57 protein-coding genes, 6 tRNA genes, 2 rRNA genes and 1 pseudogene (1 of these 66 cut by a window edge) are annotated in these 56804 nt (G+C 57.0%); 59 read left to right on the forward strand and 7 right to left on the reverse strand.

The annotated features are described in order from the left end of the window. The first annotated feature begins 53 nt into the window (after positions 1-53). The 53 genes and pseudogenes from ABIA48_RS17595 to bfr all read left to right on the forward strand — a co-directional run bounded on the left by ABIA48_RS17595 (position 54) and on the right by bfr (position 39209). Positions 54-130: transfer RNA gene (locus ABIA48_RS17595), tRNA-Ile, on the forward strand. Positions 131-160: 30 nt separating this feature from the next. Further along, a tRNA-Ala gene (locus ABIA48_RS17600) sits at positions 161-236 on the forward strand. Between the two features lie 245 nt (positions 237-481). Next, positions 482-3373 (forward strand): 23S ribosomal RNA (locus ABIA48_RS17605). Between the two features lie 169 nt (positions 3374-3542). Continuing rightward, positions 3543-3658: ribosomal RNA gene (gene rrf / locus ABIA48_RS17610) — 5S ribosomal RNA — on the forward strand. 137 nt (positions 3659-3795) lie between these two features. Next, on the forward strand, positions 3796-4755 hold the full coding sequence (gene birA / locus ABIA48_RS17615) for a bifunctional biotin--[acetyl-CoA-carboxylase] ligase/biotin operon repressor BirA (protein WP_429490268.1): 960 nt from the start codon (positions 3796-3798) through the stop codon (positions 4753-4755). Next, a complete protein-coding gene (locus ABIA48_RS17620; protein ID WP_429490269.1) occupies positions 4745-5494 on the forward strand; it encodes a pantothenate kinase in 750 nt (249 codons plus the stop codon). Before birA ends, ABIA48_RS17620 begins: the two co-directional genes overlap by 11 nt. A 7-nt stretch (positions 5495-5501) precedes the next feature. Then, complete coding sequence (locus tag ABIA48_RS17625; protein WP_429490271.1) at positions 5502-5939, forward strand: hypothetical protein; 438 nt, start codon at positions 5502-5504, stop codon at positions 5937-5939. Positions 5940-6082: 143 nt separating this feature from the next. Beyond that, positions 6083-6167: transfer RNA gene (locus ABIA48_RS17630), tRNA-Tyr, on the forward strand. Between the two features lie 24 nt (positions 6168-6191). Continuing rightward, positions 6192-6265, forward strand: a tRNA-Gly gene (locus tag ABIA48_RS17635). Between the two features lie 26 nt (positions 6266-6291). After that, positions 6292-6367: transfer RNA gene (locus tag ABIA48_RS17640), tRNA-Thr, on the forward strand. 173 nt (positions 6368-6540) lie between these two features. Continuing rightward, positions 6541-6616: transfer RNA gene (locus ABIA48_RS17645), tRNA-Trp, on the forward strand. A 45-nt stretch (positions 6617-6661) separates the two neighbouring features. Continuing rightward, on the forward strand, positions 6662-7030 hold the full coding sequence (gene secE, locus ABIA48_RS17650; RefSeq protein WP_429490273.1) for a preprotein translocase subunit SecE: 369 nt from the start codon (positions 6662-6664) through the stop codon (positions 7028-7030). Between the two features lie 9 nt (positions 7031-7039). Next, positions 7040-7573 carry a transcription termination/antitermination protein NusG gene (gene nusG, locus ABIA48_RS17655; RefSeq protein WP_007984405.1) on the forward strand — a complete coding sequence of 178 codons (534 nt, stop codon included), beginning with the start codon at positions 7040-7042 and terminating at the stop codon, positions 7571-7573. Between the two features lie 117 nt (positions 7574-7690). Beyond that, complete coding sequence (gene rplK, locus ABIA48_RS17660; RefSeq protein WP_007933726.1) at positions 7691-8122, forward strand: 50S ribosomal protein L11; 432 nt, start codon at positions 7691-7693, stop codon at positions 8120-8122. Beyond that, positions 8122-8817 carry a 50S ribosomal protein L1 gene (rplA, locus tag ABIA48_RS17665; RefSeq protein WP_003186095.1) on the forward strand — a complete coding sequence of 232 codons (696 nt, stop codon included), beginning with the start codon at positions 8122-8124 and terminating at the stop codon, positions 8815-8817. Before rplK ends, rplA begins: the two co-directional genes overlap by 1 nt. A gap of 198 nt (positions 8818-9015) precedes the next feature. After that, positions 9016-9516, forward strand: a complete 501-nt coding sequence (rplJ, locus tag ABIA48_RS17670; protein ID WP_007970413.1) for a 50S ribosomal protein L10 — start codon at positions 9016-9018, stop codon at positions 9514-9516. 75 nt (positions 9517-9591) lie between these two features. Beyond that, on the forward strand, positions 9592-9957 hold the full coding sequence (gene rplL / locus ABIA48_RS17675; protein ID WP_277532278.1) for a 50S ribosomal protein L7/L12: 366 nt from the start codon (positions 9592-9594) through the stop codon (positions 9955-9957). A gap of 220 nt (positions 9958-10177) precedes the next feature. After that, complete coding sequence (rpoB, locus tag ABIA48_RS17680; RefSeq protein WP_053162836.1) at positions 10178-14251, forward strand: DNA-directed RNA polymerase subunit beta; 4074 nt, start codon at positions 10178-10180, stop codon at positions 14249-14251. Positions 14252-14315: 64 nt separating this feature from the next. After that, positions 14316-18515 carry a DNA-directed RNA polymerase subunit beta' gene (gene rpoC / locus ABIA48_RS17685; RefSeq protein ID WP_007984408.1) on the forward strand — a complete coding sequence of 1400 codons (4200 nt, stop codon included), beginning with the start codon at positions 14316-14318 and terminating at the stop codon, positions 18513-18515. A gap of 216 nt (positions 18516-18731) precedes the next feature. Next, positions 18732-19103, forward strand: coding sequence for a 30S ribosomal protein S12 (rpsL, locus tag ABIA48_RS17690; protein ID WP_003186084.1), 372 nt, complete (start codon positions 18732-18734; stop codon positions 19101-19103). 108 nt (positions 19104-19211) lie between these two features. Further along, a complete protein-coding gene (gene rpsG / locus ABIA48_RS17695) occupies positions 19212-19685 on the forward strand; it encodes a 30S ribosomal protein S7 (protein WP_007970418.1) in 474 nt (157 codons plus the stop codon). Between the two features lie 30 nt (positions 19686-19715). Then, positions 19716-21821 (forward strand): elongation factor G, encoded by a 2106-nt coding sequence (gene fusA / locus ABIA48_RS17700; protein ID WP_007984410.1) that lies wholly within the window; start codon positions 19716-19718, stop codon positions 21819-21821. Positions 21822-21851: 30 nt separating this feature from the next. Beyond that, a complete protein-coding gene (gene tuf / locus ABIA48_RS17705; protein ID WP_007984412.1) occupies positions 21852-23045 on the forward strand; it encodes an elongation factor Tu in 1194 nt (397 codons plus the stop codon). Between the two features lie 158 nt (positions 23046-23203). Next, positions 23204-23515 carry a 30S ribosomal protein S10 gene (gene rpsJ, locus ABIA48_RS17710; protein ID WP_003186070.1) on the forward strand — a complete coding sequence of 104 codons (312 nt, stop codon included), beginning with the start codon at positions 23204-23206 and terminating at the stop codon, positions 23513-23515. 80 nt (positions 23516-23595) lie between these two features. Next, a complete protein-coding gene (gene rplC / locus ABIA48_RS17715) occupies positions 23596-24231 on the forward strand; it encodes a 50S ribosomal protein L3 (protein WP_003186059.1) in 636 nt (211 codons plus the stop codon). 12 nt (positions 24232-24243) lie between these two features. After that, a pseudogene (gene rplD, locus ABIA48_RS17720) lies at positions 24244-24847 on the forward strand (50S ribosomal protein L4). Beyond that, positions 24844-25143 (forward strand): 50S ribosomal protein L23, encoded by a 300-nt coding sequence (gene rplW / locus ABIA48_RS17725; RefSeq protein ID WP_002555488.1) that lies wholly within the window; start codon positions 24844-24846, stop codon positions 25141-25143. The pseudogene rplD and the gene rplW overlap by 4 nt, the downstream one beginning before the upstream one ends. Before the next feature lie 14 nt (positions 25144-25157). Then, a complete protein-coding gene (gene rplB / locus ABIA48_RS17730; RefSeq protein WP_003228734.1) occupies positions 25158-25982 on the forward strand; it encodes a 50S ribosomal protein L2 in 825 nt (274 codons plus the stop codon). 16 nt (positions 25983-25998) lie between these two features. Beyond that, complete coding sequence (gene rpsS, locus ABIA48_RS17735) at positions 25999-26274, forward strand: 30S ribosomal protein S19 (protein ID WP_002555486.1); 276 nt, start codon at positions 25999-26001, stop codon at positions 26272-26274. An 11-nt stretch (positions 26275-26285) separates the two neighbouring features. Then, entirely contained in the window at positions 26286-26618 is a 333-nt protein-coding gene (gene rplV / locus ABIA48_RS17740) for a 50S ribosomal protein L22 (protein ID WP_003103908.1), read from the forward strand. 13 nt (positions 26619-26631) lie between these two features. Continuing rightward, positions 26632-27318, forward strand: a complete 687-nt coding sequence (rpsC, locus tag ABIA48_RS17745; RefSeq protein ID WP_008065719.1) for a 30S ribosomal protein S3 — start codon at positions 26632-26634, stop codon at positions 27316-27318. A gap of 12 nt (positions 27319-27330) precedes the next feature. Further along, on the forward strand, positions 27331-27744 hold the full coding sequence (rplP, locus tag ABIA48_RS17750; protein ID WP_003228729.1) for a 50S ribosomal protein L16: 414 nt from the start codon (positions 27331-27333) through the stop codon (positions 27742-27744). Further along, on the forward strand, positions 27744-27935 hold the full coding sequence (gene rpmC / locus ABIA48_RS17755) for a 50S ribosomal protein L29 (protein WP_002555481.1): 192 nt from the start codon (positions 27744-27746) through the stop codon (positions 27933-27935). The genes rplP and rpmC overlap by 1 nt, the downstream gene beginning before the upstream one ends. Positions 27936-27937: 2 nt before the next feature. Beyond that, a complete protein-coding gene (rpsQ, locus tag ABIA48_RS17760; protein WP_003176419.1) occupies positions 27938-28204 on the forward strand; it encodes a 30S ribosomal protein S17 in 267 nt (88 codons plus the stop codon). Positions 28205-28227: 23 nt separating this feature from the next. After that, a complete protein-coding gene (gene rplN, locus ABIA48_RS17765) occupies positions 28228-28596 on the forward strand; it encodes a 50S ribosomal protein L14 (RefSeq protein WP_002555479.1) in 369 nt (122 codons plus the stop codon). An 11-nt stretch (positions 28597-28607) separates the two neighbouring features. Further along, positions 28608-28922, forward strand: a complete 315-nt coding sequence (rplX, locus tag ABIA48_RS17770) for a 50S ribosomal protein L24 (RefSeq protein ID WP_003186046.1) — start codon at positions 28608-28610, stop codon at positions 28920-28922. Between the two features lie 20 nt (positions 28923-28942). Further along, positions 28943-29482: a 50S ribosomal protein L5 gene (gene rplE, locus ABIA48_RS17775; protein ID WP_003210069.1), complete on the forward strand. Its 540-nt coding sequence runs from the start codon at positions 28943-28945 to the stop codon at positions 29480-29482. Positions 29483-29495: 13 nt separating this feature from the next. Then, entirely contained in the window at positions 29496-29801 is a 306-nt protein-coding gene (rpsN, locus tag ABIA48_RS17780; protein WP_003176414.1) for a 30S ribosomal protein S14, read from the forward strand. A 209-nt stretch (positions 29802-30010) separates the two neighbouring features. Continuing rightward, positions 30011-30403 (forward strand): 30S ribosomal protein S8, encoded by a 393-nt coding sequence (rpsH, locus tag ABIA48_RS17785; RefSeq protein WP_003186040.1) that lies wholly within the window; start codon positions 30011-30013, stop codon positions 30401-30403. A gap of 12 nt (positions 30404-30415) precedes the next feature. After that, positions 30416-30949, forward strand: a complete 534-nt coding sequence (rplF, locus tag ABIA48_RS17790) for a 50S ribosomal protein L6 (protein WP_151214215.1) — start codon at positions 30416-30418, stop codon at positions 30947-30949. Between the two features lie 10 nt (positions 30950-30959). Next, positions 30960-31310: a 50S ribosomal protein L18 gene (rplR, locus tag ABIA48_RS17795; RefSeq protein ID WP_003186037.1), complete on the forward strand. Its 351-nt coding sequence runs from the start codon at positions 30960-30962 to the stop codon at positions 31308-31310. Positions 31311-31313: 3 nt separating this feature from the next. Beyond that, positions 31314-31814 carry a 30S ribosomal protein S5 gene (gene rpsE / locus ABIA48_RS17800; protein WP_003186035.1) on the forward strand — a complete coding sequence of 167 codons (501 nt, stop codon included), beginning with the start codon at positions 31314-31316 and terminating at the stop codon, positions 31812-31814. Between the two features lie 2 nt (positions 31815-31816). Next, positions 31817-31993, forward strand: a complete 177-nt coding sequence (rpmD, locus tag ABIA48_RS17805; RefSeq protein ID WP_003176408.1) for a 50S ribosomal protein L30 — start codon at positions 31817-31819, stop codon at positions 31991-31993. A gap of 3 nt (positions 31994-31996) precedes the next feature. After that, complete coding sequence (gene rplO, locus ABIA48_RS17810) at positions 31997-32434, forward strand: 50S ribosomal protein L15 (RefSeq protein WP_003228720.1); 438 nt, start codon at positions 31997-31999, stop codon at positions 32432-32434. Then, the gene (gene secY, locus ABIA48_RS17815; protein ID WP_003228718.1) at positions 32435-33763 is read left to right on the forward strand and encodes a preprotein translocase subunit SecY; all 1329 of its coding nucleotides are present in this window, start codon (positions 32435-32437) and stop codon (positions 33761-33763) included. A 24-nt stretch (positions 33764-33787) separates the two neighbouring features. After that, on the forward strand, positions 33788-33904 hold the full coding sequence (gene rpmJ, locus ABIA48_RS17820) for a 50S ribosomal protein L36 (protein WP_002555468.1): 117 nt from the start codon (positions 33788-33790) through the stop codon (positions 33902-33904). 130 nt (positions 33905-34034) lie between these two features. After that, a complete protein-coding gene (gene rpsM / locus ABIA48_RS17825; RefSeq protein ID WP_009045849.1) occupies positions 34035-34391 on the forward strand; it encodes a 30S ribosomal protein S13 in 357 nt (118 codons plus the stop codon). Positions 34392-34421: 30 nt separating this feature from the next. Further along, positions 34422-34811: a 30S ribosomal protein S11 gene (rpsK, locus tag ABIA48_RS17830; RefSeq protein WP_002555466.1), complete on the forward strand. Its 390-nt coding sequence runs from the start codon at positions 34422-34424 to the stop codon at positions 34809-34811. Between the two features lie 18 nt (positions 34812-34829). Continuing rightward, on the forward strand, positions 34830-35450 hold the full coding sequence (gene rpsD / locus ABIA48_RS17835) for a 30S ribosomal protein S4 (protein WP_003176404.1): 621 nt from the start codon (positions 34830-34832) through the stop codon (positions 35448-35450). A gap of 22 nt (positions 35451-35472) precedes the next feature. Next, complete coding sequence (locus ABIA48_RS17840; RefSeq protein WP_007970428.1) at positions 35473-36474, forward strand: DNA-directed RNA polymerase subunit alpha; 1002 nt, start codon at positions 35473-35475, stop codon at positions 36472-36474. A gap of 42 nt (positions 36475-36516) precedes the next feature. Further along, entirely contained in the window at positions 36517-36903 is a 387-nt protein-coding gene (rplQ, locus tag ABIA48_RS17845; RefSeq protein WP_007970429.1) for a 50S ribosomal protein L17, read from the forward strand. Positions 36904-37140: 237 nt separating this feature from the next. Continuing rightward, positions 37141-38595, forward strand: a complete 1455-nt coding sequence (locus tag ABIA48_RS17850) for a catalase (RefSeq protein ID WP_429490283.1) — start codon at positions 37141-37143, stop codon at positions 38593-38595. 149 nt (positions 38596-38744) lie between these two features. Next, a complete protein-coding gene (gene bfr / locus ABIA48_RS17855; protein ID WP_007984427.1) occupies positions 38745-39209 on the forward strand; it encodes a bacterioferritin in 465 nt (154 codons plus the stop codon). Positions 39210-39273: 64 nt separating this feature from the next. On the opposite strand, the gene uvrA is transcribed toward bfr, so the two are convergent. Further along, a complete protein-coding gene (gene uvrA, locus ABIA48_RS17860; RefSeq protein ID WP_429490285.1) occupies positions 39274-42108 on the reverse strand; it encodes an excinuclease ABC subunit UvrA in 2835 nt (944 codons plus the stop codon). 191 nt (positions 42109-42299) lie between these two features. Between uvrA and ABIA48_RS17865 the strand changes: the two genes are divergently transcribed. Next, a complete protein-coding gene (locus tag ABIA48_RS17865; protein ID WP_429490287.1) occupies positions 42300-43697 on the forward strand; it encodes an MFS transporter in 1398 nt (465 codons plus the stop codon). A 9-nt stretch (positions 43698-43706) separates the two neighbouring features. Further along, positions 43707-44225 (forward strand): single-stranded DNA-binding protein, encoded by a 519-nt coding sequence (locus ABIA48_RS17870; RefSeq protein ID WP_007984430.1) that lies wholly within the window; start codon positions 43707-43709, stop codon positions 44223-44225. Positions 44226-44329: 104 nt separating this feature from the next. On the opposite strand, the gene ABIA48_RS17875 is transcribed toward ABIA48_RS17870, so the two are convergent. Then, positions 44330-44878, reverse strand: a complete 549-nt coding sequence (locus tag ABIA48_RS17875; protein ID WP_007984431.1) for a cysteine hydrolase family protein — start codon at positions 44876-44878, stop codon at positions 44330-44332. Positions 44879-44980: 102 nt separating this feature from the next. Here ABIA48_RS17875 and ABIA48_RS17880 point away from each other — a divergent pair, with 102 nt between their 5' ends. From ABIA48_RS17880 to ABIA48_RS17890, 3 genes are all read left to right on the forward strand, one after another. Next, entirely contained in the window at positions 44981-45973 is a 993-nt protein-coding gene (locus ABIA48_RS17880) for a GlxA family transcriptional regulator (RefSeq protein ID WP_429490289.1), read from the forward strand. A 300-nt stretch (positions 45974-46273) separates the two neighbouring features. Continuing rightward, positions 46274-47383 (forward strand): DUF3182 family protein, encoded by a 1110-nt coding sequence (locus tag ABIA48_RS17885; protein ID WP_429490291.1) that lies wholly within the window; start codon positions 46274-46276, stop codon positions 47381-47383. Then, entirely contained in the window at positions 47373-48140 is a 768-nt protein-coding gene (locus ABIA48_RS17890; protein WP_429490292.1) for an alpha/beta hydrolase family protein, read from the forward strand. The genes ABIA48_RS17885 and ABIA48_RS17890 overlap by 11 nt, the downstream gene beginning before the upstream one ends. A gap of 140 nt (positions 48141-48280) precedes the next feature. On the opposite strand, the gene ABIA48_RS17895 is transcribed toward ABIA48_RS17890, so the two are convergent. The 4 genes from ABIA48_RS17895 to ABIA48_RS17910 form a co-directional block, all read right to left on the reverse strand. Further along, a complete protein-coding gene (locus tag ABIA48_RS17895) occupies positions 48281-49267 on the reverse strand; it encodes a lysylphosphatidylglycerol synthase domain-containing protein (protein WP_429490294.1) in 987 nt (328 codons plus the stop codon). Beyond that, positions 49254-50546: a cardiolipin synthase ClsB gene (gene clsB / locus ABIA48_RS17900; RefSeq protein ID WP_429490296.1), complete on the reverse strand. Its 1293-nt coding sequence runs from the start codon at positions 50544-50546 to the stop codon at positions 49254-49256. The genes ABIA48_RS17895 and clsB overlap by 14 nt, the downstream gene beginning before the upstream one ends. After that, positions 50543-51355, reverse strand: a complete 813-nt coding sequence (locus ABIA48_RS17905; RefSeq protein WP_429490298.1) for an endonuclease/exonuclease/phosphatase family protein — start codon at positions 51353-51355, stop codon at positions 50543-50545. The genes clsB and ABIA48_RS17905 overlap by 4 nt, the downstream gene beginning before the upstream one ends. Before the next feature lie 201 nt (positions 51356-51556). Continuing rightward, positions 51557-52768 carry an MFS transporter gene (locus tag ABIA48_RS17910; protein WP_429490299.1) on the reverse strand — a complete coding sequence of 404 codons (1212 nt, stop codon included), beginning with the start codon at positions 52766-52768 and terminating at the stop codon, positions 51557-51559. Positions 52769-52988: 220 nt separating this feature from the next. On the opposite strand from ABIA48_RS17910, the gene ABIA48_RS17915 reads away from it, so the two are divergent. Further along, positions 52989-55118 carry a mechanosensitive ion channel family protein gene (locus ABIA48_RS17915; protein WP_429490301.1) on the forward strand — a complete coding sequence of 710 codons (2130 nt, stop codon included), beginning with the start codon at positions 52989-52991 and terminating at the stop codon, positions 55116-55118. Positions 55119-55237: 119 nt separating this feature from the next. Here ABIA48_RS17915 and ABIA48_RS17920 read toward each other — a convergent pair whose 3' ends face one another. Further along, positions 55238-56804 carry the end of an Lhr family helicase gene (locus ABIA48_RS17920; protein ID WP_429490303.1) on the reverse strand. It continues 2750 nt past the right edge of the window, so 1567 of the gene's 4317 nt are visible here — the last part of the coding sequence; its start codon lies off the right edge, out of view — the gene reads right to left on this strand; the stop codon is at positions 55238-55240.

Raw genomic sequence — 56804 nt, forward strand, 5'->3', positions numbered from 1 at the left:
CCACACGAATTGCTTGATTCATTGAAGAAGACGATAAGAAGCAGCCCGAAATTGGGTCTGTAGCTCAGTTGGTTAGAGCGCACCCCTGATAAGGGTGAGGTCGGCAGTTCGAATCTGCCCAGACCCACCAATTTTGTGTGGGAAACGCCTGTAGAAATACGGGGCCATAGCTCAGCTGGGAGAGCGCCTGCCTTGCACGCAGGAGGTCAACGGTTCGATCCCGTTTGGCTCCACCACTACTGCTTCTGTTGTAAAAGCTTAGAAATGAGCATTCCATCGAGACGATGATGAATGTTGATTTCTAGTCTTTGACTAGTTCGTTCTTTAAAAATTTGGGTATGTGATAGAAAGATAGACTGAACGTTACTTTCACTGGTAACGGATCAGGCTAAGGTAAAATTTGTGAGTGGCTCTTAGGAGCACAATCGAATTTTCGGCGAATGTCGTCTTCACAGTATAACCAGATTGCTTGGGGTTATATGGTCAAGTGAAGAAGCGCATACGGTGGATGCCTTGGCAGTCAGAGGCGATGAAAGACGTGGTAGCCTGCGAAAAGCTTCGGGGAGTCGGCAAACAGACTTTGATCCGGAGATGTCTGAATGGGGGAACCCAGCCATCATAAGATGGTTATCTTGTACTGAATACATAGGTGCAAGAGGCGAACCAGGGGAACTGAAACATCTAAGTACCCTGAGGAAAAGAAATCAACCGAGATTCCCTTAGTAGTGGCGAGCGAACGGGGACTAGCCCTTAAGTTGATTTGAGATTAGCGGAACGCTCTGGAAAGTGCGGCCATAGTGGGTGATAGCCCTGTACGCGAAAATCTCTTATCAATGAAATCGAGTAGGACGGAGCACGAGAAACTTTGTCTGAATATGGGGGGACCATCCTCCAAGGCTAAATACTACTGACTGACCGATAGTGAACTAGTACCGTGAGGGAAAGGCGAAAAGAACCCCGGAGAGGGGAGTGAAATAGATCCTGAAACCGTATGCGTACAAGCAGTGGGAGCCCACTTTGTTGGGTGACTGCGTACCTTTTGTATAATGGGTCAGCGACTTATTTTCAGTGGCGAGCTTAACCGAATAGGGGAGGCGTAGCGAAAGCGAGTCTTAATAGGGCGTCTAGTCGCTGGGAATAGACCCGAAACCGGGCGATCTATCCATGGGCAGGTTGAAGGTTAGGTAACACTGACTGGAGGACCGAACCGACTACCGTTGAAAAGTTAGCGGATGACCTGTGGATCGGAGTGAAAGGCTAATCAAGCTCGGAGATAGCTGGTTCTCCTCGAAAGCTATTTAGGTAGCGCCTCATGTATCACTGTAGGGGGTAGAGCACTGTTTCGGCTAGGGGGTCATCCCGACTTACCAAACCGATGCAAACTCCGAATACCTACAAGTGCCGAGCATGGGAGACACACGGCGGGTGCTAACGTCCGTCGTGAAAAGGGAAACAACCCAGACCGTCAGCTAAGGTCCCAAAGTTATGGTTAAGTGGGAAACGATGTGGGAAGGCTTAGACAGCTAGGAGGTTGGCTTAGAAGCAGCCACCCTTTAAAGAAAGCGTAATAGCTCACTAGTCGAGTCGGCCTGCGCGGAAGATGTAACGGGGCTCAAACCATACACCGAAGCTACGGGTATCACTTAGGTGATGCGGTAGAGGAGCGTTCTGTAAGCCTGTGAAGGTGAGTTGAGAAGCTTGCTGGAGGTATCAGAAGTGCGAATGCTGACATGAGTAACGACAATGGGTGTGAAAAACACCCACGCCGAAAGACCAAGGTTTCCTGCGCAACGTTAATCGACGCAGGGTTAGTCGGTCCCTAAGGCGAGGCTGAAAAGCGTAGTCGATGGAAAACAGGTTAATATTCCTGTACTTCTGGTTATTGCGATGGAGGGACGGAGAAGGCTAGGCCAGCTTGGCGTTGGTTGTCCAAGTTTAAGGTGGTAGGCTGAGATCTTAGGTAAATCCGGGATCTTAAGGCCGAGAGCTGATGACGAGTTACCCTCTGGGTGACGAAGTGGTTGATGCCATGCTTCCAAGAAAAGCTTCTAAGCTTCAGGTAACCAGGAACCGTACCCCAAACCGACACAGGTGGTTGGGTAGAGAATACCAAGGCGCTTGAGAGAACTCGGGTGAAGGAACTAGGCAAAATGGCACCGTAACTTCGGGAGAAGGTGCGCCGGTGAGGGTGAAGCATTTACTGCGTAAGCCCACGCCGGTCGAAGATACCAGGCCGCTGCGACTGTTTATTAAAAACACAGCACTCTGCAAACACGAAAGTGGACGTATAGGGTGTGACGCCTGCCCGGTGCCGGAAGGTTAATTGATGGGGTTAGCTAACGCGAAGCTCTTGATCGAAGCCCCGGTAAACGGCGGCCGTAACTATAACGGTCCTAAGGTAGCGAAATTCCTTGTCGGGTAAGTTCCGACCTGCACGAATGGCGTAACGATGGCGGCGCTGTCTCCACCCGAGACTCAGTGAAATTGAAATCGCTGTGAAGATGCAGTGTATCCGCGGCTAGACGGAAAGACCCCGTGAACCTTTACTATAGCTTTGCACTGGACTTTGAATTTGCTTGTGTAGGATAGGTGGGAGGCTTTGAAGCGTGGACGCCAGTTCGCGTGGAGCCATCCTTGAAATACCACCCTGGCAACTTTGAGGTTCTAACTCAGGTCCGTTATCCGGATCGAGGACAGTGTATGGTGGGTAGTTTGACTGGGGCGGTCTCCTCCTAAAGAGTAACGGAGGAGTACGAAGGTGCGCTCAGACCGGTCGGAAATCGGTCGTAGAGTATAAAGGCAAAAGCGCGCTTGACTGCGAGACAGACACGTCGAGCAGGTACGAAAGTAGGTCTTAGTGATCCGGTGGTTCTGTATGGAAGGGCCATCGCTCAACGGATAAAAGGTACTCCGGGGATAACAGGCTGATACCGCCCAAGAGTTCATATCGACGGCGGTGTTTGGCACCTCGATGTCGGCTCATCACATCCTGGGGCTGAAGCCGGTCCCAAGGGTATGGCTGTTCGCCATTTAAAGTGGTACGCGAGCTGGGTTTAGAACGTCGTGAGACAGTTCGGTCCCTATCTGCCGTGGACGTTTGAGATTTGAGAGGGGCTGCTCCTAGTACGAGAGGACCGGAGTGGACGAACCTCTGGTGTTCCGGTTGTCACGCCAGTGGCATTGCCGGGTAGCTATGTTCGGGAAAGATAACCGCTGAAAGCATCTAAGCGGGAAACTTGCCTCAAGATGAGATCTCACTGGAACCTTGAGTTCCCTGAAGGGCCGTCGAAGACTACGACGTTGATAGGTTGGGTGTGTAAGCGCTGTGAGGCGTTGAGCTAACCAATACTAATTGCCCGTGAGGCTTGACCATATAACACCCAAGCAATTTGATGCTCCTCGTTGAAAAGACGGAAGAGACCAGATTGCGGTGTGTGAAGACGCAATGAACCGAAAGTTCGAGAGACGCACAAAACACCAGACTATCACCTACCCAATTTGCTGAAGCGAGGCCAAGCGGTCACGACTCAGTACCCGAATTTCTTGACGACCATAGAGCATTGGAACCACCTGATCCCATCCCGAACTCAGCAGTGAAACGATGCATCGCCGATGGTAGTGTGGGGTTTCCCCATGTGAGAGTAGGTCATCGTCAAGATTAAATTCCGAAACCCCTATCTGCGTATGCAGGTAGGGGTTTTGTTTTTGCCCGCAGAAAAGTCACGGCTACTGGATTTCTATGCAATAGCTCGGCGCGTGGATATCATGCGGACCTCATTGTGAGGCGAGACCTGCATGCTGACGTTGTTAAAGCTTCTTAAAGATGGCCGATTCCATTCGGGTCAAGCATTGGGTGCCGCCCTGGGCATCAGTCGTAGTGCTGTGTGGAAGCAGCTTCAGCATTTAGAAGCTGAGCTGGGTTTGTCTATTCATAAGGTTCGTGGGCGTGGTTATCAACTGTCCGCACCATTAGCGTTGCTTGATCCTTCCGAGATAAGCGCAAAAGCGCTTTCTTGCGACTGGCCCGTTCAGGTTTACGACTCAATCGACTCCACGAACGCCGAAGCGCTGCGTGCTATAGAGCGGGGGCAAGCAGCGCCATTTCTTGTGCTTTCGGAGCGACAGACGGCCGGGCGCGGGCGACGTGGTCGCAAGTGGGTCAGTCCATTCGCAGAAAACGTCTATTACAGCCTGGTGCTGCGCATTGATGGTGGGATGCGTCAGTTGGAAGGCTTGAGTCTCGTCGTTGGGCTCGCTGTTTTGCAGACGTTGCGTGAGTTTGGTATTGCAGCCGCTGGATTGAAGTGGCCCAACGATGTTCTGGTGGGTCAGAAAAAGATCGCTGGAATATTGCTCGAGCTGGTCGGTGACCCTGCTGATGTGTGCCACGTGGTTCTGGGGGTGGGAATCAATGTGAATATGCAGTCCGCGGACGAGGTGGACCAGCAATGGACATCCATGCGGCTCGAATCAGGCAAATTGTTTGATCGCAACCAATTGGTCGCCATGTTGGGGGAGATGCTGCAGCGATACCTGGCTCGTCATCAGTCGGGTGGTTTTTTGGCCATCCAGTCGGAGTGGGAGCAAAATCACCTGTGGCAGGGGCGAAGCGTGTCGTTGATTGCCGGTGTCAATCAAATTGATGGTGAGGTGCTTGGTATAGATGGCCGGGGTGCTCTGCGCCTGAAGGTGGATGGTGTGGAGAAAGTCTTCAGTGGTGGCGAATTGAGCCTGAGGTTGCGTGATGATTCTTGAGCTCGATTGTGGGAATAGTTTCATCAAGTGGCGCGTGCTTGCGGCGAATGCCGGGCAGGTGCTTGGTGAGGGGGTTGTCGATTCCAATCTCGCATTGCTTGAGGGGTTGGGGGAGCTCAAAGGGCTTGCCCTCACGTTTTGCCGGCTGGTGAGCGTCAGGACTGCGGAAGAGACCGGTGCGCTGAAGTCATTGCTGAAGGATACCTTTGATGTGCCGATAGTGTGCGCAGCTCCTTCTCGCGAAATGTCAGGCGTGCGCAACGGTTATGAAGAGTTTGAGCGGCTGGGTCTGGATCGGTGGCTTGCAATGCTTGGAGGCTTTCATCTGGCTTCGGGTGCGTGCCTGGTGCTCGACTTCGGTACGGCCGTGACTGCGGACTTTATCGCTTCTGATGGAGAGCATCTGGGTGGTTTCATCTGTCCGGGCATGCCGTTGATGCGCAACCAGTTGCGTACCCATACGCGCAAAATTCGTTACGGAGATCTGGCGGCTGAGCAGGCTCTGGAAAGTCTTGTTCCGGGTCGTACGACTGTCGAGGCTGTCGAGCGTGGTTGTTTGCTGATGTTGCGCGGCTTCGTAATGACTCAGCTCGAGTTGGCGCGCAGCTACTGGGGTGGGGACTTTGTCGTATTTCTCACCGGGGGGGATGCGAGCCTGGTTTCTGAGGTCGTGCCTCGAGCCAGGGTGGTTCCGGACTTGGTGTTTGTCGGATTGGCCATGGCCTGTCCCTTGTCCTGAGGTTTTTATGCGTTGGTTGTTTCTGCTGCTGCTTGTCCTCAATGGCTTTTACTACATCTGGCATCAACAAGAGGCTCCGCTGCGCGCAAAGGATGTCACGCCTTTGAGTCTGTATCGGGGGGCTCAGCAGGATATACGCCTGTTGAGCGAAGCGGGTGACGCATCCAAGGACAAGGCTAAAGCTGTCTCGCCAGACAATGGCTGCCTTTATCTGGGGGGTTATACGCGCCAGGACGCCGCGCAGGCGGTTGAGCGGCGGTTGAGCGGGATGGAGGTCAAATACCAATCCCTGCCCAAGGGCTCGGAAAGCGCAGGGTATTGGGTACGTATTGCACCAGAAAGCCGGCGTTGGCTGGACGATCTGCAGCTGCAAAACCTTTCTAAAGAATTCAATGAGTTAAAACATAAAATAATGCCATGTGAGGGGGTTGCACCCACCGAATAGTTTGCATAGAATGGCGCCCGCTCCACAGCGAACACCGGAAACGGTTAACGAAGTGAAGCGAGGTCAACGCAGCTAAGCTCAGGTTTTTAATGAGAAAAATGCTTGACAGAAGGCTGGCATGATGTAGAATGCCGGCTCGCTTAGGAGGGGTTCCCGAGCGGCCAAAGGGATCAGACTGTAAATCTGACGTCTACGACTTCGAAGGTTCGAATCCTTCCCCCTCCACCATTTTTAGCGAGAGCTGTAAGCCTCGCGGGTATAGTTTAGTGGTAGAACCTCAGCCTTCCAAGCTGATGATGCGGGTTCGATTCCCGCTACCCGCTCCAAGTTTACAGGTTTTGCACAGTGTTACGCTCTTGTAGCTCAGTTGGTAGAGCACACCCTTGGTAAGGGTGAGGTCAGCGGTTCAAATCCGCTCAAGAGCTCCATATAACAAGGCAGATATGAAAATATCTGCCTTTGTTTTAGGTGGTTGTGGTTGCGCCTCGTTGTGTTTTCGGGGTTGCCGGTATCACAGATGCTGGTGTTGCAGTCGGGATTGCCTGGTAGGTGTTGTAAAGTCTTTTTCGGGTCGGCATAATGGTCGGCCTGATTTTGTTTTAGGTCAGTAGCTCAATTGGCAGAGCGACGGTCTCCAAAACCGTAGGTTGGGGGTTCGATTCCCTCCTGACCTGCCAGATTCACCTGGTGTGTCTGGCTTTCTTTTCACAGGATCTTCATAGATGACTCCTAAAGCTGAAGCTCAAGGCTCTCGTTTCGACCTCCTCAAGTGGCTTGTAGTAGTCGCTCTGGTGGTTGTTGGCGTTGTTGGCAATCAGTACTTTTCTGCTTCGCCGATCCTGTACCGCGTACTCGCATTGCTTGCTATTGCTGCTGTAGCTGCCTTTGTAGGCCTGCAGACCACCAAGGGCAAGTCTTTCTTTGTACTGGTTAAGGAAGCTCGCACCGAAATTCGTAAAGTCGTTTGGCCAACTCGCCAAGAAACCACGCAGACCACATTGATCGTTGTGGCTGTTGTCCTGGTTATGGCGTTGCTGTTGTGGGGGCTTGATTCCCTGCTCGGCTGGCTTGTTTCCTTGATTGTCGGCTAAGGGTGTCCCGTGGCTAAGCGTTGGTATGTTGTGCATGCTTACTCCGGTTACGAGAAGCATGTAATGCGCTCGCTGATCGAGCGCGTAAAGCTGGCTGGTATGGAAGATGGCTTCGGCGAAATTCTGGTTCCCACTGAAGAAGTGGTTGAAATGCGCAATGGCCAGAAGCGCAAAAGCGAACGCAAATTCTTCCCTGGCTACGTGCTGGTGCAGATGGATATGAACGAGGGTACTTGGCACTTGGTCAAGGATACTCCTCGGGTGATGGGTTTCATCGGCGGTACCGCCGACAAGCCTGCACCGATCACCGATAAGGAGGCAGAAGCGATTCTGCGCCGTGTTGCTGACGGTAGCGACAAGCCGAAGCCGAAGACGTTGTTCGAGCCGGGCGAGTCGGTGCGTGTCAATGACGGCCCGTTTGCGGACTTTACTGGTGTTGTTGAAGAAGTTAACTACGAAAAGAGCCGGATTCAGGTCGCAGTGCTCATTTTCGGTCGCTCTACTCCGGTGGAGCTCGAGTTCAGCCAGGTCGAAAAGGTCTAGTTGAACAAAAATCCCAACCCCGCAGCCGTAGGCTGTGGGGTTTTGTCGTCACTGGGATAAACGCGCAAGTAACCGGGGAGCCTCTCGAGGCGTTCGAACCCGTAATTGGAGTGCCTCATGGCCAAGAAGATTACCGCTTACATCAAGCTGCAAGTGAAGGCCGCTCAGGCTAACCCAAGCCCACCTGTTGGTCCTGCTCTGGGTCAGCACGGCGTGAACATCATGGAATTCTGCAAGGCTTTCAACGCCCGTACTCAGGGTCTTGAGCCAGGTCTGCCGACTCCAGTGATCATTACTGTCTACAGCGACCGTAGCTTCACTTTCGAAACCAAATCCACCCCTGCTTCGGTTCTGCTGAAGAAGGCGGCCGGTCTGACCAGCGGTTCCGCTCGTCCGAACACCGTTAAGGTTGGCACCGTAACTCGTGCTCAGCTGGAAGAAATCGCGAAAACCAAAAACGCGGATCTGACTGCAGCTGATATGGAAGCAGCCGTGCGTACTATCGCCGGTTCTGCTCGTAGCATGGGCCTTAACGTGGAGGGTGTGTAATGGCTAAGCTGACCAAGCGTCAAAAGGCTATCGCCGGCAAAATCGAAGCGGGCAAGGCCTACAACTTTGTAGACGCCGCTGCTCTGCTGGCCGAGCTGTCGACTGTCAAGTTCAGCGAGTCGTTCGACGTAGCTGTAAACCTGGGTGTTGACCCGCGTAAATCCGACCAGGTCGTTCGTAGCGCTACTGTGCTGCCACACGGCACTGGCAAGACCGTTCGCGTTGCTGTGTTCACCCAGGGTCCAGCTGCTGAAGCCGCTCTGGCTGCCGGCGCTGACCGTGTAGGCATGGACGACCTGGCTGCCGAAATGAAAGGCGGCGACCTGAACTATGACGTCGTGATCGCATCCCCGGATGCCATGCGCGTTGTGGGTCAGTTGGGTCAGATCCTCGGTCCACGTGGTCTGATGCCTAACCCTAAAGTCGGCACCGTAACTCCAGACGTAGCTACCGCGGTTAAAAACGCCAAGGCTGGTCAGGTTCGTTATCGCACCGACAAAAACGGCATCATCCACACTTCCGTTGGCAAGATCGGCTTCGACGCCGTCAAGCTGAAGGAAAACGTTGAAGCCCTGATCGCTGATCTGAAGCGTATCAAGCCAGCTTCCTCGAAAGGCATTTACGTCAAGCGCGTTACCCTGAGCACCACTATGGGCCCAGGTCTGGTCATCGACCAAAGCTCGCTCGACGCGTAAGACAAAGATTGGCGCAAGCGATTGCGCCAATTGAAAAATTGGGGTCCCTGCCTGGCGGGGGCTATCCAAGACCGTAGGCGACGCAAGTCTTAAACCACAAGCCTACGCAGATGGTGCTCCCGGTTCCTTACCGAATCAGACACCAAAACGACATCCGGTTTCGACCAGATGAAACGGTAACAAGCAGGAGTTAAACCCGTGGCAATTAAACTCGAAGACAAGAAGGCCATCGTCGCTGAAGTCAACGAGGCTGCCAAAGTCGCTCTGTCCGCTGTCGTGGCTGATGCCCGTGGCGTAACAGTAGGCGCGATGACCGGACTCCGTAAAGAGGCTCGTGAAGCTGGCGTTTACGTACGTGTTGTACGTAACACCCTGCTCAAGCGCGCTGTTGCTGACACTGAATTCAGTGTTCTCAACGACGTGTTCACCGGCCCTACCCTGATTGCGTTCTCCAAAGAACATCCAGGCGCTGCTGCCCGGATCTTCAAGGAATTCGCAAAGGGTCAGGACAAGTTCGAGATCAAGGCAGCTGCGTTCGAGGGCAAGTTCCTCGCAGCTAACCAAATCGACGTACTGGCAACTCTGCCGACCCGTGACGAAGCAATTTCTCAGCTGATGAGCGTGATTCAAGGCGCTACCAGCAAATTGGCTCGTACTCTGGCGGCAATTCGCGACCAGAAAGAAGCTGCTGCAGCCTAAGGCTCGTCAACTTCTCGCGTTTTTTGTTTTTTTCGATGGTCGCGTAGGCCGTCCCCAATATCAGGAATTAGATTCATGTCTATCTCTCAGAACGATATCCTTGAAGCCGTTGGCAACATGTCCGTAATGGAAGTTGTTGAACTGATCAAAGCTTTCGAAGAAAAATTCGGCGTTACCGCTGCTGCTGCATCGGCTGGTCCAGCTGTTGCTGCTGCCGTTGCTGAAGAGCAAACCGAATTCAACGTCATGCTGACCGAAGCTGGCGAGAAGAAAGTTAACGTGATCAAGGCTGTACGTGAACTGACCGGTCTGGGCCTGAAAGAAGCCAAGGCTGTAGTTGACGGCGCTCCTGCCATGGTTCTGGAAGCTGTTGCGAAAGAAGCAGCTGACAAAGCCAAAGCAGCTCTGGAAGAAGCAGGCGCTAAAGTCGAGCTGAAGTAAGCATCGACTTTGCTCCTCCAGCCCGAGCGTTAAGCGACAGGCTGATGGCTGGTGGCTCTTGCCACCGGCCTTTTTCCGTTATTGGCAGCCGGCTCGGTCGGTGCCGATAACGTGCTGTAACCACCCGATGCGGTGGCGCAAACCATGGGGTTTGCACGATTTTCTGGCTGCTCCCGTCGGGAGGGGCCAAACAAGCAGGTGACCAAGCTGGGGAACGCTGATGGCTTACTCATATACTGAGAAAAAACGTATCCGCAAGGACTTTAGCAAGTTGCCGGACGTCATGGATGTGCCGTACCTCCTGGCCATCCAGCTGGATTCGTATCGTGAATTCTTGCAAGCGGGAGCGACTAAAGATCAGTTCCGCGACGTGGGCCTGCATGCGGCCTTCAAATCCGTTTTCCCGATCATCAGCTACTCCGGCAATGCTGCGCTGGAGTACGTCGGTTATCGCCTGGGCGAACCGGCATTTGATGTCAAAGAATGCGTATTGCGCGGTGTAACTTACGCCGTACCTTTGCGGGTAAAAGTGCGCCTGATCATTTTCGACAAAGAATCGTCGAACAAAGCGATCAAGGACATCAAAGAGCAAGAAGTCTACATGGGTGAAATCCCCCTGATGACTGAAAACGGTACCTTCGTAATCAACGGTACCGAGCGTGTAATCGTTTCCCAGCTGCACCGTTCCCCGGGCGTGTTCTTCGACCACGACCGTGGCAAGACGCACAGCTCCGGTAAACTGCTGTACTCCGCGCGCATCATTCCTTACCGCGGTTCGTGGCTGGACTTCGAGTTCGACCCGAAAGACTGCGTATTCGTGCGTATCGACCGTCGTCGCAAGCTGCCTGCATCGGTACTGCTGCGCGCGCTGGGCTATACCACCGAAGAAGTGCTGGACGCGTTCTACACCACCAACGTATTCCACGTGAAGGGCGAGACCCTGAGCCTGGAACTGGTGCCTCAGCGCCTGCGCGGTGAAATCGCTGTCCTCGATATTCAGGATGACAAAGGCAAGGTTATTGTCGAGCAAGGTCGTCGTATCACCGCTCGCCACATCAACCAGCTGGAAAAAGCCGGGATCAAAGAGCTGGATGTGCCTCTGGACTACGTCCTGGGTCGTACAACCGCCAAGGTCATCGTGCATCCGGCAACCGGCGAAATCCTGGCAGAGTGCAACACCGAGCTGAACACTGAGATCCTGGCCAAAATCGCCAAGGCTCAGGTTGTTCGCATCGAAACTCTGTACACCAACGATATCGACTGCGGTCCGTTCGTCTCCGACACTCTGAAGATCGACTCCACCAGCAACCAATTGGAAGCGCTGGTCGAGATCTATCGCATGATGCGTCCTGGCGAGCCGCCAACCAAAGACGCTGCCGAGACTCTGTTCAACAACCTGTTCTTCAGCCCTGAGCGCTATGATCTGTCTGCGGTCGGCCGGATGAAGTTCAACCGTCGTATCGGTCGTACCGAGATCGAAGGTTCGGGCGTGCTGTGCAAGGAAGACATCGTCGCGGTATTGAAGACTCTGGTCGACATCCGTAACGGTAAAGGCATCGTCGATGACATCGACCACCTGGGTAACCGTCGTGTTCGCTGCGTAGGCGAAATGGCCGAGAACCAGTTCCGCGTTGGCCTGGTACGTGTTGAGCGTGCGGTCAAAGAGCGTCTGTCGATGGCTGAAAGCGAAGGCCTGATGCCGCAAGACCTGATCAACGCCAAGCCAGTGGCTGCGGCGGTGAAAGAGTTCTTCGGTTCCAGCCAGCTGTCCCAGTTCATGGACCAGAACAACCCGCTGTCCGAGATCACCCACAAGCGTCGTGTCTCTGCACTCGGCCCTGGCGGTCTGACTCGTGAGCGTGCCGGCTTTGAAGTTCGTGACGTACACCCGACGCACTACGGTCGTGTTTGCCCGATCGAAACGCCGGAAGGTCCGAACATCGGTCTGATCAACTCCCTGGCTGCCTATGCGCGCACCAACCAGTACGGCTTCCTCGAGAGCCCGTACCGTGTGGTGAAAGACGCTCTGGTCACCGACGAGATCGTGTTCCTGTCCGCCATCGAAGAAGCTGATCACGTGATCGCTCAGGCTTCGGCCACGATGAACGACAAGAAAGTCCTGATCGACGAGCTGGTAGCTGTTCGTCACTTGAACGAATTCACCGTTAAGGCGCCGGAAGACGTCACCTTGATGGACGTTTCGCCGAAGCAGGTAGTTTCGGTTGCTGCGTCGCTGATTCCGTTCCTCGAGCACGACGACGCCAACCGTGCGTTGATGGGTTCGAACATGCAGCGTCAAGCTGTACCGACCCTGCGCGCAGACAAGCCGCTGGTAGGTACCGGCATGGAGCGTAACGTAGCCCGTGACTCCGGCGTTTGCGTCGTGGCTCGTCGTGGCGGCGTGATCGATTCCGTCGACGCCAGCCGTATCGTGGTTCGTGTTGCCGATGACGAAGTTGAAACCGGTGAAGCCGGTGTCGACATCTACAACCTGACCAAGTACACCCGCTCCAACCAGAACACCTGCATCAACCAGCGTCCGCTGGTGCGTAAGGGTGATCGGGTTCAGCGTAGCGACATCATGGCCGACGGCCCGTCCACCGACATGGGTGAACTGGCTCTGGGTCAGAACATGCGCATCGCGTTCATGGCATGGAACGGCTTCAACTTCGAAGACTCCATCTGTCTGTCCGAGCGTGTGGTTCAGGAAGACCGTTTCACCACGATCCACATTCAGGAACTGACCTGTGTGGCCCGTGACACCAAGCTTGGCCCAGAGGAAATCACTGCGGACATCCCGAACGTGGGTGAAGCTGCACTGAACAAGCTGGACGAAGCCGGTATCGTTTACGTAGGTGCTGAAGTTGGCGCAGGCGACATCCTGGTCGGTAAGGTCACTCCGAAAGGCGAGACTCAACTGACTCCGGAAGAAAAACTGCTGCGTGCGATCTTCGGTGAAAAGGCCAGCGACGTTAAAGACACCTCCCTGCGTGTACCAACCGGTACCAAAGGTACTGTCATCGACGTACAGGTCTTCACCCGCGACGGCGTTGAGCGTGATGCTCGTGCCCTGTCGATCGAGAAGTCCCAGCTGGACGAGATCCGCAAGGACCTGAACGAAGAGTTCCGCATCGTTGAAGGTGCTACTTTCGAACGTCTGCGCTCCGCTCTGGTCGGCCACAAAGCCGAAGGCGGCGCCGGTCTGAAGAAAGGCCAGGACATCACCGACGAAGTTCTCGACGGTCTTGAGCACGGCCAGTGGTTCAAGCTGCGCATGGCTGAAGATGCTCTGAACGAGCAGCTCGAGAAGGCTCAGGCCTACATCGTTGATCGTCGCCGTCTGCTGGACGACAAGTTCGAAGACAAGAAGCGCAAACTGCAGCAGGGCGATGACCTGGCTCCAGGCGTGCTGAAAATCGTCAAGGTTTACCTGGCAATCCGTCGTCGCATCCAGCCGGGCGACAAGATGGCCGGTCGTCACGGTAACAAGGGTGTGGTCTCTGTGATCATGCCGGTTGAAGACATGCCGCACGATGCCAATGGCACCCCGGTCGACGTCGTTCTCAACCCGTTGGGCGTACCTTCGCGTATGAACGTCGGTCAGATCCTTGAAACCCACCTGGGCCTCGCGGCCAAAGGTCTGGGCGAGAAGATCAATCGCATGATTGAAGAGCAGCGCAAAGTTGCCGAGCTGCGCAAGTTCCTGCACGAGATCTATAACGAGATCGGCGGTCGTCAGGAAAGCCTCGATGACTTCTCGGACCAGGAAATCCTGGACCTGGCTCAAAACCTGCGTGGCGGCGTTCCAATGGCCACTCCAGTGTTCGACGGCGCCAAGGAAAGCGAAATCAAGGCCATGCTGAAACTGGCAGACCTGCCAGAAAGCGGCCAGATGCAGCTGACCGACGGCCGTACCGGCAACAAGTTCGAGCGCCCGGTTACCGTTGGCTACATGTACATGCTGAAGCTGAACCACTTGGTAGACGACAAGATGCACGCGCGTTCTACCGGTTCGTACAGCCTGGTTACCCAGCAGCCGCTGGGTGGTAAGGCGCAGTTCGGTGGTCAGCGTTTCGGGGAGATGGAGGTCTGGGCACTGGAAGCATACGGTGCCGCTTACACTCTGCAAGAAATGCTCACAGTGAAGTCGGACGATGTGAACGGCCGTACCAAGATGTACAAAAACATCGTGGATGGCGATCACCGTATGGAGCCGGGCATGCCCGAGTCCTTCAACGTGTTGATCAAGGAAATTCGTTCCCTCGGCATCGATATCGATCTGGAAACCGAATAACACGTGACGCGAATCGAGAGCGGGGCAGGATTGCCCGCTCTCTGCTCCGCCAGGAGGAAAGGCCTTGAAAGACCTACTGAATTTGCTGAAAAACCAGGGTCAAGTCGAAGAGTTCGACGCCATCCGTATCGGATTGGCATCGCCTGAGATGATCCGTTCGTGGTCGTTCGGTGAAGTTAAAAAGCCGGAAACCATCAACTACCGTACGTTCAAACCTGAACGTGACGGCCTGTTCTGCGCCAAGATCTTTGGCCCGGTAAAGGATTACGAGTGCCTGTGCGGTAAGTACAAGCGCTTGAAGCACCGTGGTGTGATCTGCGAGAAGTGCGGCGTTGAAGTCGCGCTGGCAAAAGTTCGTCGTGAGCGCATGGCGCACATCGAACTGGCCTCGCCGGTTGCCCACATCTGGTTCCTGAAATCGCTGCCGTCCCGTATCGGCTTGCTGATGGACATGACCCTGCGTGATATCGAGCGCGTTCTCTACTTCGAGAGCTACGTCGTTATCGATCCAGGCATGACCACCCTTGAAAAAGGTCAGCTGCTGAACGACGAGCAGTACTTCGAAGCGCTGGAAGAGTTTGGCGACGATTTCGATGCCCGCATGGGTGCCGAAGCTGTCCGCGAACTGCTGCACGCTATCGACCTGGAGCACGAGATTGGCCGCCTGCGTGAAGAAATTCCGCAAACCAACTCCGAAACCAAGATCAAGAAGCTGTCCAAGCGTCTGAAGTTGATGGAAGCCTTCCAGGGTTCCGGCAACCTGCCAGAGTGGATGGTGCTGACCGTTCTGCCGGTTCTGCCGCCAGATCTGCGTCCACTGGTCCCGCTGGATGGCGGTCGCTTCGCGACTTCCGACCTCAACGACCTGTATCGTCGAGTGATCAACCGTAACAACCGTTTGAAGCGCCTGCTGGATCTGTCCGCTCCGGACATCATCGTGCGCAACGAAAAGCGTATGTTGCAGGAAGCCGTCGACGCACTGCTCGACAACGGTCGTCGTGGCCGCGCTATCACTGGTTCGAACAAGCGTCCTCTGAAATCCCTGGCTGACATGATCAAGGGTAAGCAGGGTCGTTTCCGTCAGAACTTGCTCGGTAAGCGTGTTGACTACTCCGGTCGTTCGGTAATTACCGTAGGTCCGACCCTGCGTCTGCACCAGTGCGGTCTGCCGAAGAAGATGGCTCTCGAGCTGTTCAAGCCGTTCATTTTCGGCAAGCTGGAAATGCGTGGTCTCGCGACCACCATCAAAGCTGCCAAGAAGATGGTCGAGCGTGAGCTGCCAGAGGTTTGGGACGTTCTTGCTGAAGTGATTCGCGAACACCCGGTTCTTCTCAACCGTGCACCGACCCTTCACCGTCTGGGCATCCAGGCGTTTGAACCGGTACTGATCGAAGGTAAGGCTATCCAGCTGCACCCGCTGGTCTGCGCCGCGTACAACGCCGACTTCGACGGCGACCAAATGGCCGTGCACGTACCGCTGACGCTGGAAGCCCAGCTCGAAGCGCGTGCGTTGATGATGTCGACCAACAACATTCTGTCGCCAGCCAACGGTGAGCCAATCATCGTTCCGTCGCAGGACGTTGTATTGGGTCTGTACTACATGACGCGTGAAGCGATCAACGCCAAGGGCGAAGGTCGTGTGTTCGCGGATCTGCAGGAAGTTGACCGTGTGTTCCGTGCCGGCGAAGCCGCACTGCACGCCAAGGTCAAAGTGCGGATCAACGAAACCGTCAACGACCGTGACGGCGGCAGCGTGACCAACACTCGTATCGTCGACACCACTGTCGGCCGTGCGTTGTTGTTCCAGGTTGTGCCAAAAGGTCTGTCGTACGACGTCGTCAACCTGCCGATGAAGAAAAAGGCAATCTCCAAGCTGATCAACCAGTGCTACCGCGTGGTTGGTCTGAAAGAGACCGTTATCTTCGCTGACCAGTTGATGTACACCGGTTTTGCTTATTCGACCATTTCCGGCGTTTCCATCGGTGTTAACGACTTCGTTATCCCGGATGAAAAAGCCCGCATCATCGGTGCAGCCACCGACGAAGTGAAAGAGATCGAGAGCCAGTACGCCTCCGGCCTGGTAACCCAGGGCGAGAAGTACAACAAAGTGATCGACCTTTGGTCCAAGGCGAACGACGAAGTTTCCAAGGCGATGATGGCCAACCTCTCGAAAGAGAAAGTCATCGACCGTCATGGCGTCGAAGTAGACCAGGAATCCTTCAACTCGATGTACATGATGGCCGACTCGGGTGCGCGGGGTTCCGCAGCACAGATTCGTCAGCTGGCCGGTATGCGTGGCCTGATGGCCAAGCCGGACGGTTCCATCATTGAAACGCCGATTACTGCGAACTTCCGTGAAGGTTTGAGCGTACTTCAGTACTTCATCTCCACTCACGGTGCTCGTAAAGGTCTGGCGGATACCGCGTTGAAAACTGCGAACTCCGGTTACCTGACTCGTCGTCTGGTAGACGTGGCGCAGGATCTGGTAGTAACCGAGATCGATTGCGGCACCGAACACGGTCTGCTGATGACTCCGCACATTGAAGGCGGTGACGTTGTAGAGCCGTTGGGTGAGCGCGTATTGGGCCGTGTTATTGCCCGTGACGTATTCAAGCCAGGTACCGAGGACGTCATCGTTCCTGCCGGCACTCTGGTAGACGAGAAGTGGGTCGAGTTCATCGAGCTGAACAGCATCGACGAAGTGATCGTGCGTTCGCCGATCAGCTGCGAAACCCGCTACGGCATTTGCGCCAAGTGCTACGGCCGTGATCTGGCTCGTGGTCACCAGGTGAACATCGGTGAAGCGGTCGGCGTTATCGCTGCCCAGTCCATCGGTGAGCCGGGTACCCAGCTGACGATGCGTACGTTCCACATCGGTGGTGCGGCAAGCCGGACCTCCGCAGCCGACAGCGTTCAGGTGAAGAATGGCGGTACCGTCCGTCTGCATAACCTGAAGCACGTTGAGCGAGTGGATGGTCACCTGGTTGCTGTGTCCCGTTCCGGTGAGCTGGCCATCGCTGATGACTTCGGTCGTGAGCGTGAGCGTTACAAGCTGCCGTACGGTGCTGTGATTTCGGTTAAAGAAGGTGACAAGGTCGACGCTGGCGCAATCGTGGCCAAGTGGGATCCGCACACTCACCCGATCGTTACCGAAATGAAAGGTACCGTGACCTACGTGGGCATGGAAGAAGGCATCACGATCAAGCGTCAGACTGACGAATTGACCGGTATGACCAACATTGAAGTACTCGACGCCAAAGATCGTCCAGCTGCCGGTAAGGACATCCGTCCTGCCGTGAAGATGGTCGACGACAACGGCAAGGATCTGTTGCTGCCAGGCACTGACGTTATCGCTCAGTACTTCCTGCCAGCCAACGCCCTGGTCGGTGTAGCGGACGGTGCGAAGATTGCGATCGGTGATGTTATCGCTCGTATTCCGCAAGAAACTTCGAAGACCCGTGACATCACCGGTGGTCTGCCGCGTGTTGCTGACCTGTTCGAAGCCCGTCGTCCGAAAGAAGCGTCGATTCTGGCTGAAGTCAGCGGCACCATCGCGTTCGGTAAAGAGACCAAGGGCAAGCGCCGTCTGGTCATTACCCCGAACGACGGTAGCGATCCGTACGAAGAGCTGATTCCGAAGTGGCGTCACCTGAACGTGTTCGAAGGCGAACAGGTGAACCGCGGCGAAGTTATCTCCGACGGTCCGAGCGATCCACACGACATCCTGCGTCTGCTGGGTGTGAGTGCGCTGGCCAAGTATATTGTTAACGAGATCCAGGACGTTTACCGTCTGCAAGGCGTGAAGATCAACGACAAGCACATCGAGACCATCCTGCGTCAGATGCTGCGTAAAGTTGAAATCGCTGAATCCGGCGATTCCAGTTTCATCAAGGGTGACCAGATGGAATTGACTCACGTTCTGGTAGAGAACGAGCGTCTGAGCGGCGAAGACAAGTTTGTCTCCAAGTTCACTCGCGTTCTGCTGGGTATCACCAAGGCGTCGTTGTCCACCGAATCGTTCATCTCGGCGGCTTCCTTCCAGGAAACCACTCGCGTACTGACCGAAGCGGCGGTAACCGGCAAGCGCGATTACCTGCGCGGCCTGAAGGAAAACGTGGTCGTGGGTCGTCTGATCCCGGCCGGTACCGGTCTGGCTTATCACAGCGAGCGTAAGCGCCGCCGTGATGCAGACAAACCGTTGCGCGTAAGCGCCAGTGAAGTGGAAGCTGCACTGACCGAAGCGCTGAACTCGAGCGGTAACTGAGTTCTGCGGTAAATGAGTGTGAGGCCCTGGTCGCTCCGTTCATCGAATCGAGACAATTTGTCGAGATTCGATGAGCGGGGAGGGCGGGGCCTTGCCTTGACTGGGGACAAGATCCTCTTTAGACTCTTGTACCCCTAAATTTGGCGGGAACTCGTTCCTGCCATTTTGCTTTTCTTGCAAGACAATAGCGTCGCAAGACAACAGTGGAGCTAGTAGATGGCAACTATCAACCAGCTGGTACGTCAGCCGCGTAAGCGTATCGTCGAGAAATCCGACGTGCCTGCGCTGCAGAACTGCCCGCAACGCCGTGGCGTGTGCACCCGTGTGTACACCACCACGCCGAAAAAACCTAACTCGGCACTGCGTAAAGTATGCCGTGTGCGCCTGACTAACGGTTTCGAGGTTTCCTCGTACATCGGTGGTGAAGGTCACAACCTGCAAGAGCACAGCGTGGTACTGATCCGCGGCGGTCGTGTAAAAGACTTGCCAGGTGTTCGTTATCACACCGTTCGCGGTTCGTTGGATACTTCCGGTGTTAAAGGTCGTAACCAGGGTCGTTCGAAGTACGGTACCAAGCGTCCGAAGTAATCGGCCGTTTTGCAGTTATTCATTTTATTGAGTCGATAAGAGTAAGGTCGGGCACGTATCCACAGGATCTGTCCCGGGCTAACCTGAAGACCGTTTGAGGGCTTATCAATGCCAAGACGTCGCGTAGCAGCCAAGCGTGAGATTCTGGACGATCCGAAATACGGAAGCCAAATCCTCGCCAAATTCATGAACCACGTAATGGAAAGCGGCAAGAAAGCCGTTGCCGAGCGTATCGTTTATGGTGCCCTGGATACCGTGAAGGCTCGTAAGGCCGGCACCGATCCCCTGGAACTCTTCGAAAAAGCACTCGACGCCATCGCTCCGCTGGTCGAAGTGAAGTCGCGCCGCGTTGGTGGTGCTACTTACCAGGTTCCGGTCGAGGTTCGTCCTTCTCGTCGTAACGCTCTGGCAATGCGCTGGCTGGTAGACTTCGCCCGTAAGCGTGGCGAGAAGTCTATGGCTCTGCGTTTGGCTGGCGAACTGTTGGACGCCGCCGAAGGCAAAGGTGCTGCAGTTAAGAAGCGTGAAGACGTGCACCGTATGGCTGAAGCCAACAAGGCTTTCTCGCACTACCGCTTCTAATTCTAGCGTCACTCATTTTGCGAGGGCTTTATGGCTCGTACTACACCGATTAATCGCTACCGTAACATTGGTATCGTTGCTCACGTGGATGCTGGTAAAACCACCACCACCGAGCGCGTCCTTTTTTACACTGGCAAAAGCCACAAGATGGGCGAAGTGCATGACGGCGCTGCGACCACTGACTGGATGGTTCAGGAGCAGGAGCGTGGTATTACCATTACTTCTGCTGCCATTACCGCCTTCTGGCAGGGTTCCGCCAAGCAGCACAAAGACCAGTACCGCTTCAACGTCATCGATACCCCGGGTCACGTAGACTTCACCATTGAAGTTGAGCGTTCCCTGCGTGTACTCGACGGCGCGGTCGTTGTGTTCTGCGGCACCTCCGGCGTTGAGCCTCAGTCCGAAACCGTATGGCGTCAAGCCAACAAGTACGGCGTTCCACGTATTGTTTACGTGAACAAGATGGACCGTGCCGGTGCGAACTTCCTGCGTGTGATCGCTCAGATCAAGCAGCGTCTGGGCCACACTCCGGTGCCGATCCAGTTGGCTATCGGTTCCGAAGACAACTTCCAGGGTCAGATCGATCTGATGACCATGGAAGCGGTTTACTGGAACGATGCTGACAAGGGCATGACTCCACGTCGCGAAGCTATCCCTGCTGAACTGCAGGAGCTGGCTGAAGAGTGGCGCAACAACATGGTAGAGGCTGCGGCCGAAGCCAGCGAAGAGCTGATGAACAAGTACCTTGAGGGTGAAGAGCTCACCATCGAGGAAATCAAGGGTGCTCTGCGTCAGCGTACTATCGCTGGCGAGATCGTTCTGGCTGTTTGCGGTTCTTCCTTCAAGAACAAGGGCGTTCCCCTGGTTCTCGACGCCGTTATCGACTACCTGCCTGCACCAACTGACATTCCTGCCATCAAGGGTACTGACCCGGATGACGAGGAAAAGCAGATGGAGCGTCATGCAGACGACAACGAGCCGTTCTCGGCTCTGGCGTTCAAGATCGCTACCGACCCATTCGTGGGTACCTTGACCTTCGTCCGCGTTTACTCGGGCGTGTTGGCCTCCGGCGACGGCGTGATCAACTCGGTCAAAGGCAAGAAAGAGCGCGTGGGCCGTATGGTGCAGATGCACGCAAACGCCCGTGAAGAGATCAAGGAAGTACGCGCTGGTGACATCGCGGCCTTGATCGGCATGAAGGACGTCACCACTGGTGAAACCTTGTGCAACGCTGACAAGCCAATCATCCTGGTTCGCATGGACTTCCCGGAGCCGGTTATTTCGGTTGCCGTTGAGCCTAAGACCAAGGATGACCAGGAAAAAATGGGTATCGCTCTGGGCAAGCTTGCTCAGGAAGACCCGTCTTTCCGCGTCAAGACTGATGAAGAGACTGGTCAGACGATCATCTCTGGCATGGGCGAGCTGCACCTGGACATCCTGGTTGACCGGATGCGCCGTGAGTTCAACGTCGAAGCCAACATCGGTAAGCCTCAGGTTTCGTATCGTGAGCGCATCACGAAGAGCTGCGAAATCGAAGGCAAGTTCGTTCGTCAGTCCGGTGGTCGTGGCCAGTTCGGTCATTGCTGGATCCGTTTTGCTCCTGCTGACGAAGGTCAGGAAGGTCTGCAATTCCTGAACGAAGTAGTGGGTGGTGTGGTTCCTAAGGAATACATCCCGGCTATCCAGAAGGGTATCGAAGAGCAGATGAAGAACGGCGTTGTTGCCGGCTATCCGCTGATCGGCCTGAAGGCTACCGTGTTTGATGGTTCTTACCACGACGTCGACTCGAACGAGATGGCGTTTAAAGTGGCTGCTTCCATGGCGACCAAGCAACTGGCCCAGAAGGGTGGTGGTGAGTTGCTCGAGCCGATCATGGCGGTAGAGGTTGTTACGCCTGAAGACTATATGGGTGACGTGATGGGCGACCTTAACCGTCGTCGCGGCATGATTCTGGGTATGGAAGACACGGTCTCCGGCAAGGTAATTCGCGCTGAAGTTCCGCTGGGCGAGATGTTCGGTTATGCGACCGACGTTCGTTCCATGTCCCAGGGTCGCGCAAGCTACTCTATGGAATTCAAAAAATACAATACAGCTCCGTCGCACATCGTCGAAACTGTAACCAAAAAACAAGGCTGATTCAGTCCTTTAGGCAAGGAGTTAATTGTCGTGGCTAAAGAAAAATTTGATCGTTCCCTACCGCACGTCAACGTTGGCACTATCGGTCACGTTGACCACGGTAAAACCACTCTGACCGCAGCTCTGACTCGCGTTTGCTCCGAAGTTTTCGGTTCCGCAATCGTTGAATTCGACAAGATCGACAGCGCTCCAGAAGAAAAAGCTCGTGGTATCACCATCAACACCGCGCACGTCGAGTACAACTCGAAGATTCGTCACTACGCTCACGTTGACTGCCCAGGTCACGCTGACTATGTGAAGAACATGATCACCGGTGCTGCTCAGATGGACGGTGCGATCCTGGTTTGCTCGGCCGCTGATGGTCCGATGCCACAAACCCGTGAGCACATCCTGCTGTCCCGCCAGGTAGGCGTTCCGTACATCGTGGTTTTCCTGAACAAGGCTGACCTGGTAGACGACGCTGAGCTGCTGGAACTGGTAGAGATGGAAGTGCGCGACCTGCTGAGCACTTACGACTTCCCAGGTGACGACACTCCAATCATCATTGGTTCGGCCCGTATGGCGCTGGAAGGCAAAGATGACAACGAGATGGGCACCACTGCCGTCAAGAAGCTGGTAGAAACTCTGGACAGCTACATCCCAGAGCCAGAGCGTGCTATCGACAAGCCGTTCCTGATGCCAATCGAAGACGTATTCTCGATCTCCGGTCGCGGTACTGTTGTAACTGGTCGTATCGAGCGCGGTATCGTTCGCGTTCAGGACGCACTGGAAATCGTTGGTCTGCGTGACACCACCACCACCACCTGCACCGGTGTTGAGATGTTCCGCAAGCTGCTCGACGAAGGTCGTGCTGGCGAGAACTGCGGCGTTCTGCTGCGTGGCACCAAGCGTGACGACGTTGAGCGTGGTCAGGTTCTGGTTAAGCCGGGTTCGGTTAAGCCGCACACCAAGTTCACCGCAGAAGTTTACGTTCTGAGCAAGGAAGAAGGCGGTCGTCACACTCCGTTCTTCAAGGGCTACCGTCCACAGTTCTACTTCCGTACTACTGACGTGACTGGTAACTGCCAGCTGCCAGAAGGCGTTGAAATGGTAATGCCAGGTGATAACATCCAGATGGAAGTTACCCTGATCAAGACCATCGCGATGGAAGACGGCCTGCGTTTCGCTATCCGTGAAGGCGGTCGTACCGTCGGCGCTGGCGTCGTAGCCAAAATCATCGAGTAAGCTTCTCTTTTGAGATAGCTTCGATGCTTTGAAAAAGCCCCCGCTCAGCGGGGGCTTTTTTATTGGGTTGACACCCATCTGGGGCGTCTATAGAATTGCGCCTCCTTTTAACGGGCGTATTGCGCCCGGTGGGAATAGCAGCCGGAGTCTGAAATCCAATGCAAAATCAGCAAATCCGTATCAGGTTGAAGGCTTTCGACCATCGCCTGATCGACCAATCAACCCAGGAAATCGTGGAAACCGCGAAACGTACTGGTGCTCAAGTGCGTGGTCCAATTCCACTGCCTACCCGTAAAGAGCGGTTCACCGTTCTGGTCTCCCCGCACGTCAACAAAGACGCGCGTGACCAGTACGAGATCCGTACTCATAAGCGTGTTCTGGACATCGTCCAGCCAACGGATAAAACCGTTGACGCTCTTATGAAGCTTGATCTTGCGGCCGGTGTGGAAGTGCAGATCAGCCTCGGCTAAGACTCGGTCTTAGTCGTGTAACGCTCTGAAATGGGCGGCCATAGCGGGTGAAAGCCCCGTACACTCATGAGGTTTACAACATGACTATTGGTGTAGTCGGTCGTAAATGCGGTATGACCCGTATTTTCACCGAAGAAGGTGTCTCCATTCCGGTCACGGTCATTGAGATCGAGCCGAATCGCGTCACCCAGTTCAAAACTGAAGAGACCGATGGCTATCGTGCAGTGCAAGTCACTGTCGGCGAGCGTCGTGCTTCGCGTGTAACAGCAGCTCAGGCTGGCCACTTCGCTAAAGCGAACGTTGCCGCTGGTCGTACCGTAATGGAATTCCGTCTTGAAGAAGGCGAGTACCAGGCCGGCGATCTGATCAACGCTGAAATCTTCGCCGCTGGTCAACTGGTTGATGTAACCGGTCAGTCCAAGGGTAAAGGCTTCCAGGGTACGATCAAGCGTTGGAATTTCCGCGGGCAAGATAACACCCACGGTAACTCCGTATCCCACCGCGTTCCAGGCTCTATCGGCCAGTGCCAGACTCCTGGTCGTGTATTCAAGGGCAAAAAAATGTCCGGTCATATGGGCGCTGAGCGCGTGACCGTGCAGTCCCTCGAAGTAGTGCGCGTGGACGCTGAACGCAATCTGTTGTTGGTCAAGGGCGCTGTTCCTGGCGCTACTGGCGGCAACTTGGTTGTACGTCCAGCAGCCAAGGCTCGCGGTTAAGGGGAAGCTGACATGCAATTAAATGTAAATGACGCTCAAGCGATCGAAGTTTCCGAACTGACATTTGGCGGCGAATTCAACGAGACGCTGGTTCACCAAGCAGTCGTGGCCTACATGGCTGGCGGCCGTCAGGGTTCCAAGCAGCAAAAGACCCGTTCCGACGTTCGTGGTGGCGGCAAGCGCCCATGGCGTCAGAAAGGTACTGGCCGTGCTCGTGCCGGTACTATCCGTAGCCCAATCTGGCGTGGCGGCGGTACCACTTTCGCAGCTCGTCCTCAGGATCACTCCCAGAAGCTGAACAAGAAGATGTATCGCGCAGCAATGCGTTTCCATCCTTGCTGAGCTGGTGCGTACTGATCGTCTGGTCGTGGTTCAGGATTTCGCTGTTGAAACGCCGAAAACCAAAGACCTGCTGGGCAAGCTGAACAACATGAGCCTGACCGACGTTCTGATCGTGTCGGACGCTGTTGATCAGAACCTGTACCTGGCTGCTCGTAACCTGCCACACGTAGATGTACGTGACGTGCAAGGTTCCGATCCAGTTAGTCTGATCGCATACGACAAGGTGTTGATCACCGTGTCGGCCGTGAAGAAATTCGAGGAGCTGCTGGGATGAACCAGGAACGCGTATTTAAAGTTCTGCTTGGCCCGCACGTTTCCGAGAAGGCTACGGTTCTGGCAGACAAGAAAGGCCAGTTCGTTTTCAAGGTTGCTACTGATGCAACCAAGCTGGAAATCAAGAAGGCCGTCGAAAGCCTGTTCAGCGTGAAAGTAGAGCGTGTTACTACCCTGAACGTTCTGGGTAAGAGCAAGCGCACTGCTCGCGGTCTGGGCAAGCGTAATGACTGGAAGAAGGCAGTTATCTCCCTTCAGCCAGGCCAAGATCTCGATTTCAGCAGCAGTGCTGAGTAAGGAAGGGGTGCATCATGGCAATCGTTAAATGCAAACCGACTTCCCCTGGCCGCCGTTTTGTGGTCAAGGTGGTCAACCAGGAGCTGCATAAAGGCGCTCCTCACGCACCGCTGCTCGAGAAGAAATCGAAGACTGGTGGTCGTAACAACAATGGCCGTATTACCACTCGTCACATCGGTGGTGGTCATAAGCAGCATTACCGTATGGTCGATTTCCGTCGCAACGACAAAGATGGCATCGTCGCCACTGTCGAGCGTATCGAATACGATCCAAACCGTACTGCTCACATCGCACTGCTCTGCTACGCAGACGGCGAGCGCCGCTACATCATCGCCCCTAAAGGCGTGAGTGCTGGCGACCAGCTGATCGCAGGCGCTCTGGCTCCAATCAAGCCAGGCAACGCTCTGCAACTGCGCAACATTCCAGTCGGTTCTACCGTACACGGCATCGAACTGAAGCCAGGTAAAGGCGCACAGATCGCTCGTTCCGCTGGTGCTTCGGCTCAGCTGATCGCTCGTGAAGGCGTGTACGTTACCCTGCGTCTGCGTTCCGGTGAAATGCGTAAAGTCCTGGCTGAATGCCGTGCGACCCTGGGCGAAGTCTCGAACTCCGAGCACAGCCTGCGTTCGCTGGGTAAAGCTGGTGCCAAACGCTGGCGTGGCGTTCGCCCAACCGTTCGTGGTGTTGCCATGAACCCGGTTGACCACCCACATGGTGGTGGTGAAGGTCGTACCTCTGGTGGTCGTCATCCGGTATCGCCATGGGGCTTCCCGACTAAGGGCGCGAAGACTCGTGGTAATAAGCGTACCGACAAAATGATCGTCCGTCGTCGCAAGTAAATAGAGGGATACGACAGTGCCACGTTCTCTGAAAAAAGGTCCTTTTATCGATCTTCACCTACTGAAGAAGATCGAAGTGGCGGCGGAAAAGAACGATCGCAAACCAGTGAAAACCTGGTCGCGCCGTTCGATGATCCTGCCACAAATGGTCGGTCTGACCATCGCAGTACACAACGGTCGTCAGCACGTCCCAGTTCTCGTGAACGAAGACATGGTCGGCCACAAACTGGGCGAGTTCGCCGGTACCCGCACTTATCGCGGGCACGTGGCAGACAAGAAAGCCAAGCGTTAAGGGGTTAGGAAATGGAAGTAGCCGCTAAGTTGTCGGGCGCTCGAATCTCCGCCCAGAAAGCCCGCTTGGTCGCCGACCAGATTCGCGGGAAGAAGGTGGGCGAAGCGCTCAACCTGTTGGCTTTCAGCAGTAAGAAAGCCGCCGAGATCATGAAGAAAGTGCTGGAGTCGGCCGTAGCCAACGCCGAGCATAACGAAGGCGCAGACGTTGATGACCTGAAGGTCAGCACCGTTTTCGTCAACGAAGGGCGTTCGCTGAAGCGCATCATGCCACGTGCCAAAGGCCGTGCTGATCGCATCGTCAAGCGGTCTTGCCATATCACTGTCAAGGTTGCTGACAAGTAACGGAGTCGAAGAGATGGGTCAGAAAGTACATCCCATTGGCATTCGCCTGGGAATCGTCAAGGAGCACACCTCCGTCTGGTACGCAGACGGTCGGACTTATGCGGACTATTTGCTCGCAGATCTGAAGGTGCGTGAGTATCTCCAAGACAAACTAAAAAGCGCGTCCGTAAGCCGTATCGATATCCATCGTCCGGCCCAAACTGCACGTATCACCATCCACACCGCTCGTCCGGGTATCGTTATCGGGAAGAAAGGTGAAGATGTTGAGAAACTGCGCCAGGACCTGACCAAGCAAATGGGTGTGCCTGTGCACATCAATATCGAAGAGATCCGCAAGCCGGAGCTCGACGGTATGCTGGTTGCGCAGAGCGTAGCTCAGCAGCTGGAGCGTCGCGTAATGTTCCGTCGCGCTATGAAGCGCGCTGTACAGAACGCAATGCGCATTGGTGCCAAAGGCATCAAAATCCAAGTGAGCGGTCGTCTCGGCGGTGCTGAAATCGCACGTACTGAATGGTATCGCGAAGGTCGTGTGCCACTGCACACCCTGCGTGCCGACATCGACTATGCCAACTACGAAGCTCACACCACCTACGGTGTGATCGGTGTAAAGGTTTGGATCTTCAAAGGCGAAGTAATTGGTGGTCGCCAAGAAGAACTGAAACCACAAGCACCAGCGCCTCGTAAAAAAGCTGCTAAGTAAGGGGTACGCCAAATGTTGCAACCAAAGCGTACGAAGTTCCGCAAGCAAATGACTGGTCACAACCGTGGCCTGGCATTGCGCGGTAGCAAAGTCAGCTTCGGCGAGTTCGCGCTGAAGTCTGTTGCTCGTGGTCGTCTCACCGCTCGTCAGATCGAGTCAGCGCGTCGTGCTCTGACCCGTCACGTAAAACGTGGCGGCAAGATCTGGATCCGTGTATTCCCGGACAAGCCTATTTCCAAAAAGCCACTCGAAGTTCGGATGGGTAAAGGTAAGGGTAACGTCGAATACTGGGTTGCCCAGATTCAGCCAGGCAAAGTCCTGTATGAAATCGAGGGTGTTTCTGAAGAGCTGGCGCGTGAGGCTTTCGCCCTGGCTGCTGCAAAGCTGCCGCTCGCCACCTCCTTTGTTAAACGGACGGTGATGTGATGAAAGCGAATGAACTTCGTGAAAAATCCGCACAGCAGCTGAACGAGCAACTGCTCGGCCTGCTGCGCGACCAGTTCAATCTGCGTATGCAGAAAGCAACTGGCCAGTTGGGGCAGTCTCATCTGCTCTCGCAAGTTAAGCGTGACATCGCTCGCGTGAAGACTGTGCTCAACCAGCAGGCAGGTAAGTAATCATGGCTGAAGCCGAAAAAACTGTCCGTACGCTGACTGGCCGTGTTGTCAGCGACAAGATGGACAAAACCATCACCGTTCTGATCGAGCGTCGCGTTAAGCACCCGATCTACGGTAAATACGTTAAGCGTTCGACTAAGCTGCACGCGCACGACGAAACCAATCAGTGCCACATCGGCGACAAAGTCACTATTCGTGAAACTCGTCCTTTGGCCAAGACCAAGTCTTGGGCGCTGGTTGATGTTCTCGAACGCGCTGTGGAAGTCTAAGGACTAGGGGTCGGAGAAATTATATGATTCAGACTCAATCCATGCTCGATGTGGCCGATAACAGCGGCGCTCGCCGTGTTATGTGCATCAAGGTGCTGGGTGGCTCCCATCGTCGTTACGCTGGTATCGGTGACATCATCAAAGTTACCGTGAAGGAAGCAATTCCTCGCGGTAAAGTGAAAAAAGGCCAAGTGATGACTGCTGTTGTAGTCCGCACTCGTCACGGCGTACGTCGTGCTGATGGCTCCATTATCCGCTTTGATGGCAACGCTGCTGTTCTGTTGAACAACAAGCAAGAGCCGATCGGCACCCGTATCTTTGGGCCAGTGACCCGTGAACTTCGTACTGAGAAGTTCATGAAGATCGTCTCGCTCGCCCCAGAAGTGCTGTAAGGAGATCCGACATGCAAAAGATTCGTCGTGACGACGAGATCATCGTGATCGCCGGCAAAGACAAAGGTAAGCGCGGTAAGGTGCTGAAGGTTCTTGCTGACAACCGTCTGGTTGTTGGTGGTCTGAACCTGGTCAAGCGTCATACCAAGCCTAACCCGATGTCGGGCGTACAGGGCGGTATCGTCGAGAAAGAAGCGCCACTGCACGCTTCCAACGTCGCCATCTTCAACGGCGAAACCAACAAGGCTGACCGCGTTGGTTTCAAAGTAGAAGACGGTAAGAAAATTCGTGTCTTCAAGTCGACCCAAAAAGCGGTTGATGCTTGAACACTGCTAGGTAGAAGACCATGGCACGACTAAAAGAGATTTACCGGAAGGAAATCGCTCCGAAACTTAAGGAAGAACTTAAGCTTTCGAACGTGATGGAAGTTCCGCGCGTTACCAAAATCACCCTGAACATGGGTCTGGGCGAAGCGATCGGCGACAAAAAAGTCATCGAGCACGCTGTTGCTGACCTGGAAAAGATCACCGGCCAGAAAGTCGTTGTGACCTACGCTCGGAAATCCATCGCTGGCTTTAAAGTCCGTGAAGGTTGGCCGATCGGCGTCAAAGTGACCCTGCGCCGTGAGCGTATGTACGAGTTCCTGGATCGTCTGCTGTCGATCTCCCTGCCTCGGGTTCGCGACTTCCGCGGCCTGAATGCCAAGTCCTTCGATGGTCGTGGTAACTACAGCATGGGCGTGAAAGAGCAGATCATCTTCCCGGAAATCGACTACGACAAGATCGATGCTCTCCGCGGTCTGGACATCACCCTGACCACCACTGCCAAGAACGATGATGAAGGCCGCGCTCTGCTGCGTGCGTTCAAATTCCCGTTCCGCAACTGATTGGAGTAGGACCATGGCCAAGATGAGCATGAAAAACCGCGAGCTGAAGCGTCAGCTCACGGTTGCCAAGTACGCCAAGAAGCGTGCAGCACTGAAAGCTATCATCGTTGATCTGAACGCAAGTCCAGAAGCGCGTTGGGAAGCTACAGTAGCTCTGCAGAAGCAGCCACGTGACGCAAGCGCTTCGCGCATGCGTAACCGCTGCCGCCTGACCGGTCGTCCACACGGCGTTTACCGCAAGTTCGGCCTCGGCCGTAACAAACTGCGTGAAGCTGCCATGCGTGGTGACGTACCGGGTCTGGTTAAAGCCAGCTGGTAAGTACTGTCAAAGTCTCGGTGTCCAGGATCGCAAGATCCTGACCACCGGTGGCCTTGAATCTGGATCAAGCCCCTTTTGGGGCTTGATTCATTTCTGGGGTGTGTCTAGAATACCCGGCTCGCCTGAGCCCGTGTTTTTCATGCCCGGAGATTCTCGGCGACACGTAATAGCCGCAAGGCTAATTTTTTTGTATTAGGAGCGTCTAGCCCATGAGTATGCAGGACCCGTTAGCGGACATGCTAACTCGTATCCGTAATGCCCAGATGGCTGAAAAGTCCGTCGTAAGCATGCCATCTTCCACGTTGAAGGTAGCTGTTGCCAAAGTCCTGAAGGACGAAGGTTACATTGCGGGTTATCAGATCAGCAGCGAAATCAAACCACTGCTGTCCATCGAGCTGAAGTACTTCGAAGGCCGTCCGGTTATCGAAGAAGTGAAGCGCGTTAGCCGTCCAGGCCTGCGTCAGTACAAGTCCGTCGATGATCTGCCAAAAGTTCGTGGCGGTCTCGGTGTGTCTATCGTCTCCACCAACAAGGGTGTGATGACTGATCGTGCTGCGCGCGCTGCCGGTGTCGGCGGCGAAGTTCTTTGCACTGTGTTCTAAGGGGGGATAAGCATGTCTCGCGTCGCTAAGAACCCCGTTAAGCTGCCAGCCGGTGTCGAAGTAAAATTCGCAGGCCAACAGCTTTCGGTGAAGGGTGCCAAGGGCGCTCTCGAACTGAACATCCATTCGTCCGTTGAGATCGTTGAAGAAGCTGGTGAGCTGCGTTTCGCTGCTCGCAATGGCGATCAACAGACTCGCGCAATGGCTGGTACCACTCGTGCGTTGGTAAACAACATGGTCCAAGGCGTAAGCCAAGGCTTCGAGCGCAAGCTCCAGCTGGTCGGTGTTGGTTACAAAGCGCAAGCAAAAGGCACAGTGCTGAACCTGGCTCTTGGCTTCTCGCACCCAGTGGATTACGAACTGCCGGAAGGCATCACCGCTGAGACTCCTAGCCAGACCGATATCCTGATCAAGGGCATCGACAAGCAGCTGGTAGGTCAAGTGGCCGCCGAGATCCGCGACTTCCGTCCACCAGAGCCGTACAAAGGCAAAGGTGTGCGCTACGCGGACGAAGTCGTCCGTCGTAAAGAAGCCAAGAAGAAGTAGGGCATAGCAAATGACCGACAAAAAAGTTACTCGACTGCGTCGCGCTCGCAAAGCACGCCTGAAAATGCACGAACTCGAAGTCGTGCGTCTCTGCGTGTTCCGCTCTTCGCAGCACATCTACGCCCAGGTCATTTCGGCCGACGGCAACAAAGTCCTGGCAAGCGCCTCGACTTTGGATAAAGAACTGCGTGATGGTGCCACCGGCAACATCGACGCGGCCACTAAGGTTGGCCAGCTGGTCGCTACGCGTGCTAAGGCCGCTGGCGTCTCGCAGGTGGCTTTCGACCGCTCTGGCTTCAAGTACCACGGCCGCGTTAAAGCGCTGGCTGATGCTGCTCGTGAAGCTGGGCTGGAGTTCTAAGTTATGTCAAATAACGACCAAAAGCGCGACGAAGGCTACATCGAGAAGCTGGTTCAAGTTAACCGCGTAGCCAAAACCGTTAAAGGCGGCCGTATCTTCACTTTCACCGCGTTGACCGTGGTTGGTGATGGTAAGGGCCGTGTTGGCTTCGGCCGTGGCAAGTCACGTGAAGTGCCTGCTGCGATCCAGAAGGCAATGGAAGCTGCTCGCCGCAATATGATCCAGGTTGATCTGAACGGCACCACCCTGCAGTACGCAATGAAGTCCGCTCACGGCGCTTCGAAGGTGTACATGCAGCCTGCTTCTGAAGGTACCGGTATCATCGCTGGCGGCGCTATGCGTGCCGTTCTCGAAGTTGCTGGCGTTCAGAACGTTCTGGCCAAGTGCTACGGCTCGACTAACCCGGTAAACGTGGTTCACGCCACTTTCAAGGGTTTGAAAGCAATGCAGTCTCCTGAATCCATTGCCGCCAAGCGTGGCAAAAGCGTCAAGGAGATCTTCTGATCATGGCTACCGTTAAAGTTACGCTGATCAAAAGCATGACCGGCCGCATCCCTAACCACAAACTGTGCGTTAAGGGTCTGGGTCTGCGTCGCATCGGTCACACTGTAGAAGTCCAGGATACTCCCGAGAATCGCGGGATGATCAACAAGGCTTACTACATGCTGCGTGTCGAGGGTTAATCGATGAAACTCAATGATCTGAGTCCAGCGCCGGGTTCCCGTCGCGAAAAGCATCGTCCGGGCCGTGGTATCGGTAGCGGTTTGGGTAAGACTGGTGGCCGTGGTCACAAAGGTCAGACCTCTCGCTCCGGTGGCACCATTGCTCCAGGCTTTGAAGGCGGTCAACAGCCGCTGCATCGTCGCCTGCCGAAGTTCGGTTTCGTTTCCCTGAAAGCCATGGACCGCGCAGAAGTGCGTCTGTCCGAGCTGGCTAAAGTGGAAGGCGACATCGTCACCGTGCAGTCCCTGAAAGATGCCAACGTGATCAACGTCAACGTACAGCGTGTGAAAATCATGCTGTCCGGTGAAGTGACTCGCGCTGTCACTATCGGCAAGGGAATCGGCGCCACCAAAGGTGCGCGTGCGGCTATCGAAGCAGCTGGCGGCAAGTTCGAGGAATAAATGGCTAAGCAAGGTGCTCTCTCTGCGCTCGGCAAAGGCGGTATGTCTGAACTCTGGGCTCGTCTGCGTTTTCTGTTCCTGGCGATTATCGTCTACCGAATAGGCGCACACATCCCGGTTCCAGGTATCAACCCGGACCGACTCGCGGACCTGTTTCGACAGAATGAGGGGACCATTCTTAGCTTGTTCAACATGTTTTCCGGCGGCGCGCTGGAGCGGATGAGCATCTTTGCACTGGGGATCATGCCGTACATCTCGGCATCGATCATCATGCAACTGATGACCGCCGTCAGCCCGCAGCTGGAGCAGTTGAAGAAGGAAGGTGAAGCTGGCCGTCGCAAGATCAGCCAGTACACCCGCTACGGCACTGTCGTCCTCGCTCTCGTTCAGGCCATTGGCATGTCCATTGGTCTGGCGGGGCAGGGCGTTGCGTTCACTGGTGACTTTGGCTTCCATTTCGTCGCGGTATCCACGTTTGTGGCTGGTGCGATGTTCATGATGTGGCTGGGTGAGCAGATTACTGAGCGTGGTGTTGGCAACGGTATCTCGATGTTGATTTTTTCGGGTATCGTCGCCGGTCTTCCGAGAGCGATCGGGCAGTCTTTCGAGTCTGCACGTCAGGGTGATATCAACATCTTCGCCCTGGTTGCCATCGGTTTGCTGGCAGTAGCGATTATCGGTTTCGTGGTGTTCATTGAGCGTGGTCAGCGTCGTATTGCTGTTCACTACGCCAAGCGTCAGCAGGGCCGCAAGGTCTTCGCAGCGCAGACCAGCCACTTGCCGCTGAAGGTGAACATGGCCGGTGTTATTCCGGCTATTTTCGCGAGCAGCATTTTGCTGTTCCCGGCTTCGTTGGGTGCCTGGTTCGGTCAGTCTGAAGGTATGGGCTGGTTGCAGGACATCTCGCAGTCGATCGCTCCTGGTCAGCCGTTGAATATTCTGCTGTTTAGTGCAGGGATTATTTTCTTCTGCTTCTTCTATACGGCGTTGATGTTCAATCCGAAAGACGTAGCGGAAAACCTGAAGAAGTCCGGTGCCTTTATTCCGGGCATCCGTCCAGGTGAGCAGTCTGCGCGCTACATTGATGGCGTTCTGACCCGCTTGACCATGTTCGGTGCTCTTTACATGACGGCCGTCTGCCTGTTGCCCCAGTTCCTGGTGGTTGCAGCCAACGTACCGTTCTACCTTGGCGGGACCTCGTTGCTGATCGTCGTCGTGGTTGTGATGGACTTCATGTCCCAAGTACAATCGCACCTCGTTTCGCACCAGTACGAATCCCTGATGAAGAAAGCCAACCTGAAGGGTTACGGCAGCGGCATGCTGCGCTGACCCATAAGGTTCGAGGAGTTGGTGATGAAAGTTCGTGCATCGGTGAAAAAGCTGTGCCGTAACTGCAAGATTATTCGCCGCGAAGGTGTTGTTCGAGTAATTTGCAGCGCGGAACCGCGTCACAAACAGCGCCAAGGCTGAGTGTGATTGTGCTTCAAGCCCGGCAGCTAGTGCGCTGCCGGGTTGATTATTTGTTATTACAGCGATATTATCTCGCGCCCTATTTCTTGGCTTCCGGGGCGTAGGTAGCTGTCAATTGGAGTCCCACTGAATGGCCCGTATTGCAGGCGTTAACATTCCAGATAACAAGCATACTGTTATCTCGCTGACCTACATCTATGGTGTTGGTCGCACTACTGCACAGAAAATTTGTGCAGAGACTGGGGTAAACCCAGCAGCAAAGATCAAAGATCTGAGCGACGAGCAGATTGAACAGCTGCGTGGCGAAGTGGCGAAGTTCACCACTGAAGGTGACCTGCGTCGCGAAATCAACATGAAAATCAAGCGCTTGATGGACCTCGGTTGCTATCGCGGTCTGCGTCATCGTCGCGGTCTTCCAGTGCGCGGTCAGCGTACCAAGACCAACGCGCGTACCCGTAAAGGTCCGCGTAAGCCGATCCGCAAGTAATCGCCCCAGCGAATCGACAGGAATTTAATCATGGCAAAACCTGCTGCTCGTCCTCGTAAAAAAGTTAAAAAGACAGTGGTTGATGGCATCGCCCACATCCATGCATCTTTTAACAACACCATCGTGACCATTACCGACCGTCAAGGTAACGCTCTTTCCTGGGCTACCTCCGGTGGTTCGGGTTTCCGCGGTTCCCGCAAGTCCACCCCGTTTGCTGCTCAAGTAGCTGCTGAACGTGCTGGTCAAGCTGCGCTGGAATACGGCCTGAAAAACCTCGACGTAAACGTCAAAGGTCCAGGTCCAGGTCGTGAATCCGCAGTCCGCGCTTTGAACGGCTGTGGCTACAAGATCGCCAGCATCACCGACGTGACGCCAATCCCGCACAACGGGTGCCGTCCGCCGAAGAAGCGCCGCGTGTAATCCAGGAGATTGTAAAGAATGGCTCGTTACATTGGTCCAAAATGCAAACTCGCTCGTCGCGAAGGCACCGATCTCTTCCTGAAGAGCGGCGTGCGCGCGATCGAATCGAAGTGCAACATTGAAGCAGCACCTGGTATCCACGGCCAACGCCGCGGTCGCCAGTCCGACTACGGCACCCAACTGCGTGAAAAGCAGAAGGTTCGTCGTATCTACGGCGTTCTCGAGCGTCAGTTCAGCGGCTACTACAAAGAAGCTGCTGGCAAGAAAGGTGCAACCGGTGAAAACCTGCTGCAACTGCTCGAATGCCGTCTGGACAACGTTGTATACCGTATGGGCTTTGGTTCGACTCGTGCCGAATCCCGTCAGCTGGTATCGCACAAGTCGATCAGCGTAAACGGTCAGACCGTTAACGTTCCGTCCTACCAGGTTCGTGCTGGTGACGTGGTTGCTGTTCGCGAGAAAGCAAAAAATCAACTTCGCATTGTCCAAGCTCTCGATCTGTGTGCCCAACGTGGCCGCGTAGAATGGGTAGAAGTAGACACTGAGAAGAAGTCGGGCGTTTTCAAGAACGTTCCAGCTCGCAGTGATCTGTCCGCCGACATCAACGAAAGCCTGATTGTCGAGCTCTACTCCAAGTAAGGGCTAGAAAATAGGTGCATCCATGCAGATTTCGGTAAATGAGTTCCTGACACCCCGCCACATTGATGTGCAGGTTGTCAGTCCAACCCGCGCCAAGATCACTCTCGAGCCTCTCGAGCGTGGTTTCGGCCATACCCTGGGCAACGCGCTGCGCCGCATCCTGTTGTCCTCAATGCCCGGCTGTGCAGTAGTCGAGGCCGAGATTGACGGTGTGCTCCACGAGTACAGCGCCATCGAAGGTGTACAGGAAGACGTAATTGAAATCCTGTTGAACCTTAAAGGTCTGGCTATCAAGCTGCACGGTCGTGACGAAGTTACGCTGACCTTGTCGAAGAAGGGTTCGGGGGTGGTTACCGCTGCCGATATTCAGCTGGATCATGATGTCGAGATCGTTAATCCCGATCACGTAATCGCTAACCTGGCGTCTAACGGCGCCCTGAACATGAAGCTCGTAGTAGCTCGTGGTCGTGGTTATGAACCGGCAGACTCGCGTCAGAGCGATGAAGACGAAAGCCGCAGCATCGGTCGCTTGCAGCTTGACTCTTCGTTCAGCCCGGTTCGCCGTATCGCATACGTGGTGGAAAACGCCCGTGTCGAGCAGCGTACTAACCTGGACAAGCTGGTTATTGATCTGGAAACCAACGGTACTCTGGATCCTGAAGAGGCTATCCGCCGCGCTGCAACCATCCTGCAACAGCAGTTGGCTGCGTTCGTCGACCTCAAGGGTGACAGTGAGCCAGTGGTTGTCGAGCAGGAAGACGAGATCGATCCGATCCTGCTTCGCCCGGTTGACGATCTGGAACTGACTGTACGTTCGGCTAACTGCCTTAAGGCGGAAAACATTTACTACATCGGTGACCTGATCCAGCGTACCGAAGTGGAACTGTTGAAGACTCCGAACCTGGGCAAGAAATCCTTGACTGAAATCAAGGACGTTCTGGCCTCCCGCGGTCTGTCCCTCGGCATGCGCCTCGACAACTGGCCGCCTGCAAGTCTTAAGAAGGACGACAAGGCGACTGCCTGATCGTCGTAATCACCGAACGTAGTGTTTGGTAAGGAATGAACCATGCGTCATCGTAAAAGTGGTCGTCACCTGAGCCGCACCAGCTCGCACCGCAAGGCCATGTTCCAAAACATGGCGGTGTCGCTGTTCGAGCACGAGCTGATCAAAACTACTCTGCCAAAAGCCAAAGAACTGCGCCGCGTTGCCGAGCCGCTGATCACTCTGGCCAAGACAGACAGCGTTGCTAACCGTCGTCTGGCTTTCGACCGTACTCGTTCGAAAGCTATCGTTGGTAAGCTCTTCAACGACCTGGGCAAGCGTTACGCTACCCGTGAGGGTGGCTACCTGCGCATCCTCAAGTGCGGTTTCCGCGCTGGCGACAACGCGCCTATGGCGTACGTCGAGTTGGTTGATCGTGCTACTGCCGGCGAAGCTGTATCCGCCGAGTAAGACGTCAGTCTGAAACAAAGAACCGGGCCTAGTGCCCGGTTTTTTGTGCCTGTAAGAAACGCACCGTTTGTACAAGCGTCTCCTTCGTCCACATCGTCATTATGTGATGGGGATGATCATTAGTTTTTATCTATCGATGCCTGCAAGTTAATGAATTTGTAGGTGTAACGTTGATGATCAATACTCCTTCTCAGCCGATAGCCGGCAGTTCAAGACCGACAGAGGAAGGAAGATCGCATGAGCCAAAACAAAACGCTTACCACCGCCAGTGGCGCTCCTGTTGCCGATAACCAGAATTCCCGTTCCGCCGGCCCTCGTGGCCCGCTGCTGCTCGACGACTTTCATCTGATCGAGAAGCTTGCCCACTTCAACCGTGAAAACATCCCTGAGCGCCGTGTGCACGCCAAAGGCTCGGGTGCCTACGGTACGTTCACCGTGACGCGCGATATCACTCAATACACCAGCGCAAAGCTGTTTGAGGCAGTCGGCAAGCAAACCCCGACTTTCCTGCGGTTTTCCACCGTGGGTGGTGAGCGTGGCTCGGCCGATACCGAGCGTGATCCACGCGGGTTTGCCTTGAAGTTTTACACCGAGGAAGGCAACTGGGACATCGTCGGCAACAACACTCCCGTGTTCTTCATTCGCGATCCACTTAAGTTTCCGGACTTTATCCACACCCAGAAGCGTTTGCCGCAAAGCAACCTGAAAAGTGCCCAGGCGATGTGGGACTTCTGGTCGCATTCGCCCGAGGCGCTGCATCAGGTCACCATCCTGTTTTCCGATCGGGGTATTCCTGACGGGTACCGCCACATGCACGGCTTCGGCAGTCACACCTATAGCCTGATCAGCGCCCAAGGTGAGCGTCACTGGGTGAAGTGGCACTACAAGACCCAGCAAGGGATCAAGAACCTTGCTCCTGCCGAGGCAGCGCGTCTGGCGGGTACAGATCCGGATTACGCCCAGCGTGACTTGTTCAATGCCATCGAGCGCGGTGATTTCCCGAAATGGCGCGTGTGCATTCAGCTCATGAGCGAGGCTCAGGCGGCAGCGCACTACGAGAATCCGTTTGATGTGACCAAAACCTGGTCGCAAAAAGAGTTTCCACTGATTGAAGTCGGAGAGCTGGAGCTCAATCGCAACCCGCAGAACTACTTCGCGGAAGTCGAGCAAGCGGCGTTCGGCCCCAGCAATATGGTACCCGGCGTTGGTCTGTCGCCGGATCGCATGCTGCAGGGGCGGGTATTCGCCTACGCGGATGCTCACCGCTACCGTGTCGGCACCAACCACCAACAGTTGCCAGTCAACGCTCCGCGCAGTCAGGTCAACACCTATCAGCGCGATGGCTCGATGGCCTTTGGCAGCAATGGCGGTGCGGCGCCGAACTACGAGCCAAACAGCTACGTAGAATCGCCGAAGCAGGCACCTCGTTACGCAGAGCCCGCATTGGCCCTGAATGGTGCCGCCGATCGTTACGACCACCGCGAAGACACTGATTACTACAGCCACGCCGGCGCGTTGTTCCGCTTGATGACTGAGGAGCAGAAATCACTGCTGGTCAGCAACATCGCCGGTGCGATGGCGGGTGTGTCGAGTGATGTGGTTGACCGCCAGTTGCAGCATTTCTACAAGGCTGACCCGGCGTATGGAGAAGCAATCGCAAAGCTGCTCAACGTACAGCTTAACGAAGTCTAAATGAGAAGCAGAACCGCCCTTGTTTGGGCGGTTTTTTGCGTTATTTAAGCTGCTTTTCTCAGAATATCTTCGCTTTTATTGCGTCTGGCGAGTGACGATAGGGACATGTTGGTTCAAACTACAACTTTCAAGCAGGGAGATGTAGGGCGATGCAAGGCCACCCAGATGTGATCGATTACCTCAACACGTTGCTGACCGGCGAACTGGCCGCGCGTGATCAATATTTCGTCCACTCGCGGATGTATGAGGACTGGGGTTTCACCAAGCTCTACGAACGAATCAACCACGAGATGGAAGAAGAAGCCGGGCACGCCGATGCCCTGATGCGCCGGATTCTGATGCTCGAGGGTACGCCGCGTATGCGTCCTGATGATCTGGATGTCGGCACCACCGTTACCGAGATGCTTGAAGCGGATTTGCGTCTGGAATATAAGGTCCGTGCTGCGCTGTGCAAAGGCATCACGCTCTGCGAGCAGCACAAGGACTATGTCAGTCGCGAAATGCTGCGGGTTCAATTGCATGACACCGAAGAGGATCATACCTACTGGCTCGAGAAGCAGTTGGGTCTGATCAAGTTGATCGGGCTTGAGAACTACCTGCAATCCCACGCCTGATTCAGCGGATACAAAAAAGCCCCTGTCACTGACGAAGTGACAGGGGCTTTTTCATGGGTCCCGGTTAAGCCCGGTCACGCTCCAGCAGTGGCTTGAGGTAGTAGCCGGTGTGAGATTGCTTCATCTCGGACACTTCCTCCGGCGTGCCGACGGCAATGATCTGCCCGCCCTTGGAACCACCCTCTGGACCCAGGTCCACCAGCCAGTCGGCGGTCTTGATCACGTCCAGGTTGTGTTCGATCACCACCACGGTGTTGCCGTGGTCGCGCAGTCGATGCAACACGTCCAACAGTTGCTGAATGTCCGCGAAGTGCAGCCCGGTGGTCGGTTCATCGAGGATGTATAGGGTTTTACCGGTATCGCGCTTGGACAGCTCGCGGGAGAGTTTCACCCGCTGGGCTTCACCGCCCGACAGCGTGGTCGCCGACTGCCCCAGCTTGATGTACGACAGGCCGACGTCCATCAACGTTTGCAGCTTGCGTGCCAGTGCCGGTACGGCATCGAAGAACTCCCGCGCTTCCTCGATGGTCATCTCGAGGGTTTCGTGGATGCTCTTGCCCTTGTACTTGATCTCCAGGGTTTCACGGTTGTAACGCTTGCTCTTGCAGACATCGCACGGCACATAGATGTCCGGCAGGAAGTGCATCTCTACCTTGATCAGGCCGTCGCCCTGGCAAGCCTCACAGCGTCCACCCTTGACGTTGAAGGAGAAACGTCCCGGCCCGTAGCCTCGGGAGCGGGACTCCGGTACGCCCGCGAACAACTCGCGGATCGGTGTGAACAATCCGGTGTAGGTCGCCGGGTTGGAGCGCGGTGTGCGACCGATCGGGCTCTGGTCGATATCAACCACCTTGTCCAGGTGCTCCAGGCCCTTGATGCTGTCGTGGACGGCTGCCTCAAGCGTCGTTGCCCCGTTCAACGCCGTGGCGCTCAAGGGGAACAGTGTGTTGTTGATCAGGGTCGACTTGCCTGAGCCGGACACGCCGGTGACACAGGTCAGCAGGCCAATTGGAATCTCCAGGTCGACATTGCGCAAATTGTTGCCGCGCGCGCCCTTGAGCGACAGCGTCAACTTCTTGTTGCGCGGTGTGCGCTTGGCCGGGACTTCGATCTTCACCCGGCCCGACAGGTATTTGCCCGTCAGTGAGTCCGGGTGCGCCATGACCTCGGCCGGTGTGCCTTCGGCGACGATATGCCCGCCGTGCACGCCAGCACCCGGGCCGATGTCCACTACGTAGTCGGCCAGGCGAATGGCGTCTTCGTCGTGCTCGACCACGATCACCGTGTTACCGATATCGCGCAGGTGCTTGAGGGTGCCCAGCAGCCGGTCGTTGTCGCGCTGATGCAGGCCGATAGAGGGTTCGTCGAGGATGTACAGGACGCCCACCAGACCGGCGCCAATCTGGCTGGCCAGACGGATGCGCTGGGCCTCGCCACCGGACAAGGTGTCGGCACTGCGATCCAGCGACAGATAGTCGAGGCCGACGTTGACCAGGAACTGCAGGCGTTCGCGGATTTCCTTGAGGATCTTGTCGGCAATTTCGCCACGGCGACCGGTGAGCTTGAGCCCGCCGAAATAATCGGATGCATCACCAATCGGCAGGTTGGTCACTGCCGGCAGGGTTTTCTCGCCAACCCACACGTGTCGCGCCTCACGGCGCAGGCGGGTGCCGCGGCAGTCCGGGCACGACTGGGTGCTGAGGAACTTGGCCAGCTCTTCGCGCACCGATGCCGATTCGGTTTCGCGGTAGCGGCGCTCCAGGTTTGGCACGATGCCTTCGAACGGATGCGAGCGTTTGACGATGTCGCCACGGTCGTTCAGGTATTTGAAATCGACGTTTTGTGAGCCGCTGCCTTGCAGGATGAATTTCTGCTGGTCGGCGGGCAGTTCGTTGAACGGCACTTCCAGGCTGAACTTGTAGTGCGAGGCCAGCGAGCCGAGCATCTGGAAGTAATAGACGTTGCGCCGGTCCCAACCGCGAATCGCCCCTTCGGCCAGGGTCAGTTCGCCATTGACCAGGCGCTTGATGTCGAAGAACTGTTTTACCCCCAGACCATCACAGGTCGGGCAGGCGCCGGCCGGGTTGTTGAAGGAGAACAGCTTGGGTTCCAGTTCGCTGATGGCGTGGCCGCAGATCGGACAGGCGAAGCGTGCGGAGAAGATCATCTCTTCACCTGGCTCGTCGTCCATCGGTGCCACCAGGGCGATGCCGTCCGCCAGCTTCAGCGCGGTTTCGAAGGATTCGGCCAGGCGTTGTTGCAGGTCGGCGCGGACCTTGAAGCGGTCGACCACGACATCAATGGAATGTTTTTTCTGCTTGTCGAGCTTGGGGGCTTCGTCCAGCTCGTAAAGCTTGCCGTTGATCCGGGCACGGACGAACCCTTGGGCGCGCAGTTCTTCGAAGACCGACAGGTGCTCGCCTTTGCGCTCGCGGATGACCGGGGCCAACAGCATCAGTTTGCTGCCCTCCGGTTCGGCGAGGACCAGGTCGACCATCTGGCTGACGGTCTGCGCTTCCAGCGGAATGTCGTGGTCCGGGCAACGGGGAATACCCACGCGTGCATACAGCAAGCGCAGGTAATCGTAGATTTCGGTAATGGTGCCGACCGTCGAACGCGGGTTGTGCGAGGTGGACTTCTGTTCGATGGAGATCGCCGGCGACAGGCCTTCGATGGTGTCGACGTCGGGTTTTTCCATCATCGACAGGAACTGCCGGGCGTAGGCCGAGAGCGATTCGACGTAGCGGCGCTGACCTTCGGCGTACAGGGTGTCGAACGCCAGGGACGACTTGCCGGAGCCGGACAGGCCGGTGATGACGATCAGCTTGTCCCGTGGCAGGGTCAGGTCGATGTTCTTCAGGTTGTGGGTTCGAGCCCCACGAATCAGGATCTTGTCCAAGGTGGCCTCGCTTGGCGGGCGTCGAAAACGTAGGAGTATACGGCCAAATACTGGATGGATGCACACTATCAAACGAGAGGGTTACTGTCTTACATGAAGAGTGTGTCAGCAATGCGCGTCAAAGCGTCGCGATATACCCCGCCAATCGATGGGGCTGGTAGAATCGGCGCCGGTTCACATGAGGTTTTTCCATGCACGATCCCCACAGCGAGCGCATGAGTGGCGGCGAGACCCGCGCAGCAAGCGGTCTGGCCCTGGTGTTCGCCTTCCGTATGCTTGGCATGTTCATGGTGTTGCCGGTACTGGCGACCTATGGGATGGATCTGGCCGGGGCTACGCCGGCCCTGATCGGGCTGGCGATTGGCGCTTATGGCCTGACGCAGGCCGTTTTCCAGATTCCGTTCGGTTTCATTTCCGACCGAATCGGCCGTCGCCCGGTGATTTACCTTGGCTTGATCGTCTTTGCTCTCGGCAGTCTGCTGGCCGCCAATGCCGATTCGATCTGGGGCGTGATCGCCGGGCGAATCCTGCAGGGCGCCGGGGCGATTTCCGCGGCGGTCATGGCCTTGCTGTCCGACCTGACCCGCGAGCAGCACCGGACCAAGGCCATGGCCATGATCGGCATGACCATCGGCCTGTCATTTGCGGTGGCCATGGTGGTCGGCCCGCTGCTGACCCGTGCCTTCGGGCTGTCCGGGCTGTTCCTTGCCACGGGCGGCATGGCGCTGTTCGGCATCGTGATTGTGATGTTCATGGTGCCGCGCTCCACCGGCCCGTTGCAGCACCGCGAATCCGGTATCGCGCGCCAGGCGCTGATCCCGACACTCAAGCATCCGGATCTGCTGCGTCTGGACCTGGGCATTTTCGTGTTGCACGCGATGTTGATGTCCAGCTTCGTCGCCTTGCCGCTGGCGCTGGTCGAGAAAGCCGGGTTGCCCAAAGAGCAGCACTGGTGGGTGTACCTGACCGCGCTGCTGATTTCTTTCTTCGCCATGATCCCGTTCATTATCTATGGCGAGAAGAAACGCAAAATGAAACGAGTTTTACTCGGCGCCGTCGTGACGTTGATGCTCACTGAGCTATTCTTCTGGCAGTTCGGCGATAGCTTGCGGGCTCTGGTGATCGGTACGGTGGTGTTCTTCACTGCATTCAATCTGCTGGAAGCTTCGTTGCCATCGCTGATCAGCAAGGTTTCACCGGCAGGCGGCAAGGGCACGGCGATGGGGGTTTATTCCACCAGCCAGTTCCTCGGCTCGGCACTGGGGGGAATCCTCGGTGGCTGGCTGTTCCAGCATGGCGGTCTGTCGGTTGTGTTCCTCGGATGCGCCGGTCTGGCTGCCCTCTGGCTGGCCTTTGCTGTTACCATGCGCGAACCTCCCTACGTCACAAGCCTGCGCTTGCCGTTGTCGCCCGAGGCGATCCGCGAAGCGGGTCTGGTCGAGCGCCTGAAGGCGGTCGTAGGGGTAACAGATGCAGTCATCGTCGCAGATGAGGCGGCGATTTACATCAAACTGGACACCGAACTATTGGATCGCACCACCCTTGAGTGCCTGGTGAACAACCCGGCCGGGGCAGCGTGCGTAGCCTAGGAGAACGTTATGGCCCGTGGGGTTAACAAAGTCATATTGGTCGGCACTTGCGGCCAGGATCCCGAAGTTCGCTACTTGCCTAACGGTAATGCCGTGACCAACCTGAGTCTGGCGACCAGCGAACAGTGGACCGACAAGCAAACCGGTCAGAAAGTCGAAAAGACCGAATGGCACCGTGTGTCGATGTTCGGCAAAGTGGCGGAAATCGCTGGCGAATACCTGCGTAAAGGTTCGCAGGTTTACATCGAAGGCAAGCTGCAGACCCGCGAGTGGGAAAAAGACGGTATCAAGCGTTACACCACCGAAATCGTGGTCGACATGCAAGGCACCATGCAACTGCTGGGCGGCCGTCCACAGGGCGACCAACAGGGCCAGGGCGGCGGTAACAACTACCAGCAATCCGCTCCGCGCCAGCAGGCTCCGCGTCCACAGCAATCGGCACCGCAGCAGTCGCGCCCGGCGCCACAGCAGGCAGCTCCTCAGCCGGCTCCGGATTTCGACAGCTTTGATGACGATATTCCGTTCTAAAGCAGCTGCTAGCCTCAAGCTACAAGCAGCAAGCTGACAAAACAAAACCCGCGCTTCGGTCTGAAGTGCGGGTTTTTTATGGGCGGTGAGATTTAGTTGCAGACTCAGGCCGCGATGAACTCGTCGGTCGAGACCACGCTGGCGTAAGCAAAGGCCAGGGCCGCCATGAACGCCGCATGAACCTGCGCCGCCGGAACCGTCACGCCATTGAATTCCAGGTCACGGGTCGCGCAGGCATCGTGGATCACGGTGACCTTATAGCCAAAATCTGCCGCCGCACGGGTGATGCCATCGATGCACATGTGGCTCATGCTGCCCACGATCACCAGCTCCTTGATGTCTTGCTCGTCGAGGATCGATTTCAGCCCGGTTTCGCGAAATGAATTGACGAAGTGCTTGAGCACCACCGGTTCGTCGGCGCGGTTGAGGACTTTGGGGTGCAGCTTGGCGCCTTCGGAGTTCGGGGTAAAAAACGGCGCCTCTTCGGAGGTGAATTCGTGGCGGATGTGCACCACCGGATCCCCCGCGTCGCGGAAGGCCTTGATCAGGCGTGCGGCGTTGTCTGCGGCGGCGTCGGCACCGACCAGTGGCCACTTGCCTTGGGGGAAGTAGTCGTTCTGGATATCGACTACGATGAGCGCTTGCCTGGCCATGACTGTTTCCTCGAAATGTGTGTTGGATGTGGAATGAAGTATTGGCTCTGGCAGGCGATCCGGGGATTGGCCGTACCGACAATAGAAGGGGGAAAACTGACAATGGATGCAGAAAGGGCAATCGCCGAACTGGGTGTGCTGATCTATCCCGGCGCGCAGATGGCGGCGGTGCATGGGTTGACGGATTTGTTCGGGGTGGCGAACCGGATCGCCGCCGAGCATCAGTCTGCGCAGTTGCCGCTGCTGCGGGTCAGTCATTGGCAGGTCGAAGGCGATCAGGCGCCGGTTCGGGTCTTCGACAGCCATCCTGGCCCGGAGCGTGCCTTGGTGGCCGTGTTGATTCCGCCGTCGATTGCCGGTTTTTCCGAGGACAAGGCGCCACAGGGACTGATCCACTGGTTACGCCAGCAACATGCCTGTGGCGCGACGCTTGGCGGGGTTTGCGTGGGGTCTATCCTGTTGGCCGAAAGCGGTCTGCTCGACGGTCGCAGCGCCACCACCCACTGGACTTCGGCCAAAACCTTCGCCGAGCGTTATCCGGCGATCAGGCTCAAAGCCGATACGCCGATTGTCGATGACGGCGACCTGATTACCAGCGCCGGGCTGATGGCGTGGTCCGAACTGGGTTTGCGTCTGGTCAACCGGCTGCTGGGGCCGAGCATCGCCACCCACACCGCACGTTTTCTGGTGGTGGAGCACAGCGACAGCGCCAGTGAGTGCGGCAGCAACTTTGCGCCGATCCTCAGTCATGGCGATGCCCCGATCCTCAAGGTGCAACACTGGCTGCAAAGCACCGGGGCAACCGATGTGTCGCTGGCGGCGATGGCCGAAAAGGCAGGGCTGGAAGAGCGCACCTTCCTGCGCCGCTTCCGCGCAGCCACCGGGCTCAAACCCACCGAATACTGCCAGCATCTGCGAGTCGGCAAGGCCCGGGAAATGCTCGAATTCACCAACGGCACCATCGACCACATTGCCTGGGCGGTGGGTTATCAGGACCCCGGCGCGTTTCGCGCGACGTTCAGGAAAATCACCGGGCTGGCGCCGAGTGATTATCGGACGCGGTTCGGGGTGAGCCCTGGATCGGTTGCACGGTAGTCGCATCACCTCGATTCCCTGTGGGAGCGAGCTTGCTCGCGATAGCGATGTTCCAGACACATCAATGTTGAATGTCATGCCCTCATCGCGAGCAAGCTCGCTCCCACAGGGTCTGGGGTGTGGGCTGGAGTCGTGCAAAATGCCGGCATATCAAAGGGCATCGTGCAGAATAAAACAGGCCCCATGCCATCACGTTTTACCCAACCGGCTGATTTGAAAACAGTTTCCCTGTACTGCAGCTTGGCCTGATCTCTGCACCCCCTCAGCTACATTCATCAAGCGTCGATTGAAGGGGGATGCATGACCCCGACAAACTGCAAGAAACTGGTGGTCGCCCATTCGGTGCTCGCCGACGCGCCGCTGCATGAAGTCGAAACCAACCGTGCGCTGGCCCGTTGGCTGGCGCAGATTTTGCGGCTCAAGTACGGCGGCAGCTACGACCCGCAGTTGCACGACGGGCGGGACCTCTATCTGTTGCCGACCCAGACTCTGGTGGGTGCTGCAGCTGCCCGGCAACTGGGGGTCAAGGGGCCGGAGGATTTGTGGGGCGGTTATGTCGACCACGACTTCATCTGCACCAAAGCCATCAGTCACGGCTTGTTGAACCGCCATGCCCAGGCACCGCCAGGCTGGGCGCCGTTGTTTTCCGAGCGGGTGCGTAGCGTAGTGCTGGATGGCCTCAGTGTGTTTTCCGTGAAGGATGCACGACCGGCGGCGGAACATTTGTTATACGCCGGGCCGATCCGCCTGAAGCCGATTCATGCCTGCGCCGGGCGCGGTCAGGAAGTGATCAAGAGCCTCGACGAGTTCGATGAAGTGCTTGCCAGGCCGGAGGCTGAGGCTGCGTTCAGCGAAGGCGTGGTGCTCGAACAGGATCTGGGCCAAGTGATCACCCACAGCGTTGGCCAGAGTTTTATCGGTAACAAGGTACTCAGTTACTGCGGTGATCAATACCTGACCGAGGACGCTCAGGGTGAACAGGTGTATGGCGGGTCCAATCTGCTGGTGGTGCCGGGTGGCTATGACCAATTACTGACGCTGGATCTGCCGGAAGACGTGCGCCTGGCGATCCATCAGGCACAGGTTTTCGACAAGGCGGCGGATGAAGCCTATCCGGGTTTTTATGCATCGCGACGCAACTACGACATCGCCCAGGGCGTTGGCAGCAACGGCCAGCGGCGCAGTGGCGTGCTCGAACAGTCCTGGCGCATGGGCGGTGCCAGTAGCGCCGAGGTGGCGGCCCTGCAGAGCTTCGTCGACGATCCGGGAGTACGCGCGATTCGTGTGTCGTCGGTGGAGTCCTACATCGATCGGCCGCTGCCGGCAGACGCCATCGAGGTGTACCGCGGGCCGGCGCAGACCAATGACTTTCTCCTCAAGTACGTGACGGTTGAATCCTATGACGGCTAGAAGCGAATCCATTCAAATCGACATAGACAATGAACAGATGAGCGGGACTTTTCTGAGTCCCAAATCGAAGGTCCCCGGCGTGCTCTTCGTGCACGGCTGGGGCGGTAGTCAGGAACGGGATCTGGAACGCGCCAAAGGTATCGCCGGGTTGGGCTGTGTGTGCCTGACCTTCGACCTGCGCGGGCACACCGGCGGCACCGGTGGCACTGGCATTCCATTGTCCCGGGTGACCCGGGAAGACAATTTGCGTGATTTGCTGGCGGCCTATGACCGTTTGCTCGCGCACCCGGCCCTCGATACCTCGGCGATTGCCGTGGTCGGCACCAGTTACGGCGGTTATCTGGCCGCGATTCTGACCTCGCTCAGGCCCGTTCGCTGGCTGGCGCTGCGGGTGCCGGCGCTGTATCGCGACGAGCAATGGCACACGCCGAAACGCGATCTGGACAAGCTGGATCTGCGCGATTACCGAAGCACCCTGGTGTGCGTCGACAGCAATCGTGCCTTGCATGCCTGTTCGCTGTTCACCGGGGATGTGCTGTTGGTGCAGTCGGAGACCGACGACTACGTACCCCACGCGACGATCATGAGTTACCGCGCGGCGTGCCAGCAGACTCACTCGCTGACCCACCGCATCATCGACGGTGCCGACCATGCCTTGAGCGACCCGGTTTCACAGCAGGCTTACACCTCGATTCTGGTGGACTGGATTACCGAGATGGTGGTGGGGGAGCGGTTGAGCATTATTCAATCGTCCTGAGATTTGCGCTGTGCTTGCGGACGCCTTCGCAGGCAAGCCCGCTCCCACAATGTCTGCAAGTGTTCACAAAGAATGTGTTCATCACCGATCAACTGTGGGAGCGGGCTTGCTCGCGATGGCGGTCCTGGAAGCACTACAAATTATTTGGGTTTCTTCGCAATCCGTAACGACTTGGCCTTGGCTTCCACCAGCAGGTACATCACCAGGGCAATCAACAACGGCAGGATGAAATAAATCGCCCGATAGGCCAGCAAGCCCGCCACCAGGCTGCCCCGCGAAAACTCGTGTTGCAGCAGCGCCACGAACACCGCCTCGAGCACGCCGAGCCCGGCCGGGATGTGCGTGATGACTCCAGCGATGGCGCTGATCAACAACACCCCCAGCACCAGTGGATAGTCGAGCTTGCCCGGCAGCAACATGAAAATCACCGCCGCCATCAGCGACCAGTTCAGTGCCCCGAGCGCCAGTTGCAGCACGGCCATGCGCAACGACGGCAGGTCAATCTCCATGCCGCGAATCGCCCACTCCCGACGCTTGGCAAACCGGCATGCCGCCAGGTACCCGGCGCTCAGCAGCAATAACAAGACCCCCACGCCTTGCAGTGCGCTACTGCTGAGTTTCCAGCCCGGCGGCATGCGCACCAGCCCGCTGCTGAACACCGCGCCAGCAATCACCATGTAGCCGAACCAGTTGGTTGCCAGGCTCAGGCCAAGGATTTTCGCGATGTTGCTCTTGCTGACCCCGAGCCGTGAATACAACCGGTAACGCATGGCGATGCCGCCGACCCAGGCACTCAGGTTCAGGTTGAAGGCGTAGCTGATGATCCCCACGGGCAGGATCTGTTTCCACGTCAGGTTCTGGCGGATGTAGGTGCGGCCGATCAGGTCGAAGCAGGCGTACACCAGAAAACTCGCCAGGGTCAGCCCCGACGCGATGATCAGCGTGCGTACCTTGAAGTCGGCCAGGTTATCGAACACTTCGTCCCACTCGATGCGCTGGGCGAGCATTGTGAACAGCACGATCAGCATCAGGAAAAACAGCATCGTCAGCGGTCGTTTCCAGCGGCTCCAGTGGGACTTGCCCGAATGTTTGGCGGGGGCCGGCGCGTGGGTCTCAGCGCGGTTCATGGTCAGCGCTCCCGGTCGGACGAGGGAAGGGTTTCAGGCGAGGTTTATGCGCCGGCAACCAACCGGCCCACGCCGGGAAGTGCCGCAGGAAGTGAAACACCAGAAAGCCGATGGTCATGTGCCAGACACGCCCGCGTGGCGCGATGTCGGGAGACATGACCTTGCAGTGGTTATCGCTGAGGTCTTCCAGGCGATCGAACAGATGACGATTGAAGTCGCGGTCGCGGATCAGCACGTTGGCTTCCAGATTCATCGACAGACTCAACGGGTCGAGGTTGCTCGAGCCGACGGTGCTCCAGTCTTCGTCCACCAACGCGACCTTGCCGTGCAGCGGGCGGTCGCAATATTCGTAGATCTTCACGCCGGACTTGAGCAAGTAATCGTAGGTCATGCGCGCTGCGAGCCTGGCCACCAGCATGTCTGGCTGGCCCTGCAGGATCAGCCGCACATCCACGCCCCGGCGCGCGGCGTTGCGGATTTCACGCAGCAAGCGGAAACCGGGAAAAAAGTAGGCGTTGGCGATCACCACTCGCCGCTGCGCCTGACGCAGCACCTGGCGGTAAACCTCTTCGATGTCGTTCGGGTGTTCCCCGTTGTCGCGGTACACCAGCCGCACCTGGCCATCATGACCGTTGAGGGCCAGTTCCGAACGCCGCAACCGGCGCCGCTGCCACCAGTATTTGGCCCGCACCGGGCGACCGCATTGCAGCAGGGCGAAGTGATGGATGTCGGCCACGGCCGGGCCTTGCACTTCCACCGAATAATCCTGCTTGGCCTCGGGGCCGAAATCGGCCAGGTGATCGGCGGAAAAATTGATCCCGCCGATGAAGGCAATGGTGCCGTCCACCACCACAATCTTGCGGTGCAGGCGCCGGAACCAGTTGGTGCGGATGCCCAGGCGTTTCGGTGCCGGGTCAAACATTTGCAGGTGGACGCCGGCAGCGGTCAGGTCGGTGAGGAAGCCGGTACTCAGTTCACCGCAGCCAAAGCCGTCGAGGCTGACGGTGGTGCGCACGCCACGCCGAGCGGCTTCGATCAGGATCTGTTGCAGCTCATTGCCGACCTTGTCCTCGAACAGGATGAAGGTTTCCAGCAGGATTTCACTTTGCGCCCGGCGCAGAGCTTCAAACACCCGGGGAAAATACGCTTCGCCGTTTTCCAGCAACTCGACGCGGTTACTGCCTTGCCAGCCGTATTCGACATCGACCGCTATCGGCTCGCGGGTGGGCGGAGCGGGGATGTGTTCCAGCGTGGTTTTTTCCATCGACTGGCGGCTCATAGCTCGATCTCCACGGACAACGGGGCGTGGTCGGAAAGGTGCGACCAGGGCCGGATTGTCAGCACGCGTGGATGGCTGGCCTTGAGGTTGCGTACGTAGATGCGGTCCAGGCGCAATACCGGCAAGCGCGCCGGGAAACTGCGCGCCGGTTTGCCATGGTGCGCGGCGAAGACTTCACACAGACCGCTGGGCTTGAGCAATGCATCGGCGCGCTGGCGCCAGTCGTTGAAGTCTCCGGCGACGATGACCGGGGCGTCGCCGGGCAGGGCGTCCAGGCGCTGGGCGAGCAATTTCAGTTGTGCTGTGCGGTGGGTTTCGCGCAGCCCCAGGTGCACGCAAATGGCATGTACCTCCTGGCCGTCGCCGGGCAAGCGCAACACGCAATGCAACAGCCCGCGGTTCTCGTGCCCGCTGATGGATACGTCGAGGTTGTCGTGGCGGATGATCTGGAATTTCGACAACAGCGCATTGCCGTGATCGCCCGCCGGATACACCGCATTGCGTCCATAGGCGAACTGCGGCCACAGGGTGTCGGCGAGGAACTCGTATTGCGGCATCGTCGGCCAGTTGGTGTAGCGCTTGGGGTGCTGCTCGTGGGTGCCGTGGACCTCCTGCAAAAACACCACGTCGGCAGACACGCTGCGTACCGCTTCACGCAGTTCCGGCAGGATGAAACGCCGGTTGAGTGCGGTGAAACCTTTATGGGTGTTGACCGTCAGCACCGTGAAACGACAAGTGACGGACGGACCCTGTACCTGCGTGTCGGTTGCGTTTGAGTGTGTGGGAATACCGGTGTGATTCGCTGTCATGTCACCTGCCGCTTGACTGCACCTGTTTTTGGATGACTCTGGGGCAGTGGCGAAAGTTTCGATGGGGCTACGGACGGTACCCGACTTGAACTCACATCCATCCAGTGTGGGAGCGGGCTTGCTCGCGAAGGCGTCGGCACACTCAACAATGAGGTGACTGACACACCGCTTTCGCGAGCAAGCCCGCTCCCACAGGGTTTATCAGTGGCCGGCGATAATGCGGGCAGAGCCCTCGGCCGGTTCGGCGAACACCGGGCCGAGGCGATCAAGACGTCCACTCCACGCGGTCAATGCCAGCGCCACCAGCACCACCAGGCCACCGATCCATGCGGTATGAATCAACCCCATGTGGGCGACGATCAGGCCACCGCCCCAGGCGCCACCGGCAATGCCGAGGTTGAACGCCGCAATGTTCAGGCCGGATGCCACGTCCACGGCATGGGGCGTGTGATGTTCGGCCTGGCGCACCACGTACACCTGCAATCCCGGCACATTGCCGAATGCCACGGCGCCCCAGACCAGCACGGTGGCCAACGCCAGCCAAGGATTGCCGGCCGTGAAGGTCAGCGCGAACAGCACGGCGGCGAGCAGGGCAAAGATGATTTTCAGAGCGCTGATCGGACCGCGTTTGTCCGCCAGCTTTCCGCCCCAGATATTGCCGACGGCCACGGAGATGCCATAGACCAGCAACACCAGGCTGACGGTGCTGGCGCTGAAGCCGGAGAGGTCCTGAAGAATCGGTGCGAGAAAAGTAAAGGCAATGAACGAGCCGCCGTAGCCGACTGCCGTCATCGCATAAACCAGCAACAGGCGAGGTTGCTTGAGTACCTGCAATTGCTGCAACAACGACGCGGGTTTGCTGTGGGCGATAGTTTTCGGCACGTAGATCAGGCTGCCGATGAAGGCGATGACACCCAGTGCCGAAACGGCAAGGAAGGTTTCACGCCAGCCGAAATGCTGGCCGATGAATGTCCCCAGCGGCACGCCGGTGACCAGCGCGACGGTCAGGCCGGTGAACATGATGGCAATCGCGCTGGCGGCTTTTTCCTTCGGCACTAGACTGGTGGCGATGGTCGAGCCGATCGAGAAAAACACCCCGTGGGCCAGACCGGTGACGATTCGGGCGAGGATCAACGACTCGTAGCTCGGTGCTTGCCACGCCAGCAGGTTGCCCAGGGTGAACAGCACCATCAGCGACAACAGCAGCAATTTGCGCGGCACCTTGCCGGTGAGGGCGGTCAGCACCGGGGCGCCGACGGCGACGCCAAGGGCATACAGGCTGACCAGCAGGCCAGCGGATGGCAGACTGACGCCGAGATCGGCGCCGATGGTGGGTAACAGGCCAACGATGACGAACTCGGTCGTCCCGATGGCGAAGGCGCTGAGGGTCAGCGCGAGCAGGGCAATGGGCATGGCTGCAACTCCGGTGGTTGATTCGATGGAGCGCAGTGTCGGGATTTTGCTCGTGCGGAAAAATACAGGGATGGACATTTGATATTTGCGTACAGATCAAATATCGCGAAGGCGGGTGCATACTTGTGGCGCCGCCATCCGGCTATTCGCTGGCAATGCCCGAACTTGCCCGGCATTTCTCGATCAGTTCCTTACAGACACTGCCAAAGGAGCGGGTGCTTTGATCAGGCTCAAGAGCGCGATACTGCTGGGGGCGTTACTGCTTCTGGGCAGCGAGGAACTGGAAGCCGCCGCAATACCGGGGCTGCCGGCCATTGCGACCGCCGCGACACCACTGGCCCACCCCGAGCCGCTGGTACAGGGCGGTTTGCTCGGTGCCATCAGTTCAAGCATCGACGAGGCCCAGACCAAACTCGATCTCAACCAAAACCTGGTCGACGCCTGGCGCCTGCGTGCCGATCGCGCAGCCGATGAAGTGGAGCAACTGGTCAATCAGCCATCGGCCCGTTCGCCCTGGAGTGTCACCGGGGATTTCCTACTGCTGACCTGCGTGTGGGCGGCCGTGTTTGCCGGGCTTTGGCTGCTTGGGCGGCTGACCGCCAGACGCCTGTGCGAGCAGCGTTTACTGCAGAGGCGCGAACGGGGCCAGGCGTTGCTCGGTTACGTGCTGCCCTACGCCCTACCGGCGGTGATCAGTTTGCCGTTGACGATTTATGCCAGCCAGTTTTTGCCGATATCGGCCGGCCGGGCGCTGGCGCTGTGTTTGGCTTATGCCACAAGCGCGGGGATCTTTGCCGCATCATTGGTGATGTCGCTGATGATGGTGTTCAATGCCGGCCACAAGCGCCGGGCGGTGCAGATCATCCGTGAGAAAAGTCCCCGGCCTTTGTTTGGTATCGGCTTTCTGGTGGCCTTGAGCGATGCCCTGACCAGTCCGCAGATCTCCCTTCAACTGGGCAGCAACCTCACCAGCAGCATTGCGGTGTTCACCGGGTTGGCGGCCTCGATTGCCTTCGGCTTGCTGGTGATTCGCATGCGTCGCCCGGTCGCTCATGTGATCCGTATCCTGCCGTTGGCTCAACGTCTTGGCCAACCGGCATTACGTGAAACCCTGCGGATTTTTTCCGGGCTCTGGTATTGGCCGATTCTGCTGATGGTGCTGGTTTCGGTGATCAACCTGATCGGCGCCGGGGCGGACAACCAAAGAGTGCTGCGCAGCGCCTTGTTCACCACGGTGTTGCTGATTGCCACAGTGTTTCTCAGCACCACGCTGCATTATCTGTTCAAGGCGCGCAGCGAAGCGGACCAGCGCCGCAGCGGCGCATACAAGGAGCGCTTCCTCAACCTGTCCCACGCCTTGCTGCGTATCGGCATGGCCGTCGTCTTTATCGATATCCTCGGCCGAATCTGGGGCGTGTCATTGTTCGAGTTTGCGGTGAGCAATGCCGTGGGCCGGGCGATCAGTGATTCCCTGAGCCACATCGGCCTGATCCTGCTGGTGACCTGGATGGTCTGGGTAGTGCTCGACACGGCGATTCAGGAAGCCCTGAAACCACCGGCCAACAAGCGCTCGGCGCGCCAGCCGAGTACGCGTATCAAGACCATCCTGCCGTTGCTGCGTAACGCGATCAAAATCATCCTGGTGGTGGTCTGCGCGATCACCACCATGGCCAACCTGGGGATCAACGTCGCACCGTTCCTGGCCGGTGCCGGGGTCGTCGGGCTGGCGATCGGTTTCGGTTCCCAGCAACTGGTACAGGATGTGATCACCGGGTTGTTCATCATCATCGAAGACACCCTGTCCATCGGTGACTGGGTGGTGCTCGACTCCGGGCACGCCGGCACGGTCGAAGGCCTGACCATCCGCACCTTGCGCCTGCGTGATGGCAAGGGCTTCGTGCACTCGGTGCCGTTCGGCCAGATCAAGGCCGTGACCAACCAATCGCGGCAATTCGCCTATGCGTTTTTCTCGGTGCAATTCACCTACGACACCGATGTCGACAAGGCCATTGAACTGATCCGCGAGGCCGGGCATTCCATCAGCAGCGACGCGTTCCTGCGCTACAACCTGCAAGGGCCGCTGGATGTGTTTGGCGTCGACAAAATGGACCTCAACGGCGTGGTGCTGACCGCGCAATTCCGTACGGTGTCCGGTGGTCAATATGCGGTGAGCCGGGCGTTCAACCAGCGTTTGAAAAAGCTTGTGGATAACTGCCCGTGGGTGCATTTCGCGCAAACTTATCCACAACAGGCGCTGGTGCCGCGGCATCCGGCCGAGCCAGCGCTGGAGGCTGGAGCTGAGCCGGAGCATGCGGCGGTGCTGATACCGGATCGGCCGCGGTCTCAATAGTTTTTTGTCGACAGTACTGGCCCCTTCGCGAGCAAGCCCGCTCCCACAGGGGGATTTGTGAACGACACAAATCAACTGTGGGAGCGGGCTTGCTCGCGAAGGGGCCAGACCAGACACCCTCAATGCCGGATCAGCTTGCTGCGCACCTCGGCACTCGCCTGCTGATCCAGCTCCAACCAAAAAAGCAGTTTGCCGGCAATCTCGGCAGCGACCGGCAATCCGTCGCGATACACCAGCCGATTGCTCGCCAGCGCCGGGACCTTCACGCCGGGCAATAGCGTGCCGGCGAGGTTCAGCGGATCGACCCCGCACACCGCGACCAAACTTCCGTCATGGGGCCGGCGTCGCACCTCCCGCAGCAATGGAATCGCCTCGGGCAGGGCGAATTGTTCGCCCGCCAGGCCACTGACAAAACGCCCGCCGCGAATGTCGCCGCGTGCCTCCAGGCGATGGAAAGTACGCAACAGTTCCCGCCAGCTCGGCAGCCAGTCCGCCTCACGCTCCAGCAAGCGCCAGAACACCACGCCGTAGCGCCGCAGCAAGGTCATGGCGATGTGTTCCAGGGTGTCGCCCGGCGTCGGCGCGGCACGCTGGTTTTCCACCGCCGGTGCGGCAGGCGTGCGGCGCAGCAAGGCCCAGCGCCCGGCGTCGTCCATGCCACCGATAAATGCCCCGCGTCCGCGCCGACTGTTGCGGGGCTGGCGCTTGCTGGCCGGGGTAATCAGTGCGCGCAATCCGGCGAAGCTGTCGGCGTTTACCAGCCCCGCACCCACCAGTTCCTGCAGGGCGATTTCCAGCTCCGAACGCAGCAAGTGCGCCTCATGGATCAGCTCATCGAAAAACAGCGCGCCGTGCTGGCTGAGGGCGGCGTGGACCTTTTGCGTTTTCGGCGACAGTTCGCTGACCGGCGTCTGTTCGGTCAAGCCGCTCCAGAGTCCGACCCGGTTGCGCGGCAGCAACACGATTGGCGTACTGCGTAGCGCGGTGCTGGCGCTTTTGTTATGCGCGGTAAGGCGCGTCCACACCAGTCTGCCGCTGCGGCACAACTCATCCAGCCACGTCGCCAAGTAGTCCTTGATTCGCGTCGGCAGGATGTCGCTGTCCCAGGCTGAAGCGGCGGCTGGGTAGCCTTCAAATTGCGCAGTAACGGCTGGCAATGCTGCCGCGCCCTGGACCTGGCTCGCGGTCGACACATGCTGCCAGTCGAACAGGAATCGCATGAAGTCCTGCAACGCCACCGGTTCGATTTCCCGACGCAGGCGCTTGACCGTGTAGCGGTGAATCCGCGCCAGCAAGTGCCGCTCGCACCATTCTTCCCCGGCGGTGCCCGGGGTGAAGCGGCCGCGCAGTACGTAGCCTTCGCGTTCCAGTTGCGCCAGGGCCTGGTTCACTTGTGCAGCGGGCAAGCCGACTGGTTCGGCAATCCGATTGAGCGCAAGTGGCCCGAAGGCGCTGAGCCGTGCGCGGATCAGTTCGAGTACGGCTTCGTCGGGTTCCCAGGCTTCATCGAAGTCCGGCAGCGCTGGCAGGGATGGCATCAATTCGGCTTGTGGATAGATCGCCCGCAGGCAAGTCAGGCGCTCCAGTGCCAGCCACAACGATTGCCCGGCGTTGATCTGCAAACGGCTGGCGCGTCCGCTGTCGGCCAGGGTATTGAGCCAGTCGAACCACTGCGGGTTGGCCCGA

Source organism: Pseudomonas sp. S30_BP2TU TE3576 (assembly GCF_050436025.1).
Lineage (GTDB): Bacteria > Pseudomonadota > Gammaproteobacteria > Pseudomonadales > Pseudomonadaceae > Aquipseudomonas.

Bases quoted from the DNA above. Each gene is read 5' to 3' on its own strand.
- rplK (WP_007933726.1), top strand. From the start codon at position 7,691: ATGGCCAAGAAGATTACCGCTTACATCAAGCTGCAAGTGAAGGCCGCT.
- rplQ (WP_007970429.1), top strand. From the start codon at position 36,517: ATGCGTCATCGTAAAAGTGGTCGTCACCTGAGCCGCACCAGCTCGCAC.
- rpsQ (WP_003176419.1), top strand. From the start codon at position 27,938: ATGGCTGAAGCCGAAAAAACTGTCCGTACGCTGACTGGCCGTGTTGTC.
- rplF (WP_151214215.1), top strand. From the start codon at position 30,416: ATGTCTCGCGTCGCTAAGAACCCCGTTAAGCTGCCAGCCGGTGTCGAA.
- rplC (WP_003186059.1), top strand. From the start codon at position 23,596: ATGACTATTGGTGTAGTCGGTCGTAAATGCGGTATGACCCGTATTTTC.
- rplX (WP_003186046.1), top strand. From the start codon at position 28,608: ATGCAAAAGATTCGTCGTGACGACGAGATCATCGTGATCGCCGGCAAA.
- rpmC (WP_002555481.1), top strand. From the start codon at position 27,744: ATGAAAGCGAATGAACTTCGTGAAAAATCCGCACAGCAGCTGAACGAG.
- ABIA48_RS17905 (WP_429490298.1), bottom strand. From the start codon at position 51,355: ATGACAGCGAATCACACCGGTATTCCCACACACTCAAACGCAACCGAC.
- ABIA48_RS17910 (WP_429490299.1), bottom strand. From the start codon at position 52,768: ATGCCCATTGCCCTGCTCGCGCTGACCCTCAGCGCCTTCGCCATCGGG.
- rpsN (WP_003176414.1), top strand. From the start codon at position 29,496: ATGGCCAAGATGAGCATGAAAAACCGCGAGCTGAAGCGTCAGCTCACG.
- rpsC (WP_008065719.1), top strand. From the start codon at position 26,632: ATGGGTCAGAAAGTACATCCCATTGGCATTCGCCTGGGAATCGTCAAG.
- ABIA48_RS17840 (WP_007970428.1), top strand. From the start codon at position 35,473: ATGCAGATTTCGGTAAATGAGTTCCTGACACCCCGCCACATTGATGTG.
- rpoB (WP_053162836.1), top strand. From the start codon at position 10,178: ATGGCTTACTCATATACTGAGAAAAAACGTATCCGCAAGGACTTTAGC.
- birA (WP_429490268.1), top strand. From the start codon at position 3,796: ATGCTGACGTTGTTAAAGCTTCTTAAAGATGGCCGATTCCATTCGGGT.
- rpsH (WP_003186040.1), top strand. From the start codon at position 30,011: ATGAGTATGCAGGACCCGTTAGCGGACATGCTAACTCGTATCCGTAAT.
- rplR (WP_003186037.1), top strand. From the start codon at position 30,960: ATGACCGACAAAAAAGTTACTCGACTGCGTCGCGCTCGCAAAGCACGC.
- rplL (WP_277532278.1), top strand. From the start codon at position 9,592: ATGTCTATCTCTCAGAACGATATCCTTGAAGCCGTTGGCAACATGTCC.
- rplN (WP_002555479.1), top strand. From the start codon at position 28,228: ATGATTCAGACTCAATCCATGCTCGATGTGGCCGATAACAGCGGCGCT.
- rplP (WP_003228729.1), top strand. From the start codon at position 27,331: ATGTTGCAACCAAAGCGTACGAAGTTCCGCAAGCAAATGACTGGTCAC.
- fusA (WP_007984410.1), top strand. From the start codon at position 19,716: ATGGCTCGTACTACACCGATTAATCGCTACCGTAACATTGGTATCGTT.
- rplV (WP_003103908.1), top strand. From the start codon at position 26,286: ATGGAAGTAGCCGCTAAGTTGTCGGGCGCTCGAATCTCCGCCCAGAAA.
- rplE (WP_003210069.1), top strand. From the start codon at position 28,943: ATGGCACGACTAAAAGAGATTTACCGGAAGGAAATCGCTCCGAAACTT.
- ABIA48_RS17890 (WP_429490292.1), top strand. From the start codon at position 47,373: ATGACGGCTAGAAGCGAATCCATTCAAATCGACATAGACAATGAACAG.
- secY (WP_003228718.1), top strand. From the start codon at position 32,435: ATGGCTAAGCAAGGTGCTCTCTCTGCGCTCGGCAAAGGCGGTATGTCT.
- rpsM (WP_009045849.1), top strand. From the start codon at position 34,035: ATGGCCCGTATTGCAGGCGTTAACATTCCAGATAACAAGCATACTGTT.
- rplO (WP_003228720.1), top strand. From the start codon at position 31,997: ATGAAACTCAATGATCTGAGTCCAGCGCCGGGTTCCCGTCGCGAAAAG.
- ABIA48_RS17880 (WP_429490289.1), top strand. From the start codon at position 44,981: ATGGATGCAGAAAGGGCAATCGCCGAACTGGGTGTGCTGATCTATCCC.
- ABIA48_RS17865 (WP_429490287.1), top strand. From the start codon at position 42,300: ATGCACGATCCCCACAGCGAGCGCATGAGTGGCGGCGAGACCCGCGCA.
- ABIA48_RS17625 (WP_429490271.1), top strand. From the start codon at position 5,502: ATGCGTTGGTTGTTTCTGCTGCTGCTTGTCCTCAATGGCTTTTACTAC.
- clsB (WP_429490296.1), bottom strand. From the start codon at position 50,546: ATGAGCCGCCAGTCGATGGAAAAAACCACGCTGGAACACATCCCCGCT.
- rpsL (WP_003186084.1), top strand. From the start codon at position 18,732: ATGGCAACTATCAACCAGCTGGTACGTCAGCCGCGTAAGCGTATCGTC.
- ABIA48_RS17850 (WP_429490283.1), top strand. From the start codon at position 37,141: ATGAGCCAAAACAAAACGCTTACCACCGCCAGTGGCGCTCCTGTTGCC.
- rpsE (WP_003186035.1), top strand. From the start codon at position 31,314: ATGTCAAATAACGACCAAAAGCGCGACGAAGGCTACATCGAGAAGCTG.
- bfr (WP_007984427.1), top strand. From the start codon at position 38,745: ATGCAAGGCCACCCAGATGTGATCGATTACCTCAACACGTTGCTGACC.
- ABIA48_RS17870 (WP_007984430.1), top strand. From the start codon at position 43,707: ATGGCCCGTGGGGTTAACAAAGTCATATTGGTCGGCACTTGCGGCCAG.
- rpsD (WP_003176404.1), top strand. From the start codon at position 34,830: ATGGCTCGTTACATTGGTCCAAAATGCAAACTCGCTCGTCGCGAAGGC.
- secE (WP_429490273.1), top strand. From the start codon at position 6,662: ATGACTCCTAAAGCTGAAGCTCAAGGCTCTCGTTTCGACCTCCTCAAG.
- rpmJ (WP_002555468.1), top strand. From the start codon at position 33,788: ATGAAAGTTCGTGCATCGGTGAAAAAGCTGTGCCGTAACTGCAAGATT.
- rplA (WP_003186095.1), top strand. From the start codon at position 8,122: ATGGCTAAGCTGACCAAGCGTCAAAAGGCTATCGCCGGCAAAATCGAA.
- ABIA48_RS17895 (WP_429490294.1), bottom strand. From the start codon at position 49,267: ATGAACCGCGCTGAGACCCACGCGCCGGCCCCCGCCAAACATTCGGGC.
- rplB (WP_003228734.1), top strand. From the start codon at position 25,158: ATGGCAATCGTTAAATGCAAACCGACTTCCCCTGGCCGCCGTTTTGTG.
- ABIA48_RS17885 (WP_429490291.1), top strand. From the start codon at position 46,274: ATGACCCCGACAAACTGCAAGAAACTGGTGGTCGCCCATTCGGTGCTC.
- ABIA48_RS17620 (WP_429490269.1), top strand. From the start codon at position 4,745: ATGATTCTTGAGCTCGATTGTGGGAATAGTTTCATCAAGTGGCGCGTG.
- rpsJ (WP_003186070.1), top strand. From the start codon at position 23,204: ATGCAAAATCAGCAAATCCGTATCAGGTTGAAGGCTTTCGACCATCGC.
- rpsG (WP_007970418.1), top strand. From the start codon at position 19,212: ATGCCAAGACGTCGCGTAGCAGCCAAGCGTGAGATTCTGGACGATCCG.
- rplW (WP_002555488.1), top strand. From the start codon at position 24,844: ATGAACCAGGAACGCGTATTTAAAGTTCTGCTTGGCCCGCACGTTTCC.
- ABIA48_RS17875 (WP_007984431.1), bottom strand. From the start codon at position 44,878: ATGGCCAGGCAAGCGCTCATCGTAGTCGATATCCAGAACGACTACTTC.
- rpsK (WP_002555466.1), top strand. From the start codon at position 34,422: ATGGCAAAACCTGCTGCTCGTCCTCGTAAAAAAGTTAAAAAGACAGTG.
- rpmD (WP_003176408.1), top strand. From the start codon at position 31,817: ATGGCTACCGTTAAAGTTACGCTGATCAAAAGCATGACCGGCCGCATC.